The following is a 55,323-nucleotide window of genomic DNA, read 5'->3' on the forward strand; positions in this document are numbered from 1 at the left end:
TAGGTAAAGGATCATTTGGCCGGAGGCGTCAGCCTTGCCGGTTCGGTTCTTCACTACGGAAACCCCCATCTGCCTGGTGCCGTCCTCGCCTATTCGGTGAAGGGTGAGGATCATTTCCGGCACGCGGCCTATCTGGCCCTTGATCTGAGAGAGGGGTACCGGGGTGTTTCCGTCGTTGCTGTCGCCCTTGACGTGGTGCAGCGCGACCACGCAAGCCCCGGTCGTGCGGGCGAGTTCGTGGAGGTACTCGCAGACCTTTTCCAGGGCGACGTAGGAGGATCCGTCGCTATCGGAGTCCGGGACGACGTTGCTCAGGTTGTCAACGACGATCAGTTCGGGCCACATGCCGTAGGTGACCGCGAAAGCCTTCAACTCGGCTTCGAGGTCGTCAATCGTGAGCGATGCGGCGAAGTCCCATCGGAGATGATCGAAGCCGTCCAACTGGGCTTCTACGGCGGCGGTCTTACCGTGTTCGAGGGCGTTCTCAATGTCGCGCGTAGACCAGCCGGAGACGTTAGCGGCGCATCGCACAAACATCGTTTGCGGGTCGGTGTCCGCCGAGAAGTAGAAGGCCGGCACGCGCGCGTGGAGCGCCAAAGCCATGGAGAGGGCCGACTTGCCGACGCCGGGTGCGGCCGAGATGACGACTAGCTGACCTCGGCGGAAGTGCACGGTGGATCCGGCAAAGGTCCGGAAGAGGGTCGGGAGGGGTTCGCCGGTTTTTCCCGCGTCTCCCTTGGCTCGGACGATCGTGTACAAGGGAGAGCCTTTCCTAGGGGGTTACGCGGCCGTCCAGAGCGGCAGGGGGGCACAGTTGCGGTAGCGGCTGGCCCGGTATTCGCCGGTCGTCCGGATGAGTCCGCGCTTCGCGGCTCGGCGCATCACGGGGCCGAGGGCTCGGGGCTCACGGGGCTTGATCAGCCCCGCGTCCCAAAGGTCGTCCGTGGTGAACTCCGGCATTCGGCCGGAGAGTTCGGCGACGAACCCGAGCGCGTAGCGCTTCCAACCGTCATCGGCGTTGGCGTCGACCTGGGCGATAGCGGCGTCACGTCGTGTACGCGCGTCGAGGGTGCTGGACATGAAGGGGCCTCCGCGGGTTCGTGTAAACGGGTTGGGGTGCGCGTTGTGCAGTCGCGCCCCTGCGCACCAAATATGAGCTTCGGGCCTACTTGATGAACTCCAGGCCGCACGCGTCCGGGGTGCCCTGCGGGGCGGGGCAACCCCACGCCTTCCACATGCCCGGCTTGTTCCTGTAGGGCTTCTCGATGAAGCGCTTCGTGCCGTGCGGGCAGGTGGGCGCGTTGCCGTACGGGGTCGCCGGGGCGGCCTGGGCCGGGGGCTGGCCGGCGGGGGCCTGGTGCCCTCGGTCGTACTGTCCCGGATGCTCCACCGGGCGGGCCCCGAGCTGAGCCCCAAGGATCTCTTCGGCCCGGAGGGCGGTCACGGCTTCGCCAACCAGGGCGGAGATCCCGGATCGGGTGTAGCCGTCGAGAAGTTCGGTGAACTCCCCGAGGGTTTCGGCCTTGATGACAACCCAAGTGGCGTCGTGCCCGCCGTGGGCCTTGATGCTGGTGCTGATCTCAGGCATTCGCACTCTCTTCGTAGGGGTACTGTCGCGCGTCGATTCCGTTGAAGTCGCAGAATCGGCGCACGGTGCAAGTCCGGCATGCGTCGCCGGGATTGGGGAGGAACAGGCCGAGGCGTACGGCCTTGTCCATGTTGCGGAACCAGCGGGTGACCTTCTCTAGCGAGTAGTCCTGGAGGTTCCACGGGTCGGTGGGGGCGTTGTTCTTCGCCATGAAGTAGTCGCCGAAGCCGGGCTTCTCGCCGAACATGGCGTTGACGGCATGGTCGTAGATGGCGAGCTGAAAGGCGGTGTCGGGAAGCTTGGTTCCGGTCTTCAGGTCACGGACTCGAAGGTGGCCGTCCGGGTACTCGACTACCTGATCGATGAAGCCCTTCACCTCGATGCCGTCGAGGTCGAGCGAGAAGGAAAGTTCGATGGCCGGCTGACCCTCGATCGGCTCCCAGATTCGTTCGGGAGCCTCGATCGCGTACTCGAAGTACGCTTCGACCTGATCGCGCCCGCGCTCACGGCGCCGCTTGAGATCGGTCTCCGGCTTGGTCATTCCGCCGGTTAGCCATCGGGAGATATCCGGCTCGATGGCTACGGCTTTCGCGTACTCGCGCTCCCAGGCTTCTTCGAACCAGTCGGCCATGACCTCGGGCCCGTAGGCCCGGTAGCTCTTCTCCCAGCGCTCGACGGCTTCGTGGTAGGCCGTGCCCTGAATGAACCAACCAGCCTGGTTCTGTGGGGCCTTAGCGATCTTCTCTAGGCGGTACGCCTCGCCGCATCGGACGAAGCCCTGATACTGCGAGACTGAACGGTGAGCGGGTGCGATGCGGTTCCCTCATTCCAAATCTGAGCTTCAGGGCAAACAGAAGGGGCACCCTCGGGGGGTGCCCCATAAAGGTTTTTAAGTTGTATCGGTCTAGTGGAAGATCCAGGCCACGGAGGTGTATTCGTCTCCGTGGCCGCATCCGAGAGTGTCGCTCTCGTACCCCCTAAGAGGGATTGCGCCGACGGGCCAAAGGCTCCGGGTGACGTCATAGTCTTCTTCGTCCGCGTTCGTGTTGCAGAAGGTGTATTCCATGCGCGTGCCGTTGGCGTACCGCAGGCGCGCGACCGTTATGACCTGAGGCACGTCCCACAGGATGTCTACGCCCTGGAGGTCGTCCCCAGCGTTGTTGAGGTCAACCCCTATAGAGCTATCTACCAACATGGGCACTTTCCCCAAGCTCGATCCGCCGCACAAGAACCAACCTTGAGGTCGGTTCCCTCACTCTATCCGGAATCGTTCACTCCACAACCACGGATGTGGAGATTCCTGGTTTGCCGTTGCCTTTTCGTTACCCGAAGTGGGGAACGTTCACCCGGCTCAGGGTTGCCTTACTAGGCGGCGAGATTCAGAAGCCGCTTCAGGCGGTCCGCCAAAGTCTTGCGGGGAAGCCCGAGTTGGCGGCTCATCTCCGATATCGAGAGCCCCTGACCATGCATGCGCCGGATCCGGGCGTTGGTCAGCTCTTCGAGGAGGACCACGCGAAATCTGGCCGCCGCGCGCAGCTCGGCAGGCGTGAGGCCACCCCAGATGCCGAATTCCTCATTCCGGCCCATTTCGGCGCACTCCTCGCGAACCGGGCAGAAACTGCACGCATCCTTGGCCGCCTGGACGTCCTCGGCCTTCATGGAAAACCATACTTCAGGGTCGGTTTCACAGGGGTGCAATTTGCCTCACTCGGTCAAAGGGTGCAATTCAACTTCGCCGGAACAGGCGCATCCCAGATGCCGACCGTTCCGCGTCAGGGAGGACTCAGGCGCCCGACTCCCGTCGGTCTTTCTCTCGCCTGCCTCGCTGGCTTGTATATCTTCACTCGGCACGCATGGCGGAGTCAAATAGTAGTTTCAGGGCATGAAAAAGCCGCCCGGAGCGCGGGCGGCTGTCGAGGGGCGTTTAAACTTCGGTCGCAGACGGAGACGAAGGGCTTTCGGTCCTCGGGGCTATCTCGGGCTCCACATCGGCCTCAAAGCGAATGAGGCTCGTCCCGTCCGAGGGGCGCCGCTTCGAGTAGTACCACCCGCCAGTCGCGGAGGCAGGATTCGGGACTTGGTCGCGGTTGTAGCACACGACCACGTTGGCTTCCTTGATCTCCGCAAGCCACTTGTCGAGCATCCGTTCCTTGACGGGGGGAATCTCGTCTCCCTGTTCACGGCGGGAGTAGTAGCGAAGCATCGTCGCCGGGCGGGCCTGCGAGTGCTCAGTCCTCACTACCCAGGGAATGAACCTCTTGTGATCCGGGCGCTTGCTGGTCTGCTTGGAGTCCCGCAGCTGGAGGTAAACGGCCCCCTTGGTCACTCCGTAGAGTTCCGCGATTTCGTCGTACGTCAGACCTTTTGCCCGATGGGAGCGGAGGATGTCTGAGGAAGGGAGGCGTCTGGGGGCCGGCATGTGCGGTGCCCTCTCAAGGTCGGTCGGCGAATCAGTTGATCAAGGTAGGCGGGTCTCACAAACCTGTCAACGAAGCTACCCGCCGGGCGGTACGTCGTAGAGCTTCAATTGCGAGTATAGGCGCGTAGAGCTTCGATGGTTGTACTGACGAGTCAAGAACTTACTTTGACCTCGATCTCTATTCGGATTCATGTTCGAATGAGGGGTTCGAGCGCCCCTTGACCGCCCCCCTGTGCGGGCCCTACGTTGGGCACGTAAGAGCCGCGTTTCCGCAGGTCAGAGCGCTGATTCTGGTTGAACTCGAACATGATCCGGGTGGCGTTGGCGTAGTACGTGAAGGCCACGATGATCGCCTCCACGCCCCTCTCCCCCGCACCGAGCGTCAGGGCGAGCACCAGGCCGAGCACGTTGGTGAGGACGGAGAGCGGGGCGACGAGGGTGTCGATCCGCAGGTTGCCGTAGTCCCAGGAGCGCAGGGTGATCCGGCGCGACTCGGCGACGCGGGTCCGGTGCTCGGCGGCCTCCCGCTCCTCGGCGGCGAAGGAGCGGACGCTGTCCATGTTGGTGAGCACGTCGGCGACGTGCCCCGACACGCGGGCGATGGCCTGTTCGCGGTCGGCGACGATCCGCTGACGGCGCCGGACGAGCGGGAACACGCACACGGCGGTGAACGCGATCATCACGAGGAGGCCGACGACCAGCAGCGGGTCGTACTGCCAGAGGACCACGGAGGCGAACAGCAGCGGCACGAGGCTGCCCATGACCTGGAAGGTCAGGGTGTCGACGAAGTCCTCGAAGCGGGAGGCGAAGCTGATGGCCCGTTTGGTGAGCGAGCCGGCGAAGTTGTCGTGGAAGAACGCCGCGTCCTTGGCGAGGAGTTCGTCCATGCCGACGACGTAGAGGTGCTCGATGCCGCGGGCGTCGAGCCGGTTGAGGCAGTGGAAGCCGACCCGCCACAGCGCCTCGCCGAGGAGCAGGACGCCGGCGAAGGCGAGGGCGTAGGGCAGGACCGAGTCGAGGGTGGCGGAGCCGCCGTCGGCGACCCTGCCGACGAGTTTGGCGACCACGAGCGGGGCGAGGTACTGGATGCCGATGTTGCCGAGCGCGGGCAGCAGCAGCGCGGGCACGGCCACCCGCCTGAACCGCACCAGCGTTCCTCCGTAATGACGGAGCGCGAGGCGGACGGAGCCTTTGCCCGGTCCGCCGTCGCGTTGTTCTGACGTTCCCATCACGACCTTCCGTCGTCGTTCCGACACGTACGGCGACGGAGTGTGGCGGAGGGTGGTGGGGGCGGTCCACGGGTTTTCCGGCCGGTCACGGGGCGGCTCCGTACGGATCAGGCACGCAGCCCCGCGGAGAAGGCGACGATCTCGCGCACGACCCGGTCGGGGTCCTCCCAGTACACGACGTGGCCGGCGCCCTCGTGGACGAGGAGGCGGGAGTCGGGGATCGCGTCGAGGAGCAGCTGCTGGTCCGAACGGGTGAGGAGCGGGTCCCGGTCGCCCCAGACGACGAGGGTGGGCACGAGGATCCCGGTGAGGGTGGCCGCGAGGTCGGTCTCCAGGAGCCCGTGCAGGACCGCGCGCCAGACGCGCGCCGGGACCTTCAGGTTCTCGTCGACGAGGGTCTCCAGGAACCCGGGCGCGACCCGTCCCGCGGCGAACCCGCGGGTGAAGTCGGCGGCGAACGCCCGGTCCACCGGGTCCTCCAGGGCGTCGACGGCCTCCCGGAGCGAGGTGGCCCCGGGCTTGTCGGCGAGCAGGGCGGGGACGCCGAGCAGGACGAGGCCGGCGACCCGGTCGGGGCGCCGGCCGGCGACGATCCGGGCCTGGACCCCACCGCTCGACCCGCCGACGAGGACGGCCCGCTCGATGCCGAGGTGGTCGAGGAAGGCGACGAGGTCGTCGGCGAAGTCCTCGGGGAGGTATCCGTCCCCGGGCTTGTCGGCGTCGCCGTGGCCGCGCTGGGTCGGCGCGTAGGCGTGCAGCGCGGACGGCAGGGCGCGCAGCATCGGCTCGAAGGTCCACCAGGAGTCGGCGTAGCCGTGGACGAGGACGAGGGGCGGCCCGCTCCCGGGCCGTCCGGCCTCCGCGTACGGGAGCGTCGGGCGCCCGCCGCCGAGGACGGCGCGGTGCACGGCGACGACGGCCATCGGCGTCCTCCTCGTCGCTCCCATTTCCCGGACCGCGGACTTCTCCAGCGTAGGGAGGGCGTTGCGGAGCCTCAACCGGGAGTGCGGCGGAAAGGCGTCCGGCGCGGTCGGCGGCCGTTCCGGTGAATTCCACGCGGCCCGGTCCTGCGTGTTCACCTGGCTGCGGGGACCCCGGTGCGCGACCATACGGACGCGCCGTCGTGTGCCTACCGGCCGGCGGCGGGAAATGGCGAGAGCACACAGGAAGAAGGCCGTACGTGACCGGCAGCGAGAGCGAGAACCCGGCAATTCCGTCCCCCAGCCCCGAGGTGACCAGGCCCCGGACCAATCAGGACTGGTGGCCGGACCAGCTGGACCTCTCCGTACTCCATCGGAACGATCCCCAGGCCGACCCCCTCGACCAGGACTTCGACTACGCGAAGGAGTTCGCGGGCCTCGACGTCGAGGAGCTGAAGCGGGACGTCATCGCCCTGATGACGGATTCCCAGGAATGGTGGCCGGCGGACTACGGTCATTACGGTCCGCTTTTCATCCGAATGAGCTGGCACGCGGCCGGCACCTATCGCATCGCCGACGGCCGGGGTGGCGGCGGAAGCGGCGCCCAGCGTTTCGCACCGCTGAACAGCTGGCCGGACAATGCGAGCCTGGACAAGGCCCGCCGGCTTCTCTGGCCGGTGAAGCAGAAGTACGGTCAGGCGATCTCCTGGGCCGATCTCCTGGTTTTCGCGGGTAACTGCGCGATGGAATCGATGGGTTTCAAGACCTTCGGATTCGGATTCGGCCGCGAGGACATCTGGGAGCCCGAGGAGATCTTCTGGGGTTCGGAGGACACCTGGCTCGGCGACGAGCGCTACAGCGGGGACCGGGAGCTCAAGGGGCCGCTGGGCGCGGTCCAGATGGGCCTGATCTACGTCAACCCGGAGGGGCCGAACGGGAACCCGGACCCGCTGGCCGCCGCCCGCGACATCCGCGAGACCTTCGGGCGGATGGCGATGAACGACGAGGAGACGGTCGCGCTCATCGTCGGCGGCCACACCTTCGGCAAGTGCCACGGGGCCGTGAACCCCGAGTACGTCGGCCCGGAGCCGGAGGCCGCGCCGATCGAGCAGCAGGGCCTCGGCTGGAAGAACGCGTACGGCACCGGCGCCGGCGGCGACTCCCTGACCAGCGGTCTGGAGGGAGCCTGGACCAACTCCCCGACCACCTGGGACAACGGCTTCCTCGACAACCTCTTCCGGTACGAGTGGGAGCTGACGACCAGCCCCGCCGGCGCCCAGCAGTGGACGCCGGTCGACCCGGCCGCCCAGGGCACCGTCCCGGACGCGCACGACCCCTCGAAGCGGCACGCGCCGATCATGCTGACGACCGACCTGTCGCTGCGCACGGACCCGGTCTACGCCCCGATCGCCCGCCGCTTCCACGAGAACCCGGAGCTGCTCGCGGACGCGTACGCCAGGGCCTGGTACAAGCTGCTGCACCGTGACATGGGCCCTCTGTCGCGCTACCTCGGCCCGTGGATCCCGGAGCCGCAGCTGTGGCAGGACCCGGTGCCGCCGGTCGAGCACGACCTGGTCGGGGACGAGGACATCGCCGCCCTGAAGGAGCGGATCCTCTCGTCCGGGCTGACCGTGCCCCAGCTGGTCACCACGGCCTGGGCGTCGGCCGCGAGCTTCCGCGGCACCGACAAGCGCGGCGGAGCCAACGGGGCGCGGCTCCGGCTCGCGCCCCAGAAGGACTGGGCCGTCAACGACCTGCCCGAGGTGACCGAGGCGATCGGCGCCCTGGAGGCCATCCGGGAGGAGTTCGCCGCCGGACGGTCCGACGGTACGCGGATCTCGCTGGCCGACCTGATCGTGCTGGGCGGCTGCGCTGCGGTCGAGCGGGCCGCGAAGGACGCGGGCCACGAGGTGACCGTGCCGTTCGCCCCCGGGCGGACGGACGCCGCGCAGGAGGACACGGACGTGGAGTCGTTCGCGGTGCTCGAACCGCGCGCCGACGGCTTCCGCAACTACCTGCGGCCGGGCGAGAAGCTGTCGCCGGAGACGCTGCTGCTCGACCGGGCCAGCATGCTCACGCTGACCGCGCCGGAGATGACGGCGCTGATCGGCGGCATGCGGGCGCTCGACACCGGCCACGGCGGGGTCCGCCACGGCGTGTTCACCGACCGTCCGGGCAGCCTGACCACCGACTTCTTCGTCAACCTGCTCGACATGGGGACGGAGTGGAAGGTCTCCGCGTCGGACGAGAACGTCTACGAGGGCCGGGACCGGGCCACCGGCGGTCTGAAGTGGACGGGCACCGCCGTGGACCTCGTCTTCGGCTCCCACGCCCAGCTGCGGGCCCTGGCGGAGGTGTACGCGGCGAAGGACGCGGGCGCGAAGTTCGTGCGCGACTTCGTCTCCGCGTGGTCGAAGGTGATGAAGCTGGACCGCTTCGACCTGCGCTGAACAGGCCGGCGCTGAACAGGCCGGCGCCGAGCGGGCCTTCGGCGGCCCGGACGGGTCCGGACGCGGGCCGGCGCCCGGACGGTCGTGCTGCGGCCGTCCGGGCGCCGGGGTCGTGCGGGCGTCAGGTGGAGATCTCGGGGAGCAGTCCGGTGACCGGCGCCGCCTGGTCGGTGAGCTGGTGGAGCTGGTGGAGTTCGTTGATCCGGCTCAGTCCGCCGAGCTGCTCGCCGACGCCGGGGTAGCCGGCGCGGGCCTCCTCCGGCATGCCGGTGGTGGCGAGGGCGTCGAGTTCGGCGATCGGGCTGATCGGCGGTCCGAGCGGCCCCGAGGGGGCGGCGACGGCCTGCGTGGCGGCGCCGCCGAGGCAGGAGAACGCGGCGGCGACCGCGAGGACCGAGGAGATGCGTCGAGGTGAGGTCACACCCTCACAACGGAACGTTCCGCCGGGGGACACGCGAGGCGCCCCGGCGTCCTCCGAACGGGCCACCGGGCCCCGCCTGCCGTCCCCCTCCTGGGGCGGGGGACCCCGCTGTAGGGTGGGCGTGCGAACCGAGGCCGACCCGCGTGCGGAGGGCAGTTGACCGAGCTCGTCCGCGGCACCCCCGGACTCGTGCGGGCGGTCAACGACCGTGCCGCCGTCCATCTGCTGCTCCGTCAGGGTCCGCTCACCCGGCCCGAGATCAGCCGGCTGACCGGCCTCTCCAAACCCACCGCCTCCCAGGTGCTCGCGCGGCTCCTGGACGCGGGTCTCGTGGTCGGCAACGGGCTGCGCACCGGCCTGCCGGGCCGGGTCCCGGAGACGTACCGGGTCAATCCGGCGGCGGCCTACGTGACGGCCGTGGACGTGACGCCGGAGTGGATCGCGGTGCGGGCCGCCGACATCACCGGCGCGGTGCTCGGCGAGACCGAGGCGCCCGCGCCCGCCGGGGCCGGGCGGGCGGAGCTGATGGCGGCGCTGCGCTCGGCCCTCGGCCGGGTCCCGACGCCGGAGCCGCCGAAGCGGGTGGTGGTCGGCGTGCAGGGCGCGGTGGACCCGACGAGCGGCCGGCTCGGCTACGCCAGCGCGGAGGACATGGCGGCCTGGCTCGTCCCCGACGTGGAGCGGACGCTCGGCGAGGCCCTCGGGCTCCCCGTCAGGATCGAGAACGACGTCAACCTCGCGGCGGTCGCCGAGCGGGCCCACGCGGCCGCCGACTGCCCCGACTTCGTGCTCCTCTGGGCGGACGAGGGGCTGGGCGCCGCGCTCGTCCTCGACGGGCGCCTGCACCGGGGGCACTTCGGCGGCGCGGGCGAGGTCGGCTACCTCCCCCTGCCCGGCGCGGCCACCGCCCGGGAGGCCGGCGACCACTACGGACATCACGGCTACCAGCAGCTGGCGGGCGGCGACGCGGTGCGCGACCTGCTGCACGCCCACGGCGTCCCGGGCGCGGACTTCAGCGAGACGGTGGCGGAGGCGGTGCGCCGGGCGGGGTACGGCGTGCGGGGCGCGCTCCCGACGGACGAGGCGGCCGAGGCGGCGCGGGCGGGGCTCGGGCGGGTGGCGGCCCGGCTGGCCGCCGGGCTCGCGTCGATCGTCACCGTCGTGGACCCGGGGCTCGTCGTCCTCGCCGGGCGGCTCTGCGCGGCGGGCGGCGAGCCGCTGCGCGCGCTGGTCGAGCGGGAGCTGCGGGTCCTGTCCCACTCGCGGGCCGGGATCCGGCTGTCGGCGGTGACCGGGAACCCGGTGCTCGCCGGGGCGCTCGACCTCGCGCTGACGGCGGCCCGCGAAGAGGTCTTCGGCGGGCCGCCGCCGCTCGGCCGGAGCTTCTGAGCCGAGGCCGGGGCGTACCGCTCAGCGGCCCCGGGAGAACCAGCCCTTGCGGTCCCGCGGCTCCGGTGTCTGCCACGGGTTCGCGGGGGTCCCTTCGGCGAAGAGCGGGCCGGTGCGCGGCGAGACGTGCTTGAGCCGGGCGCGCCACGGGCCGTCCGCCATCTCGAACTGGACGATGAGCGGCCCCTCGGTGAGCGGGACGGTCTCCCGCCGCTTGCCGATCTCGTTGACGACGTTGTCGTCGTCGGGGAGCGTCGAGTGGTCGTCGTGGCCGGCCAGTTCGAAGACGTTGACGATGAGGTTGTCGTCGCCCCGGTAGTGGATCGCGAGATCGGCGACGCCGCCGGTGTGGAGCAGCACGTCCGGGCCGCGGAACTCCGCCTCCTGTTCGGTCAGCCGCCGGGCCGACGCGAGCGGCGACACCTCCACGCGCCACGGGCCCTCGGCCTCCAGACGGAAGCGCAGGACGCCGCGGTCGGGGACGATGGCGAGGACCCGGCCGAAGTAGTGGTCCTCGGTGCTGTTGACGAGGTTGTCGCCCTCCTTGTTGCGCCGGTCGAGGATCGTCAGTCCCGTGTACCCGGCGTCCGGGACCTCCAGCTGGACGACGACGGGGCCGGGCGGCAGCCCTTCCACGGTGATCACGTCGTTGTCGCGGCCCGTCTCGGTGTACGGGGCGAACACCGGCCCGTACGCCCACGCGTCGTCCTGACCGGGCGTCACGTGCCCGGCGGGTCCGGCCGGGACGGGCTGAGCGGCCTGGCCGGGGACGGGGACGCCGTACCCGGCCGGCGCCGGCGCGGTCGGGTACTGCGGGGGTCCGGACGCGGGTGCCGGTGCGGGAGCCGGTACGGGGGTGGCTCCCGGCGGCGCGAAGCCGACGGACGGCGGCGCGAACCCCGGGGCCGGAGCGGGCGGCGGCGTGGAGGCGGGCGCCGGAGCGGGCGCGGGCGCGGGGGCCGGGGCGGGTGCAGGGGCCGCGAAGGCCGGTGGCGGGGCCTGCTGCGCGGAGGCAGGCGCGGGCGCGGCGACCGCCGACGGCTCCGCTCCGGCGACGTGCACGCCGTGGTCGGTGGCCAGCCCCTCGAGACCGCTGGTCCAGCCCTGCCCGACGGCCCGGAACTTCCAGCCGCCGGCCCGGCGGTAGAGCTCGGCGAGGACCATCGCGGTCTCCCCCGCCGCGTCGGCCACGTCGTAGCGGGCGACCGGCGTGCCGTCGGGGGCGAACGCCTCCACGGCGAGCCCGGGCACGTCCCGGAGGGCGCCGCGGTCGGTGGAGCCGACGACGAGGACGCGGGCGACGTCCGGCTCGACGGCGGGCAGCGCGACCTCCAGCCAGTCGCCGCCGTCCTCGGCGCGGGTGAGCCGCACGGCACCGGCCGGGTGCGCGGGCTGGCCGTGGAAGACCACGTCGGCGTCACCCCGGACGAGCCCCCGCTCGGTGAGCAGGAGCGCCATCGCGTCCGTGCCCCGGCCGCGCACGGCGATCCGCAACGGCACCGTCGGCACGAAGCCGTTGTCCCCCTTGGTCAGCATCGTCATCGCTCGGACCCTTCCCCTCGTATCCCCACCCGGTCGAACAAGGAAGATCCTCCGCGACGCGCGGCCCCGGGACAAGGGCCGCAGGTCGTACGCGCGCGCGTGCGTCGCCCGGCACGGGGCACGCGCGGATGTGACACTGGTTCCGTCCGGCCAGGAGGTGAGTACGGTGGTCCACGACACGATCCGGGTCGACGCGCCGTTGCGGCGGGTGTACGACCAGTGGACGCAGTTCGAGGAGTTCCCGCGCTTCATGCACGGTGTGATCGCCGTGGAGCAGACCGACGACCGGCATCTGCGCTGGCGTACGGGGATCGCCGGGGTCCGGCGGGAGTTCGACGCCGAGATCGTCGACCAGCTGCCGGACGAGCGGATCGCCTGGCGGACGGTGGGCGGCGAGGTGCGCCAGCGCGGCGTCGTCACCTTCGAGCCGATCGACGCCACGCACACGCGCGTGCGGCTGGTGCTGGAGATGGAGCCCGCGGGTCCGGCGGAGCGGGCCGCCGCGGCGCTGGGCGTGGTGTCCAGCCGGATCTCCGGAGACCTCCGGCGGTTCAAGGACTTCGTCGAGGACCGGCACGCGGCGACCGGCGCCTGGCGCGGCCGGCTCCGGCCCGCCGGAGCGCGGCGCTCTCCGGGGAGCGGGCCCGGTCCCGTACCGCCTCCTCCGGACGCTCCGCCCCCGCCCGCCGGCCCCTCCGACACCCCCATTTAGTTTGCTTTTCAACTACCAGTGGGGGGATGATGTCCGCACGCCCCGCGGCACGCGCGGAGCGACGCTGAAGGAGCGGACAGTGAGCGACGCCGTGGTGGCTACGGCCGGGCAGCGGATCTTCCTCGACAAGCAGACCCCCGACGCCTTCAAGGCATACGTCCGGACCGCGCAGACCGTCCGCGCCGCCGCCGACGACGCCGGTCTCGACCGGATCCTCGTCGAGCTGGTGAACCTGCGCGTCTCCCAGCTCAACGGCTGCGCCTCCTGCCTCGACGCGCACACCCGCGCGGCCCTCGCCGCCGGTGAGACCCCCCGCCGCCTCGGTGTGCTCGCCGCCTGGCGGGACACCGAGCTCTTCACCCCCCGGGAGCGGGCCGCCCTCGCGCTCGCCGAGGCCACCACCCACCCCGCCGAGGCCGGCGCCCAGGAGCGGGCCTACGCCGAGGCCCGCTCGGTCCTGGACGACGACGCGCTCTCCGCCGTGATCTGGGTGGCCATCACCATCAACGCCTTCAACCGGGTGTCGATCCTCAGCAAGCACCCCGTACGACAGGCCTGACGGCGGACCCGGTGCCCGTGCGGGCCGCTCCGCACCGGCGGCCCGGTAGAACAGGTGGCCGACTCCGGGCGCGGCGCGGGCGGGTAAAGTCGGTGGGTCGCCCGAGCCGCCGAGCCGTCGCCCGGGGCTCGCCCTCCCTCGTACGACAGGTCCCGCCTTGCCTTCCCCCGCCGCCACCGTCACCGTCACCGCCCCGGCTCCGCTCCGTTCCCGCCTCCGCCCACCGGGGCCTGACTGGGTGCGCGATCCGCGGGTGTGGCGGACGGAGGTGCTCGCGGGGCTCGTCGTCGCCCTCGCGCTGATCCCGGAGGCCATCGCCTTCTCGGTGATCGCCGGGGTCGATCCGGCGCTCGGGCTCTTCGCCTCCTTCACCATGGCCGTCACGACGGCGATCGTCGGCGGACGTCGGGCGATGATCTCGGCCGCCACCGGGGCCGTGGCGCTCGTCATCGCGCCGGTCAACCGGGAGCACGGCGTCCAGTTCCTGATCGCCACGGTCATCCTCGCCGGCCTCTTCCAGATCGTGCTGGGGATCATCGGGGTGGCGAAGCTGATGCGGTTCGTCCCGCGGCCGGTGCTGGTCGGCTCGGTGAACTCGCTGGCCGCCCTGGTCTTCCTCGCCCAGCTCCCCGAGACGCGGAACGTGCCGATGGCGGTGTACGTGCTGATCGCGGCCGGGATCGTCCTGCTGGTGCTCTTCCCCAAGGTGACGACGCTCGTGCCGGCCCCGCTCGTCACCATCGCCGTCCTCACCCTCGTGACGGTGGCCGCCGGCATCGCCGTGCCCACCGTCGGCGACCGCGGCGCGCTGCCGTCGGCGCTCCCCGTCCCCGGCCTGCCCGACGTGCCGCTCACGCTCTCCACACTGGCGACGATCGCTCCGTACGCCTTCGCCGTCGCGCTCGTCGGGCTGGTGGAGTCGCTGCTCACGGCGAAGCTCGTCGACGACCTCACGGACACGCCGTCGAACAAGACCCGGGAGTCGATCGGCCAGGGCGTCGCGAACGTCGTCACCGGTCTGTTCGGCGGGATGGGCGGCTGCGCCGTCATCGGCCAGACGATGATGAACGTCAAGGTCGCGGGAGCCCGGACCAGGGTCTCCACCTTCCTCGCCGGCACGTTCCTGATGGTGCTGTGCGTGATCCTCGGGCCGGTCGTCTCCCGGATCCCGATGGCCGCGCTGGTGGCGGTCATGGTGATCGTGTCGGTCGCCGCCTTCGACTGGGAGTCCGTCGCCCCGCGCACCCTGCGCAAGGCCCCCGTCGGGGAGACCGTCGTCATGCTGGTCACCCTCGGCTGCGTCCTGGTCTCCCACAACCTCGCCCTCGGCGTCGTGATCGGCTCGGTCACCGCCACCCTCGTGTTCGCCCGGCGGGTGGCCCGGCGCACCACCGTCACCTCGGTCACCGACCCGGACGGGACGACCGTCGTCCACCGGGTCTCGGGCGAGCTCTTCTTCGCCTCCGCCGAGGCGTTCGCCGACCGCTTCGACCACGCCGGGGACCCGGACCGCGTGGTGATCGACCTTTCCGCCGCGCGGATCTCGGACGGATCCGCCGTCGCCGCCCTGGACGCCGTCGAGGCGGCGTACGCCCGGCGCGGGAAGACCGTCGAGATCACCGGTCTCGACGCCACGAGCACGGCCCTCCGGGACCGCCTCGGCGCGTCCTAGGGCGCCTCTTCCGCATCCCCCTGGGCGGCAGGGGTGCGGGCGCGTGTCGTGGTGGCCGTCGTCCTGGAGGGCGGCGGCCACCGGCTCACCGGTCCGAGCCGTCTCCGCGACCGCCCGGATCGTCGCAGGCGCCGCCGCCCCGACCGTCCCGCTCGTCCCGGGCACCGGCCGACGGGCCGGGGAGCGCACGGCTGGCCACCCGCCGCAGGTGGGCGGCGAAGACCTCGGACGCGTCCGGGGTCAGGGTCCGCAGGGCGACCATGGCGGTGATGGCGACGTCGCAGAGCTCCGCCTCGACGTCGGCCCAGCTGTGGCTCGTGCCCTTGCGCGGGTTCTGCCCGGTGGCGCCGATCACCGCCTGCGCCGCCTCCCCGACCTCCTCCGAGAGCTTCAGGACGCGGAGCAGGATCTCCTGGCCCGGCGGGAGGTCCTGATGGGCCGTGAGCCAGTCGTGGAGGCGGGTGACGGTGGTCCAGGTGTCGTCGGTCATGGGGGCAGCCTGCCAGCCCGGGACCGGGCCCCTGGACCGTGGGCGCTACGCCTCCTCGTCCTGCGGGTACCAGCGGAGTTCGACCGTGTTGCCGTCCGGGTCCCGTACGTAGACGGACTGGGCCGAGCCGCGGGCGCCCCAGCGCGGGACCGGGCCCTCCAGGACGTCGAAGGCGCCGGAGTCGACGACCTCCCGCCAGTCGAGCGGATCGACGACGAGGCAGATGTGGTCGACGTTGGACTCGCCGCGCGGCCGGGAGAAGAGGTCGATGACGGTGCCCTCGTCTATCCGGACCGACGGGAACGGCACCTTGCCGGCCCGCCACTCCTCGACCCGCTCCGGCGCGAGGCCCAGCGGGCCGGTGTAGAAGGCGAGGGCCCGTTCGACGTCGGTGACGTTGAGGACGAGGTGGTCGAAGGCTTTCACGCGCATGCGGTGTCTCCCGTGGTTCCGTTCGGTGGTGCCGGTACGACGGGGGCGACCACGGTCACCGGGCCCGGCCACGCCGCACCCGGCCCCGGACGCTCCGCGACCGGTCCGCACCTCCCCCGTGCAGGTAGTCCCTATCACGGCGGGCCGTCACCGCCCCACCCGAATTCGACCGGCCGTCAGCTTCCCTCGACGGCCCGCGGATGACGGCGCGGACATCCCGGACGCGCCGCGGTGCCCAATACCACTCGCGCGGCCGGCATGGCGGCGCCCCGCGCCGGCGCCCACCGGACGCTGGGCGCGGCGACGAGGCTCGGAGGACGGCGCCGGGCCCCGGTGCGCCGGGCACGGGTGAGGCGCCGGGCCGGAGCACGCGCCCGTACGCGGCCCCGCGGCCCGCCCGCCCACGGCGCCCACGCCGCCCGTGCCTCCGCGAGCCCGCCGCCGCGCCCACGCCGCGACTCTCCCGCCGCGACGCCCCCACCGGATCGTCCCGGGCATGCCGGGGCGTACCGGGGCGGGTGGGTCCGGGTCGGCGGCCGGATTCGTGCGCGTCGTGTCCGAAGTCTTGTCAGGTACTCGCCGCCGCGCCTATCGTCACGCGCCGAAAGCGCTTTCTAGAGAGCGCTTTCCATGTTGCGTTTCTCCAGGGACGGGGCTGACGACGACATACACGTCCGCGACCGCGCGGGCGTCTACGAAAGGGCAGGCGAGCATGGGACGACGATCCCCCTCCACGCGACTCAGGGCGGCTCTGGCCGCCATGGCGGTCGCGGCCGCCACGGGTGCGGTCCTGACCATCCCGGAAGCCTCGGCCGCGGTGGCCGCCGGCGCCACCGGCTACGCGAGCCAGAACGGCGGGACCACCGGCGGCGCGGGCGGGCAGACCGTCCGGGCCACCACCGGAACCGAGATCCACGCGGCCCTCTGCGGGCGCGCCTCCAGCAGCACCCCGATCACCATCCAGGTCGAGGGGACGATCAACCACGCCAACACCGCCAAGGTGTCCGGCGCGAGCTGCAACACCGCCGCCGGGGTCATCGAGCTCAAGCAGATCAGCAACGTCACGATCGTCGGCGTCGGCTCGGGCGCCGTCTTCGACCAGCTCGGCATCCACATCCGCGAGTCGAGCAACATCATCATCCAGAACGTCACCGTCAGGAACGTGAAGAAGTCCGGCTCCCCCACCTCCAACGGCGGCGACGCCATCGGCATGGAGAGCGACGTCCGCAACATCTGGGTGGACCACGTCACCCTGGAGGCGTCCGGCGGCGAGTCCGAGGGCTTCGACGGGCTGTTCGACATGAAGGACAACACGCAGTACGTGACGCTCTCCTACAGCGTGCTGCGCAACTCCGGCCGCGGCGGTCTGGTCGGCTCCAGCGAGACGGAGCTCAGCAACGGCTTCATCACCTACCACCACAACCTCTACGAGAACATCGACTCCCGCGCCCCGCTGCTGCGCGGCGGCGTCGCCCACATGTACAGCAACCACTACAAGCAGCTGAACGAGTCGGGCATCAACTCCCGCGCCGGCGCCCGCGCCAAGGTGGAGAACAACTACTTCGAGGACTCCAAGGACGTCCTCGGCACCTTCTACACGGACGCGGCCGGCTACTGGCAGGTCGCCGGGAACGTCTTCGACAACGTGACCTGGTCCCCCGCCGGAACCGACTACCGTCCGGCCGGCCCGAACCCGGTCTCCAACACGACCGTGTCCGTCCCGTACGGCTACGCCGCCGACAGCGCCTCCTGCGTCCCGGACGTCGTGGCGCGCACGGCCGGCGCGGGCAAGGGCCTGCTCGTCTCCGACGGATCCTGCACCCCGCAGACGCCGAGCCCGACACCCACCCCGACCGCCACCGCCACCCCGACGCCCACCCCCACGCCGACCCCGACGGCGACCGCCACCACCGCCCCGCCGTCCGGCACCAACCTGAGCATCGGCGCCGGCGCGGACGGCTCCAGCAAGGCCGACGGCACGAGCTACGGCAACGTCCGGGACGGCAGCCCGAGCACCTACTGGTCGCCCGCCGGCACCACCGGCTCCGTCTCCGTCAAGTGGGGCTCCCCGACGACGATCTCGTCGGTCCGCGTCCGCGAGGCGTCCGGAGCCGGCACGGTCACCGGCTGGCGGCTCCTGAACGCCGACACCGGGGCGGTCCTCGCCACCGGCGGCGCGGCCGGCACCGCCACCTTCCCGGCGACCTCGCTGAGCAAGGTCACCTTCGAGATCACCGGGGCCACCGGCACCCCGCGCGTCGCCGAGTTCGAGACGTACGCGTAGCGGTCCCGGCGTCAGAAGTCGACCGGGTCGCGGACGAGGGGGCAGGTCATGCAGTGGCCGCCGCCCCGTCCGCGGCCCAGCTCCGCGCCGACGATGGTGATCACCTCGATCCCCGCCTTCCGGAGAAGTGTGTTGGTCTGGGTGTTGCGGTCGTACGTGAAGACCACACCGGGCTCCAGGGCGACGGCGTTGTTGCCGCTGTCCCACTGCTGGCGCTCCGAGGCGTAGACGTCGCCGCCGGTCTCGATGACCCGGAGGCCCGGCAGCCCGAGCGCCTTCGCCACGACGTCCGTGAACGGGGTGTCGCCCTCGTCGGTGATCTCCACCCCGGGGGCCCGGTCGGAGGGGCGCAGCGAGAAGCTGTGCACGGCGTCCATGATCCTCGGGTAGAGGGTGACGACGTCCCGGTCGGCGAAGGTGAAGACGGTGTCGAGGTGCATGGCCGAGCGGAGCTTGGGCATGCCGGCGACGACGACCTGGCGGGCGGCGCCGTTCTCGAAGAGGCTGCGGGCCACCTGGGTGATGGCCTGCCGTGAGGTGCGCTCGCTCATGCCCATGAGGACGACGCCGTTGCCGACCGGCATGATGTCGCCGCCCTCGAAGGTGGCCTGGCCCCAGTCCCGCTCGGGGTCGCCCCACCAGACGGTGGCGTCCTTGAAGTCGGGGTGGTGGGTGTAGACGGCCTTCATGAGCAGGGTCTCGCCGTGCCGGGCGGGCCAGTAGAGCGGGTTGAGGGTGACGCCGCCGTAGAGCCAGCAGGTGGTGTCCCGGGTGTAGAGGGTGTTGGGCAGCGGTGGCATCAGGTACTCGCGGGCGCCGACGCCCTCGCGGGCCAGGGCGGCGTAGCCGGAGCGGATGTCCTGGGGGAGGTCGGCGGTGGACAGGCCGCCGATCAGGTAGTCGGTGAGTTCGCGCGGGGCGAGGGAGTCGAGGAAGGCGCGGGTGTCCTCGATGAGCCCGAGGCCGACCTCGTTGGCGATGATCTTGCGGTCGAGGAGCCACGCCTTCGCCTCGGGGAGGGCCATGGTCTCGGTGAGCAGGTTGTGCAGTTCGACGACCTCGACGCCGCGCTGGACCAGTTTGTTGACGAAGTCGGCGTGGTCGCGCTGGGCGTTCTCCACCCACATGACGTCGTCGAAGAGGAGGTCGTCCGAGTTGGTCGGGGTCAGCCGGCGGTGGGCGAGGCCCGGCGAGCAGACGAGGACCTTGTGGAGCCGGCCGACCTCGGAGTGGACGCCGAGGGGGCGGGAGTGCGCGGGGGTCGCGGGGGCTTCGGGGGTCGCGGGGGTCATCGCCGGCCTTTCCTGGCGTTCCTGGGGGACGGGTGCGCGGGGGTGTTCAGAGTTCGATCCAGCCGACGGCGAGGGCGATGACGCCGACGACGGCACCGGCCACGGAGACGGCGCAGATGACCGCCTCCCGGGGGGAGAAGAGGCGCCGGCCCTGCTCCCGGCGGGCCTTGACGAAGAGCAGGGTGGCGGGGGCGTACAGGATCAGGGAGACCAGGACGAACTTGAGCCCGGCCGCGTACAGCAGGAAGGCGGTGTAGAGGGTGGCGACGCAGGCGATGACGAGCTCGCGCCGGGTGCTGTCGCCGGCCACCCGGTTCTCCCGGGGCCGCAGGGCGATCTTGAGGGCGAAGGCGGCGGCGAGGAGGAAGGGGATGAGGCTGAGGGCGCTGGTGAGGTCGAGGGCGAAGTTGAAGGCGTCGTCGGAGAAGGCGGTGACGACGAGCACGACCTGACTCAGCGCCGTCGTCATGAGCAGGGCGGAGGCCGGGACGTCGTTCTCGGTCACGCGGCCGAGGAAGCGGGGCATGTCGTCGTCCTGGGCGGCGACGTAGAGCACCTCGGCGGCCATCAGGGTCCAGGCGAGGTAGGCGCCGAGGACGGAGACGATCAGGCCGACGCTGACGAAGACCTTGCCCCAGGTGCCGACGGCCGCCTCCAGCACTCCCGCCATGGAGGGCTGGCGCAGCTCGGCGATCTCGCTCATGGGCAGGATGCCGTACGAGACGATGGTGACGGAGGCGAAGACGGCGAAGACGCTGAGGAAGCCGAGGATCGTGGCGCGGCCGACGTCCTCGCGCCGCTTGGCGTGCCGGGAGTAGACGCTGGCGCCCTCGACCCCGAGGAAGACGAAGACGGTGGCGAGCATGGTGCCGCGGACCTGGTCGAAGAGGGAGCCCGCGTAGTCGGCGCCGCCGAAGTTCTCGGCGAAGACGGACGGCTCGAAGCAGAACAGCGCCAGGAGGACGAAGACCAGGATGGGCACGATCTTGGCGACCGTGACGATCCGGTTGATGGCCGCCGCCTCCTTCACCCCGCGCCGGATCAGCAGGAAGAAGCTCCAGAGGCCGACCGAGGAGAGGACGATCGCGAGGGCGGTGTCGCCGTCGCCGAGGGAGGGCGCGACGGCGCCGACCGTCGACATGATGAGGACCCAGTAGGTGACGTTGCCGACGCAGGCGCTGGCCCAGTAGCCGAAGGCGGAGAAGAAGCCCAGGTACTCGCCGAAGCCCGCCTTGGCGTACGCGTAGACGCCGGCGTCGAGGTCGGGGCGGCGCACGGCGAGCGTCTGGAAGACGAACGCGAGCATGAGCATGCCGGTGCCGGCGACGGCCCAGGCGATGAGCGCGCCCGCGACGCCGGTCTCCTGGGCGAAGCGGCGGGGCAGCGAGAAGACTCCGGCGCCGACCATGGAGCCGACGACCATCGCGGTCAGCGTGAGGAGGCTGAGCTTGACCGCCGGCGGAGCGCCGCCGGAAACGGTCTCGGCGCCGGGTTCCGCTGAGGGCATGGGCCTACCTCGCCGGTGCGCGTGCGCCGCGGGCGGCGCGGGGATAAGTACCTCGGGCCGCTCAGACTCTAGTGGCCTTCAACCACTTATGCCCGTTTTGCTCGATCATGCGGCCCGTGTTTTCGCCCCGACCCCTCCGCCCTCGTCGGTACGCATGCGGAGCTCCGGACGGGGCAGCCGCCGCGTGTACGCGTCTTCCTCGGTGCCCCGACGGCACGAACAGCGGCAGGGGGTCGCCATGTCCACGGCACGCGACATCATGACCCCGGACGTGACCTGCGTCCGGAGCGACGAGAGCGTGGCCGACGCCGCGCGGAAGATGGCCGGGCGCGGCGTCGGCGCGCTGCCGGTCCGCGGGCCCGGGGAACGCCTGATGGGCATGCTCACCGATCGCGACATCGTGGTCCGGGTGATCGCCGAGGGGCGGGACCCGGCCACGTGCACCGCCGGTGAGCTGGTCCGGGGCGAGCTGGTGACGGTCGGCTCCGGCGACTCGCTGCAACGGGTCCTGGAGCTGATGGCCGACCGCAGGATCCGCCGGGTGCCGGTGGTCGACGGACGCGTCCTGGTCGGCATCATCGCCCAGGCGGACGTGGCCCGCCGGCTCCCGGACAGCACGGTCGGCGATCTGGTCACGTACGTCTCACGACCGGCCGCCTGACCGCCGTCCCCGTCTCGCCGGCCACCGCAACGCCTCCGGCCCCGGCGCCGGAGGCACGCGCCCCGCTTCCCGCCGCAGGGCCGGGCACCGCAGCGGAGGTCAGAGGCGGCGCAGGGCGCCCTCCGCGCGGAGGTCGGCTACGGCCGGATAGCCGTCGACGGCCATGATCAGGTCCGCCTCAGCGAGGAGGGAGCGCAGGACGTGCACGACACCGTCCTCGCCGCCGGCCGCCAGGCCGTACGCGTACGGGCGGCCGATGCCGACGGCCGTGGCGCCGAGGGCGAGCGCCTTGATCGCGTCCGCGCCGGTGCGGACGCCCGAGTCGAAGAGGACCGGAAGTCCGTCCGCGGCCTCCACGACGCCGGGGAGGGCGTCGAGCGCGGGCAGCCCCCCGTTGGCCTGCCGGCCGCCGTGGTTGGAGCAGTACACGGCGTCCACCCCGCCGTCGCGGGCGCGGCGCACGTCCTCCGGATGGCACAGGCCCTTGAGGATGAGCGGCAAGTCGGTGAGGGAGCGCAGCCACGGCAGGTCGGCCCAGGTGAGGGGGTTGCCGAAGACACCGACCCATTCGAGGATCGCGGCCCCGGGGTCCTCCTCCGGCGCCTTGGCGAGGCGGGCGCGGAAGACCGGGTCGGAGGTGTAGTTGGCGAGGCAGTGCCCGCGCAGCTGCGGGAAGTTGCTCGCGGCGAGGTCCCGGGGGCGCCAGCCGGTGACCCAGGTGTCGAGGGTGACGACGATCCCCTTGAACCCGGCGGCCTCGGCGCGCCGCACCAGGCTCTCCGCGAGGTCCCGGTCGGTGGGCGTGTAGAGCTGGAAGAAGCCTGGGGTGTCGCCGAACTCGGCGGCGACGTCCTCCATCGGGTCCACGCTCAGGGTGGAGGCGACCATGGGGACGCCGGTGCGGCGGGCCGCACGCGCGGTGGCGAGGTCTCCGTGGCCGTCCTGCGCGCAGAGCCCGACGACGCCGACCGGCGCCATGAAGAGCGGGGTCGGGAGGCGGAGGCCGAACAGGTCGACGCCGAGGTCGCGTTCGACCGCCCCGACCATCATCCGGGGCACCAGGCCCCACCGTTCGAAGGCCGTGACGTTGGCCCGCTGGGTGAACTCGTCGCCGGCCCCGCCCGCCACGTACGACAGCACCGACGGCGGCAGCGCCGCGCTCGCGCGGGCCTCCAGTTCGGCGTGGGTCATGGGCAGGGCGGGGAGCACCCCGCCGAGTCCGGCGAGGTAGATCTCGTTCTGGTAGTCGCCGTACCGCCCGCCGAACGCGCCGCCCATCGTGGCCCCGCCCTTCCTCGCCGCCCCGGCCGGGCCCGCCCCGGCCGCCGGTGGCGCCCACGGTGCCAGTCCGGGGGCCGCAGGTCCATGGTCCGGCGTCAGGCTCCGCCGGCCTGCGGAAGGGAGAGGCTCGCCTCTCCCGGTCCGTGTCCGGCGAGGTGGAGGCACATGCGGAGTTCGTCCTCGGCGCCGGCCGTGACCGGTTGTCCCCCGTGCTCGGTGTGGCGGCGGGTCACGTCGTGGAGGCGCCGGCGGTCCTCGGGTGTGTGGGCGGGGAAGCCCGCCCGGCCGCGGGCGGAGCTCGCTCCACGGGGTCAAGGCGCACGTCGTTGCTTCCGCTGCGGGGGCGATCCCGCGGCCCTGGGCCGTCGCTTCGCCAACGGGAGAGCGGCCCTTGCCGCCCGCCTCGCGCCCGGAGCGATCCGGCGCATATTCCCGTGCGCCGGGCAGCGGCCCGGTGGTGGAATCTCCCGATGCGCACGAGCGGCGAACGGACGACGGTGGTGGACCGGGGCAGGTTCCCCGACGCGGCGACCCCCTGGGACGACGCGCGGTGGCGGCGGGAAGTGCTCGGCTGGGCCGGGGAAGTCCTGGCCCGGCACGGACTGGAGGAGTCCGGGGCGCGCGAGGTCCGGGTACGGCCCTGGTCGGTCCTCGTCCGGTTCCGCACCGGCGCGGGCGAGCGGGACGCCGTGTGGCTGAAGGCGGGTGCCCCCTCGAACGCCTTCGAGGCCGGGCTCTCCGGGGCGCTCGCGGGGTGGGCGCCGGAGCATGTGATGACCCCGCTGGCGGTGGACGCCGGGCGCGGCTGGTCGCTGCTGCCCGACGGCGGACCGCTCCTCCGCGGCGTCCTCGACGCGGGTGCGGCCGGGCCCGGGGCGTGGGCGACGGCGCTGGGCCGGTACGGCGAGATGCAGCGGCGGCTCGTCCCGTACGCGGACCGGCTGACGGGCCTCGGCGTTCCCGGGGCGCGGGCCCGCGAACTGCCAGAGATCTTCGACGCGCTCGTGGCCCGCAATCCGCTCTTCGACGCCGCCGAGCGGGCGGCGCTGCTGCTGCGGCGGCCCCGGCTCGTCGAGCTGTGCGCCGAACTCGACGCGTACGGGCTGCCCGACTCGCTCGACCACTGCGACCTGCACGACGGGCAGATCCTCGCCCCGGCCCCCGGCCGCTTCACCTTCTTCGACTGGGGCGACGCCTGCGTGGCGCACCCCTTCGGCAGCCTCCTCGTCCCGGTCCGGGAGGTCCGGGAGCGGTACGGTCCCGAGCACGTGGCGCCGATGGTGGACGCGTATCTGGAGCACTGGACCGGTCTCGGCCCGTCAGCGGCGGAGCTGCGCCGCGCGGCGGCCCTCGCGGTGCGCCTCGCGGCGCTGGGCCGCGCGGGCTCGTGGTTCCGGCTCTTCCCCGGCACGCCGACCGGCGACAGCGAGGAGGCGAGCGCCTACTGGGTCCGCGAGCTCTTCGCCGCCGCCGACGCGTGGTGATCCTTCCCGGTGTTCTCGGGGGGCGGTCCGGTGTCTACAGGCCGATGTCCCGGGCGCGCAGGTCCTCCAGGGTCTCGCGCCGCACCAGCAGCCGGGCGGCGCCGTCGCGGACGGCGACGACCGGAGGCCGCCTGACGAGGTTGTACGAGGAGGCCATCGACAGGTGGTAGGCGCCGGCCACCGGCACCGCGAGCAGGTCGCCCGGCCGGAGGTCGGCGGGCAGACCGACGTCCTCGGCGAGGACGTCGCCCGCCTCGCAGTGGCGCCCGGCGACGGTGGTCGGGACGGCCGGGGCGGTGGAGTGACGCCCGATCAGGCGGGGCGCGTAGCGGACCCCGTACAGGGCGGGGCGCGGGTTGTCGCTCATGCCGCCGTCGACGGCGGCGAAGGTCCGGCCGCCGGTCGTCTTGACGGCGAGGACCCGGTAGAGGGCGACGCCCGCGGGTCCGACGACGGCCCGCCCCGGTTCGACGAGGAGCCGGGGCACGGGCAGTCCGGCGGCGTCGCAGCTCTCGGCGAGGGCGGTGCGGAGCCGGCGGGCGAGGGCGGTGGGGTCGAGGACCGGGTCGCCCGGGCGGTAGGCGATGCCGTGACCGCCGCCGAGGTCGAGCTCCGGCAGGACGACGCCGTGGACGTCCCGGATCCGGGCCATGAGTCCGACGAGCCGGCGCAGAGCGGTGAGGTAGGGCTTGACCTCGGTGATCTGGGAGCCGAGGTGGCAGTGGAGGCCGGTGAGTTCGAGCTGCGGCCGGCGGAGTACGCGGGCGACGGCGTGCTGGGCGTGTCCGTCGCGCAGCGAGAGGCCGAACTTCTGGTCGTCCGTCCCGGTGCGGATCTTGGTGTGGCCGCCGGCGCCGACCCCGGGGGTCACCCGGAGCATGACCTTCTGGTGTCCGCGCGGGCCGACGGCGGCGGCGAGCCGGGCGATCTCGGTCGGGCTGTCGATGACGATCCGGCCGACGCCGAGGCGCAGTGCGGTGTCGAGGTCGGCCGGGGACTTGGCGTTGCCGTGCAGAAGGATCCGTTCCGGCGGGAAGCCCGCGGTGACGGCGAGTTCGAGTTCGCCGGCGGAGCAGACGTCGAGGCCGAGCCCCTCCTCCTCGACCAGGCGGACGAGGCCTCGGCAGAGGAACGCCTTGGCCGCGTAGTGGACGTCGGCGCCGGCGAAGGCGGCGCGGTAGGTGCGGCAGCGGTCGCGGATCTCGGCCTCGTCGAGGACGTAGACGGGAGTGCCGTGGGCCTCCGCGATGTCGGCGAGCGGCACGCCGGCCAGGAGGACCCGGCCGCCGCCCTCCTCGGTGGCGGTGGCGGGCCAGACGGAGAACGCCTGGAGGCTGTCGGTGGATCCGGTCGCGTCGCCGAGCAGGTCGGTGAGGGTCATGCGCCGGCCCCCCTCGCGGTGACGTCGAAGCGGCGGGCGCACGGTGTCCCGGAGCGCGTGGCCGGGGGGACGGCGGCGGGGTCCTGAGCTGGGTCCTGAGCCGGCGGCGCGGAGTCCGGGACGGCGTCCGGGGCGGGGCCCGGTGTGAAGGGGGCGGTGAGGACGGGGTCGACGGTCAGGGCGTGGACGCCGAGAGGGCGGGCGAGGGCGCGCAGCGCGGGTTCGGAGAGCGGGATCCAGGACTGGTCGGCGCCGAGCGTGGCGCGGAGCCGTTCCGGGGTGGTGAAGGCGACGGCCGTGCGGGCGCCGACGGGCGTGCGGAAGAGACGGGCCACGGCGCCGTGGGCACCCGGACGGACGGGCACGCACAGCCGTCCGGCCGGGGCCGGTTCCGCGGGTTCGGGATCGGCGGGTTCGGGATCGGCGGGTTCGGAGTCGCCGGTCCCCTGGGCGGCGGCGCCGCGAGCGGCGGGGCCTCGGTCGTCGGCACACGCGAACGGGGTGCGGGCCATGGGTTCCTCCCGGGCGGTCGGCCCCGGCGGCGGTCCGCCGGGGCGCGTTCCCCGCAGCCTTGCCCGGCGGGAGGCCGTCCGTCCCCGTCCCTGACGCGGCCCTGACGCCGGACCCGCCGACTCTTGACGCGTTGGTCACGCCGGCGGCGTCCGTACCGGCCCGCCCGGTCCACCGGGCATTGTTTCTAATCCTCTAAGGCGCTTAGTATTCACCAGCTCGCGCGCTCGGGCGACCGGCCGCACCGGCCCGCCGCCCGGGCAACCACCCGATGAAGAGGGAGTTCCGCCGTGCCGTCGCACCGCCGCCCGAGGCAGCCGCACCCCCGCTACGCCGGTGTCGTGACCGCCACGGCGGCCGCCGCCGTGGCCCTCTCCACCCAGCAGGCCACGGCCGATCCGCTCCCCGATCCCACCAAGAAGGGCGTCCAGGCGCAGGTGGACCGCCTGTACGAGGAGGCGACCCAGGCGACGGAGAAGTACAACGGCGCCAAGGAGCGCGCCGACGCGCTCCGCCGGGAGGTCGGCATCCTCCAGGACGGCGTGGCACGCAAGCAGGCCGGGCTGAACGAACTCCGCGACCGCATCGGCCTGCTGGCGGCCGGTCAGTACCGCGCCGGCGGGATCGATCCGGCGCTCCGCCTCTTCCTCTCCGCGGACCCCGACGCGTACCTCGACCGCGCCGCGGCGCTCGACCGGGCCGGCGAACGGCAGACGGCGACGCTCCGCCGCTTCCTCGACGAACAGCGTGTCCTGCGGCAGCAGCGCGGCGAGGCCCAGGACCGGCTGGGCGACCTCGGCGCCGTCCAGCGCGAACTGGGCGACCGGAAGGGCGAGATCCAGGGGAAGCTGCGCGAGGCGCGGCGGCTGCTGAACACCCTGTCGGAGAAGGAGCGGGCACGGATCGCCGAGGCGGAGCAGCGCGCGAACCGGGCGAGCGCGCGGGTGGAGCTGGGCGACCGGCCGGCGGCCTCGGGGCGGGCGGCGGACGCGTTCGCCGCGGCGAAGAGCCGGGTCGGGCTGCCCTACGTGTGGGGTGCGAGCGGCCCGTCGTCCTTCGACTGCTCGGGGCTCACCTCGTGGGCGTTCCGCCAGGCGAACGTCTCGATCCCGCGCACCTCGCAGGCGCAGGCCGCCGCCGGGACCCGTGTCGACCGGCTCGCGGACCTGCGCCCCGGGGACCTCGTCGTGATGCGCACGGACCTCAGCCACATCGGCTTCTACGCCGGCAACGGCCAGATCCTCCACTCCCCGAAGCCCGGCGCCCAGGTCCGCTACGAGTCGATCGCCCGCAGCGGCATGCCCTTCATGTGGGGCGTGCGCATCGGCTGACGGCACCCGGACCCGTCGTGCACGACGGCAGGTCAGCGGCCCGGGCCCTCCTGACACTTCGTGTCTCCGTTCGCCCCCGGGCTCCGACTCTCCACGCCCCACTTCTATACCACCAGGGGGTATGTGATCCCTTGGCCGGTCGGGGTCTGCGCCACCCTTCACGGCCGGAAGGCGTCCATGGCACCGCGTGCCTGGTGGGAGGCGACCGGGACGTCGGCTGGACGGAGGGCCCGGGGAGCTGAAAACCTCGGCGTTCGAGGACCCGATCACCGGTCCCGTACGTGCGCCGCCGCGAGGGGAGCGTGGCGCGGGCCCGTGATCGTCGCGTCCTCGATGGCGCGTCCGCCGCACCCGAACGCGCCGGCAACGCGAGGAGGAGGACCACCGATGACCGCCGCCCGGGAAGAACGGCTCCCGCTCGACGCCGCGAGCGTCGACAACGCGAGGACGACGCTGCTCCAGCTCCTCGCACGGGCGGGGGTGTACTCCGGTGACGCGGAGGAGCTGATCGGCCTGGTCGAGGCGGGCGCGCTCGCCGGCGCGCACGAGGCGCTGGCCGGCGCCGGACGGCAGGCCCCGCCCGGCAGCGGCGAGCCGTACGCCGCGGGCTGGCGCGACGGTTCACGGGCCGTCACCGAGGGGCTCGCGGGCCTCGCCGACCGGGCGCTCGGCGCCGCCGTCGACGCGGACTCCGCCGAGGACCCGGAGGACCGGCCGCGGGTCGGCCGGATGGAGGTCGAGCGGGCCAAGGTCGCGGTCGTCCCCCTGTACCTCTCCTTCACCGAGGAGTCGGACCTCGACCCCGAGGTCACCGAGCAGGTCCTCGCGGCGGTGCTCCGGACGATGGGGGTACGGCGGCGGGCCTCCTATCCGGGCCGGCTGACGGCCTTCGCGGCGGAGCACCGCGCCCACCTGGAACGTTTGTACGCCACGTACGGGCCGGGCAGCGCCATCGCCATCCACGGCCGCTACACCCTGGTCCACTCCCCCACGAGCCTCGCCGTCCTGGAGCGGCTCGCCGGCCGCCCCGCCGAGCTGCGCGACGAGTGGGACGCCGCCGAACTGCCGCCGGCCTGGCTGGACGGGCTCACGCGCGCGTGGGACGCGACGGCCTGACCCGCCGCCCCCGCTCACGGCCCCGGTGCGGCGTTCGGCCCACATCGTGATACCGCCCGGGTGCGATCCGTCACAACGGGGCCCGGGGAGGGGTGATCCTGTAGCACCGGAGGCGGGGGGCCCGCATAGGGTGTCGGCATGCCCAGAACTTCTCCGGCCCTTGCCCTCGACGCCCTCCTCGACGGCAACCGTCGCTTCGTCTCGGGCACGCCCGAGCACCCCAACCAGGACGCCGCCCGCCGCACCGAGCTGGCGCCCGGCCAGGACCCGTTCGCCGTGGTCCTCGGCTGCTCCGACTCCCGCCTCGCGGCCGAGATCATCTTCGACCGGGGCCTCGGCGACCTGTTCGTCGTCCGCACGGCGGGCCACGTCGTCGGCCCCGAGGTCCTCGGCAGCGTGGAGTACGGGACGAGCGTCCTCGGCGCCCGGCTGGTCGTCGTCCTCGGCCACGACTCCTGCGGCGCGGTCGCCGCGGCCCGCGCGGCCGTCGAGGAGGGCTTCGCCGCCACCGGCTTCGTGCGCGACGTGGTGGAGCGGGTGACCCCGAGCATCCTGGCCGCGAAGACCGCCGGCCTGACCGCGGACAGCGACATCATCGACGAGCACATCCGGCACACCGTGGACCTGCTGCTCGAACGCTCCCGCGTGCTCTCCGACCAGGTCGCGGCGGGCGAGACCGCCGTCATCGGCGTCGGCTACGAACTGGCCGGGGGCACCGCCCGCCTGGTCACCACCCGTGGCGCCGTCGTGGAGGAGGGCACTCCGGCGTGACCTCCCGCTTCGACTGCTCCGACCCCGACGCCCGCGCGGCGGGCCTCACCGAGGCCACCGCCGCGGTGCGCCGCGGCGAGCTGGTGGTCCTGCCGACGGACACCGTGTACGGCGTCGGGGCGGACGCCTTCGACCCGAAAGCGGTCGCCTCGCTGCTCGCCGCGAAGGGCCGCGGGCGCCACAAGCCCTCCCCCGTCCTGGTGGACTCGGCCGCCGCGCTCGGTGAGCTCACGGACGAACTCCCGGAAGCGGCAAGGGTGTTGATCGACGCCTTCTGGCCGGGTGGACTGACCCTGGTGGTCCGCCACCGTGCGTCCCTGGACTGGGACCTCGGCGAGAGCGGCGGCACGGTGGCCGTCCGGATGCCGGACCACCCGCTGACCCTGGAACTCCTCGCGGCGACGGGCCCGCTCGCGGTGTCCAGCGCCAACCTGACGGACCAGCCGTCTCCCCAGGACTGCGACGCCGCGCAGGGCATGCTCGGCGACTCCGTGGCGGTGTACCTCGACGGCGGCCGCACGGCGGGGGCCGTCTCGTCCTCCATCGTGGACCTCAGCGGCGACACCCCGGCGCTCGTCCGCGACGGCGTCCTGCCGCTCGCCGAACTCCGCGCCCTCGTACCGGACCTGATCGTCCGCTGACCCGCGGGACCGCGCCCCGGCGCCCCGGCACCCCGCGAGGGTGCCGGGGCGCGGTCTTTCCGAGCCGGAGGGACGCGTGGCGGGCGCGGAGCCGGGGACTACGGGCTCCGGGGTGCGCGGTACGGGCCGGGGGCTCCGGCGTGCGCGGGCCGCGCGGTGCGGGCCGGGGGCCGGGCGTCACCGCTCCGCGCGCCTCCGTCATGATCGGTCCATGCGAAGCGAGACCGCGCCGGACGGCGGCACCCCCGGCCTGACCCCGTACCAGGAGGGGCTGCGCCGACGGCTCCTGACCGCTCCGGTCGTCCCGGCGCCCGCGCCGTGGCGGAGCGTGTTCGACGGCAGCGCCGCCGTCGGCGGGCTCACCGGCATCGGCTTCGGCGTGGACCCCGCCACCGGCCACGACCTGGTGATGGTCGTGTCCTCCCAGGGGTACGGCGTCTTCGACGCGGTGACGGGCGAGCGGATCGCGCGGGACCGGGACCCGGAGGACGACGGGCCCGACGGCACGTCCGACCTGTCGTGCCCCTGGATCGGCCCGCTCGCCGGGCGACGGGTACGTGTCGCCGGGCTGTACGGCGGCGGGTTGCACAGCTCCGGCGGCGGCTGGTGCGTGGACGTCGAGGCGCCCGACTGGCCGCACCACCGGATCCTGCTGTCCTCCAACGGCGGCGACTGGCACCGGCCGCCGCACACCGAGGGCTGGTGGCACGTCCTGCACTCCACCTGGTCGACGCTGCGCGCCGCCGGCTTCTCCCCGACGGGGCGGACGCTCGCCGTCGCCACGTCCAGCGATCTGACCCTGTGGACGCGCGAACCCGCGTGAGGACCCGTCAGGCGTCGAGGACGGCGGCGACGGCCTCGATCTCGACGAGTTGCTCGTCGTACCCGAGCACGGTGACGCCCATCAGGGTGCTGGGCACGTCGTGCGCGCCGAAGGCGTCCCGCACCACCTCCCACGCGGTCACGAGATCGCTCCGGCGGGTCGACGCGACCAGCACCCGGGTGCTGATGACGTCCTCGACGCGGGCCCCGGCGTCCTTCAGCGCCGTGCGCAGGTTCTCGACACAGGCGGCCGCCTGGCCCGGGTAGTCCCCGACGGCGACGGTCGCGCCCTCGGCGTCGAGGGGGCAGGCGCCCGCCAGGAAGATCAGCCGGGCCCCGGCCGGTGCGGTCGCCGCGTACGCGTACTCGGCGACGCCGGACAGGGTGGCGGAACGGATGAGACGGACGGCACCGGACACGGGGATCCTCTCGACTGCGACGGCCCGGGGCCGCACCGGCCCCGGCCACGGGACCACATCACCCTCTCAGGCCTCCTCCGCCACCTCGACCGGATTTTCCCGTCCGCGTCCGGCCCGCGCGGTGCCACCGGCACCGGTCCTCGGCTCAGGTCGTGGGGTTCGGCCAGTGAGGGTGGAGGCGATCGATGCGGTAGGGGTGGGTGTGGCGGTGGTCCGGGTCCGTGGCGGCGGCCATGTGGGGGTGACCCGGCGGGAGTTCGGGGTGGGCGTGCTCCCACTCGTCCGGGTCGGCGCGCGGCCAGAGGCGGGCGGCGGTCAGGGTCGCGGACAGGGCGACGGCGGTGAGGGCGGCGGCGGAGGCGGCGGGGCCCGCACCGGCGGTGAGCCAGCCGGCGAGCGGGTAGGTGAGCAGCCAGCAGGCGTGGGAGAGGGAGAAGCGGGCGGCGAAGACGGCGGGCAGGTCGGGGTCGGCGGCGGACCGGCGCAGCAGTCTCCCGCCGGGGGTGAGGACCGCCGAGCCGGCCGCGCCGAGGCAGCACCAGAGGGCGAGCAGCGCGGGCCAGGCGGCCGTCGAGTGCGCTCCGGGACGGCCGGAGACGAGTCCGGCGGTGAGCACGGCGAGCGCGGTGGCGAGGACGCCGGCGGCGGGGAGCATGACGGCGCGGTCACCCGTACGGCCCAACAGGCGCGGGAGGAGCAGGGCCGCGCCCATGGAGCCCGCACCGTACGCGGCGAGGGCGAGGGAGACGTCGCGCGGCGGGCGTGCCAGGCCGTCCTGGACGAGGACGACCGTCCCGACGAGGACCAGGGCACCGGCGGCGGCGACGGCCAGGTCGAGGGCGAGCAGGGCGCGCAGCCGGGGCGTGGCGAGCAGGAGCCGGACGCCGGGGATCCGTGCCCCCGGAGGGCCGGCCGGGTCCTCCGGCGGGAGGCGCAGGGGCAGGACGAGGAGCGCCGAGACGAGGAACCCGGCCGCGGTGCCGGTGAACAGCCGGTCGTACGGGACGAAGGCCAGGAGTGCGGCGGCGAGGACCGGGCTGGCGAGGCTCTCCAGGTCGTGAGCGAGCCGGGAGAGGGCGAGGGCCCGGGTGTAGTCGCGCTCCTCGGGCAGGACGCGCGGGATCGTCGCCTGGAAGACGGGGGTGAAGACGGCCGAGGCCGCCTGGAGCAGCAGCACGAGCGCGTACACCTGCCAGACCCGGTCCACGAAGGGCAGGGCCAGGGCGGTGACGAGGCGTACGAGGTCGGCCCCGACGAGCAGGGCCCGGCGCGGCACCCGGCGGGCCAGCAGCCCGGCGAGCGGGGCCAGGCCGACGTACGCCGCCATCTTGAGCGCGAGCGCGGTGCCGAGCACGGCGGACGCGTGGGCGCCGGCGAGGTCGTACGCGAGGAGGGCGAGGGCGACGGTCGCGAGGCCCGTGCCGGTGAGGGCGACGGCCTGGGCGAGGAAGAGGTGCCGGTAGGTGCGGTCGCGCAGGACGGACAGCATGGGGACGCCCTCGGTCGGCGGTCGGGTGCGGCCCCCTCACGGTAACCGACATGTGCACGCGTGCGCACATGTCGACGGGTGGAAGTGTGGGCCTTCCGGCTCCTCAGTCGTGCCAGGGCTCGCCCGTCACCACGTGGTCCGCCCTGTTCAGGGCCTCGACGACGAGCCGCTTGAGATGTCCGTCCGGCAGCGCGTACACCATCCGCCGCCCGTCCTTGCGCGCCTGGACCAGCCCGCCGAGCCGCAGCTTGGCCAGGTGCTGGCTGACCGCCGGCCGCGCGGCCCCGCACGCCTCCGTCAGCGCGCCGACGTCGGCGTCGCCGCGCGTGAGCACCCACAGCAGCTGGAGCCGGGTGGGGTCGCTGAGCAGCCCGAACACCTCGGCCGCCGCCGCGAGCTCCGGCGCCCCGGGCGTCCGGGGATGGACGGGGGACACGGCCTGTTCGCGTACGGGATCCGCCATGCCCCCATCGTAGGGAGGCGGGGCGGGGCCGGGCCCGGGAGGGAGGGGCCGGGTGTCCGCGGATCGGGACGGGTGACCGATCCGTGGACCGCCGTGCACGAGCACAGGCTCTCGGGTGAGGATGCTGCCGAAGGCCGGTCCATGGCCGGGAGCGAGGAGAGACGACGATGACCATCGAGTGGCGCTACACCATCCACCCCGGGCTCGGCGTGCTCTCCCTGGCCGGCTTCCTCGGCCAGGAGGCCGTGGGGCGGTTCCAGGGAGCCGTCGGCTGGGCCGTCGCGCGCGGCACCGGGCCCGTGGTGCTGGATCTGACCGGGCTGCGCGGGTGGTCCGACGGCGGCCGCCTCGCCGTGTCCGAGGCCGCGTCGCGGCTCGCCGCCGAGGGGCGCGGGCTGGAACTCGCCGCCGTGCCCGAGGGCGGGGCGGACGGCGGCTTCGAGGACGGCCCGGCCGTCATCACGGTCCACGGCGACCTCGCCGCCGCGCTCGCCGCCCACCGGGACCGGGGCATCGAGGAACGCGAATGGCGCAGTGACGCCTGGCCCGGGAGCGCCTGAGCGGCCCGAACGGACCCGAGGGACCCGAGCGGACCCGGCCCTCGGTCCGGTCCGGTCGGATCCGACCCACCCCGCCCCTCCCTGACTGAGGCGGCCCGCGCCCGACCCGACGCGAACCACCCCCTTCGGCGCCCCCGCGCGGTCGCTCAGAACCAGTGCAGGCAGTGCGGCGGGCGGTCCGTGCGGAAGAGGGCGTCGGCCCGTGCGGCCGCGTCCGGGTGGTGGGCGCGCACGTGTCCGGCGCGTACGAGGGTGCTGGGCGCCGTGCCGCCGAGGTAGACCGAGCCGAGGTCGCTCACGTCCAGGGACAGGTCGGGGTCGCGGTCCGTGGGGACGCAGTCGGCCTTGCCGTCCCGGACCGTCAGCAGGTGCCGGCCGCGTTCGCCCAGGAACTCGTCCTCGACGTCGAGGACCAGTTCGCCGTCCGTGAGCCAGCCGCCGCGCGCGGTGAGCGCGCGCGGGACGTCGAGCAGGCGGACCCAGAGCCAGTCGGTGTCGTGGCTCGCCTCGGCGGCGCGGTAGTCCGCGAACCGGTGGCGCAGCGGATGGTCCGCCGGGACGTGCTTGAGGACCACCTCGGTGACGAGGTCGTGGGCGAGGGCGAAGGCGGCCAGTGCCGCGAAGACCTCGTCGTCGCCGGTGACGATCTCGTCGACCGTCAGGGTGCCGGAGTCCAGGGAGTAGGAGGCGTACCCGTCCGGGCTCCCCTCGGCGTCCCGGTGGACGGCGACGTAGCGCGGCGGGGAGCCGACCGGGGGCTGCCCCGCGCCCAGGGCCCACCAGTGGTGCGGTCGGGAGAGCGCGCCGGGCCGGGAGCGGCGGTAGCGGTCGTAGACCTCTTCGAGGAGCGGGCCGCAGTCGGCCCGCCGGAGCAGTTCGACCGATCCCGCGTCGCGCGTCGCCGCCCCGCTGTCCGCGCCGCCCGCGCGGGGGCGCGCGAAGGCTCCGCGGTGGCGGGGGACGGTCAGCCGCCCGGTGGAGGTCGCGGGGCCGTAGCCGAACCGGCGGTAGATGACGGCCTCGGAGGCCAGCAGCACGGAGAGGACTTCGCCCCGGGCCCGCAGTTCGGCGAGCTGATGCCGCATCAGTGCGCTGAGCACGCCCTGGCGTCGGTGCGTGGGCACGACCCCCACGGCGGTCACGCCGGAGACCGGGACCACGGTCTCGCCGGGCAGGGTGAGCTCGAAGGTGTACGCGCCGGCGGTGCCGACGGGGCGCCCGTCCGGGGCGACGGCCATCAGGTTCCGGTCCATTTCGAGGGCCGACCACCAGGCCCCGCCGCCGTTCGCGCGCGGGTGCTCCGCGAAGAGGCCGAAGGCGGAGAGCATGGTGTCGACGAAGACGGCACGGTCCTCTTCGGTGGTGGGACGGATCTCCATCGTCGGCGCTGCCTCCTCGGGTCGGCGCCACCGCTCCGTGGCGCCCGGCCCCCCAGTGCAGCGGGAGCGCCGAGGCCCGGTCAAACGAATTACGGGAGGCTCGGCACGCCCACGGCCGGCGGGCCGAACACCCCTCCGGGCGCGGTCAGTCGAGGCAGAACTCGTTGCCCTCGATGTCCCGCATCGCGATGCAGGACTCGTTCTCGCCGTCGGCGTACAGCGTGTAGTCGTGCACGGCGCCGAGCGCGACCAGGCGCGCGCATTCCGCCTCCAGGACGGCCAGCCGCTCCGCTCCGACGAGTCCGGTGCCGGCCCTCACGTCGAGGTGGACCCGGTTCTTGGCGACCTTGCCCTCGGGGACGCGCTGGAAGAAGAGTCTCGGCGCACCGTCCACCGGGTCGATCCAGGCCCACTCAGCGCCCCGCCGTCCGGGCTCCGTGCGGTCGAACTCCTCCCAGGAGGCGAACCCCTCCGGCGGTGGGGCCGATTCGTACCCCAGCACCGAGCGCCAGAAGCGGGCGACCCGCTCGGGTTCCGCACAGTCGAAGGTGATCTGGACCTGCTTGATCGACAACATCGCGCCATCATAGGGCGGGGGTTCCGGCGCCCCCAGGCATTTTCGCGCGGCCCGGGATGCCCCTGTGAAGCCGATCACGGTGAGGGGGCGGCGCCGCGTCCGTACGGAACGATGAGCGGATGGACGCTCGCTTCCTCGGCATCTCCGCACTCGGCGAAGGCCCTTCCGGGGCCACGCCCGCGACCTCCTCCGCGGCCACCGCCCCGACCCCGCCCGCGGCCTCGCTCGCAGTCCCGTCCGCAGCCCCGTCCGCGGCCTCGCTCGCAGTCCCGTCCGCAGCCCCGTCCGCGGCCCCGCTCGCAGTCCCGTCCGCAGCCCCGCCCGCAGTCCCTTCCGTGGCGGTCGTCGTGGACGTGATGCGCGCCTACACCGTGGCGGCCTGGGCCTTCGCACGGGGCGCGGAGAAGATCGTCCTCGCCGCGTCACTGGACGACGCGCTCGCCCTCCGGTCGCGCCACCCGGAGTGGGTGGCGCTCAAGGACGGGCCGCCCGCGCCCGGCTTCGGCCTCGTCAACTCGCCGGGTCTGCTCCGCTCCGCCGACCTCACCGGGCGGACGGTCGTGCAGAAGACCACGGCGGGGACGGTCGGCGCCCTCGCGGTGAAGGACGCGGACCTCGTGCTGTGCGCGGGGTTCGTGGTGGCGGAGGCGACCGCCCGGGTGCTGCGCGAGCGCGGGTCCGGATCGGTGACGTTCGTGGTCACGGGCGAGGACGGCCGGGCGGACGAGGATCTGGCCTGCGCCGAGTACATCGCCGGCCGGACCGTCGAACCCGGCACGGACGCCGCCCCGTTCCTCCACCGCGCCGCCGCGTCGCGCGCCGCCGTCGAGCTGGCGACGGGGGTGCGCGAGGGCGCCCACCCCGACGACGTGACCCTCTGCCTGGAGCTCGACCGGTTCCCGTTCGCCATGGTGGCGGCCCTGGAGGACTCCCTCATGGTCCTGCGCCCGCACCCCGCGCCCTCCGTGGCCGGCGGCGCCCCGGAGTGAGCGAGGCGCGCCCGGTCGCAGCGTCCCAGCCACCTCTCCGGCGTTCAGATCTGCGAACAGCAATCACATACCCGCATATTGACGCGTCTTCGGCACGCGCCCTAGCGTCGGCGCGAGCACACCGAGAAAGCGCTTTCCCCACTGTGTCCGAGCCGCCTCCCCCACCAGGAGACACCGATGCGCACCCCTTCCCTCGCCGTGAGCGTGGGCCTCGTCGCCGGCACCCTCGTCGCGCTGTCCGCCGCCGGCGGAGCACAGGCCGCGACGGCCCGGTACGAGGCCGAGTCCTCGCCCGCCGTCTGCACCGGCACGATCGACTCCGACTGGACCGGTTTCTCCGGCAGCGGCTTCTGCAACGGCACTAACGCCGTCGGCGCGGCCGCCCAGTTCACCGTGGCGGCGTCCGCCGCAGGGTCCGCGACGCTCACCGTGCGGTTCGCCAACGGCGCGACCACCGCCCGTCCCGCCGACGTCGTCGTCAACGGCACGACCGTGGCGGCCGGGGCGTCCTTCGAGTCCACCGGCGCCTGGACCGGGTGGACGTCGAAGACCTTCACGGTGCCGGTCGCGGCCGGGAACAACACCGTCCGGCTGAGCCCGACGACCGCCGCCGGGCTGCCCAACGTCGACCACGTCGAGCTCACCACCGCGGACACCCCGCCCCCCTCCGGCACCGCGCTCCACGTCTCGCCGACCGGCACCGCGGGCGCCTCCGGCACCCTGGCCGATCCGACGACGCGGGCCTCCGCGATCACCCGGGTCGGCGCGGGCGGCACGATCTACCTGCGCGGCGGCACGTACGCGCACGCGCAGACGGTGACCGTCGCCCCCGGCAACAACGGCACCTCGGCCGCCCGCAAGACCATCGCCGCCTACCCCGGCGAGACGCCGGTCCTCGACTTCTCCGCGATGGCCGAGTCCTCGTCCAACCGGGGACTCGCCCTGAACGGCGACTTCTGGCACGTGAAGGGCCTGATCGTCCAGCGCGCCGGGGACAACGGCATCTACGTCGGCGGCAGCGACAACGTGATCGAGCGCACGGTCACCCGCTTCAACCGGGACACCGGCCTCCAGCTGGGGCGGATCGCCTCCTCGACTCCGCGCGACCGGTGGCCGGCCCGCAACCTCATGGTGAGCGTCGAGTCGCACGACAACGCCGACACGGCGGGCGAGAACGCCGACGGCTTCGCCGCCAAGCTGACCACCGGGCCGGGGAACGTGTTCCGGTACGCGGTCGCCCACCACAACATCGACGACGGCTGGGACCTCTACACCAAGCCGGACACCGGCCCGATCGACCCGGTGACGGTCGAGTACTCGCTGGCGTACACCAACGGCACCCTCTCCGACGGCACCGTGAACGCCAACGGCGACCGCAACGGCTACAAGCTCGGCGGGGAGTCCATCGCCGTCGACCACGTGGTGCGGCGCAGCATCGCGTACCGCAACGGCAAGCACGGCTTCACCTACAACAGCAACCCGGGCTCGCTGAAGGTCTCCGAGAACGTCTCGGTCGACAACGCGCAGCGCAACTACACCTTCGAGGCCGGCACCTCCGTCTTCCGCGGCAACACCTCCTGCCGGAGCACGAGCGGCGGCACCAACGACAAGCTGGTGGGTGACGCGGACGCCACCAACCAGTTCTGGACCGGCGCGAACGGCTCGCGCTGCGCGAACTACGGCGGCGCGCTCGGCTGGTCCTTCGCCTCGAACGGCTCGCTCGCCGTCACCTTCGGGGGCAGGCCCGTCACCTGGTGACCGCGAACCGCGCGTCCGTGCCCGGCCGTTCAGGCGCGGGCGCGCAGTTCCCTGCCCAGGGCGTACGCGGCCCCCAGGTCGTCCCCGTCGTAGGCGGCGCGGGCGAGGGCGCGCAGCCCGGGGCTCGCGTTGACGGCGACGGTGTGCCGGAGGGCGGAGAAGAGCGGCACGTCGGAGCCGGAGTCGCCGTAGGCCACGCAGGAGTCCCGGTCGAGGCCGGCGGCGGTACGGAACCGGTCGACGGCGGTCACCTTGTCCTCGGGGACGAGGATCCCGGCCGGGTCGGGCGCGGTCCGGAAGGGCGGCGGCGGGAAGCCCGAGGCGACCACGTCGTCGACGCCGAGGCCGCGGAGCCGGCCGGCGAAGAAGTCCGGCGACAGGGTGACGACAAGGGCCAGGTCGCCCCGGCTCCGGATGTCCGCCAGGACCTCGGCGAGCCCGCCGATCCACGGCGCTCCGTCGAACGCCTCGGTGACGAGCTCCGGGGTCAGCTCGCCCCACAGTCCGTACAGCGCGGCGGCGAAGCCACGGGTGTCGATGACGCCGGCGGCGAACTCGGCCTCCAGGAGGCGGAGTTCGTCCAGGCAGCCGAGCCGGGCCGCGATCTCCAGACCGGCCGAGCTGTCCCGCAGCAGCGTGCCGTCCATGTCGAAGACGTGCAGCAGCCGTCCGTCCATCACCGTCTCCTCCGGGGTCCGGGAGCCAGCGTACGCGGTGGGGTGGCCGGCTGCCGAGGCGCGATGGCGAGGCAAGACCGCCGGGACCGGTCCTGACCTGCACGTACGCCGTTCGGCCCCGCGGGTCCCGGAGGTCGGGGCCGGACCGTGCGACCCGCACCGCCGGGACCCGTGCGGCCCGGACCGCCGGGACCCGTGCGGCCCGCACCGCCGGACCCGTGCGGCCCGGACCGTCCCCCCTTCCCCGCCTGATCCCCGGGCGCCCGGTACCGTTCTCCCGGCTCGGAGGAGGAGGGGGACATGGCTGCGGCGAAGCCCGACGAGGTGGTCGGCCCGCTCGACCGGGGGCTCGCCGTGCTGCGGTCCGTGGCCGCCGGTCCCGACGGGCGCCGGGGGCTCGGGGAGATCGCCCGGGAGACCGGGCTCGCCCGGTCCACGGTCGACCGGATCGCCACCACGCTCAGTGTCCTCGGCGTGCTGCGCGCCGAGGGACGCGACCTGCTGCTCGCCCCCGGCGCCGCCGTGATCGGCAACGCCTATCTCGACCACTGCGGGCTGCCCGAGCTGCTCGGCCCGCACGCCGCCGCGCTCGCCGACCTCCTCGACGCGCCGGTGTCGCTCGCCGTCCCCGACGGCGACGGCGTCCGCTTCCTCACCCAGGCGGCCCGGCGCCGCGCCATGGCGATCTCCTTCCGCCCCGGTGACCTGCTGCCGGCCGAACGCTGCGCGCCCGGCGCCCTGTTCGCCGCCGAGTGGGACGCGGAGCGCTTCGCCGCGTGGCGGGAGCGGGGCACGGGGACGCGTCCGGACGACTTCGGCTTCGCGGACCGGGTGCGGCGGGCCCGCGAGCGCGGGGTGGCCGTCGACGACCAGCTGATCGAGCCGGGCCTGGTCTCGGTCGCCCGGCCGGTACGGGACCCGGGGGGCGCGGTGGTCTGCGCGGTCGGCGTCGCCGGCCACACCAGCCGGCACGACGCCGCGGCCCTGGAGGCACTGGCCCTGCCGGCGCTGACCCGGACCGCCGCCGCGATGGAGGAGGCGCTCGCCTCCGCCACCGGACGCCCGGCCCCCGCCGGTCCCCTCACCGGCGTCGACGGCCCCGCCCTCAAGGCGGAGCTGGGCTCCGGCTTCCTCCAGTCGCTCGCCCGGGGCCTCGACGTGCTGCGCGCCTTCGGAGCCGTACGCGGCCCGGCCCGGCTCACCGAGCTGGCCCGGCTCTCCGGGCTGCCCAGGGCGACCGCCCGCCGCTCCCTGCTCACCCTGCGCCACCTGGGACACGTGCGCGAGGAGCCCGCGGGTTTCGTCCTCCTCCCCCGCGTCCTCGAACTCGGCCACGCCCGGCTCTCCGCCCTCACGCTCCCCGAGATCGCCACCCCGCACCTGGTCCGGCTCGTCAGGACCGTCCGGGAGTCGGCGTCGGTGGCGGTGCTCGACGGCGACGACATCCGGTACGTGGCGCGGGTCGCGGGCAGCCGGCTCCTGCACATCGACATCGTGGTGGGCACCCGCCTGCCCGCCTACGCCACCTCCATGGGCCGGGTGCTGCTGGGGGCGCTGCCGGAGGCCGAGCGGGACGCCCGGCTCGGGAGGATCGTCCCGGAGGCCCTGACGCCCCGGACCCTGACCGGGGTCGCGGAGCTGCGCGAGGTGGTCGCGACGACCGCCGGGCGGGGTTTCGGGTGGGTGGAGGAGGAGCTGGAGGAGGGCCTGCGGTCGATCGCGGTGCCGGTCCGCGACGGCGCCGGCCGGGTGGTCGCGGCGCTCAACGTGGCGCTCGCCGCGGGCCGTTCGTCCCCGGAGGAGAGCCTGGCGACGCTCCTGCCGCAGCTGCGGGACACGGCGGGCCGGATCTCGGCCGATCTGGCGTCGGTGGGACGCCACGCTCCGGTGGCCACCGGCTGACATACCGTCAAAGACGCTTCTCCCGCCCTCGTTCCGCGGAGGCCGCGGCGTCCGGGTGGAGCGTCTCCAGCGCCGTCAGCAGGAGTTCCAGGGCGAAGGGGTAGCCGCTCCGGGTCATGTCGGCGGCGAGGAGGGGGTACGTCGCCGCGATGTGCGGGTGCGTCTCGGGCGTGAGCCGGCCGTAGACCTCGCTCCAGACCTCGGTGTCCGCCGCGCCCGCGGCCTCCGGCAGCGCGGCGGCCGCCGCGTCCTGGGCGGCGAAGGCCAGGGCCTGGTCGACGAAGGCGTGGTAGGCGCGGACCGCCAGGGCGTCCGGGAAGCCGCCGTCGCGCAGGATGCCGAGGATCTTCTCGACCGCGCGCGTCTCGTTCGGCCCGCCCGTCGTCCGGTGCGCCGCCAGCAGCGCGGCCTGGGGCTGGGCGACGTAGCAGCCGTGGATCCGCCGCCCCATCGCACGCAGATCGGTCCGCCAGTCGCCGCTCGCCTCCCAGCCCTCCTGCGCCCGGCCGATGACCTCGTCGGCGATCGCGATGAGCAGGGCGTCGGTGTTGCGGAAGTAGCGGTAGAGGGCGCTGGGGTCGGCGCCGAGGGCGGCGCCCAGCCTGCGGACGGAGAGGGCTTCGGCGCCGTGCCGGGCCACCAGGCGCAACGCGGTGTCGATGATGAGCCGTTCGGAGAGGACGGCGCCCTGCTTGGTGGGCCGGCGGCGCTGCCGGCTTCCTTCGGGTACGACGCGAGCGGACATGGCCGGCACCTTACGACAACACCATTGACGTGTAAACGGCCGACGGGCTTCCATGACGCCCGTCACCGGTACGGCGACGCCCCGCGAGAGCCGGACGCGCCACGGCCGGTACGAGCTCGTGCGTCCGCACGACCCTGTACGACCCGTACGACCCCGTGCGCCCGTCCGAGACCGGACGGGACCGTCCGACCCCGTACGACGCCCGCCGCACGGCGCTCCCCGCGCCCCCGGTCGGCCGCCGTCCACCCCGCGCCCGTCACGGCGCGGCCGCACGCAAGGGAGCTGGTATGCCCCAGGCCGATCTGGTCTTCACCGGAGGCCCCGTCCTCACCCTGGATCCGGCGCGGAGCCGGGCCACCTCGCTCGCCGTGACCGGCGAGCGGATCACGGCCGTGGGCCACGACGAGGTGCGCGAGCTGATCGGGCCCGGCACCGAGGTGGTCGACCTGGCCGGCAAGCTGCTGCTGCCCGGCTTCCAGGACTCCCACATCCACGCGGTGGGCGGCGGCTGCGAGCTCGCCGAGTGCGACCTCACCGAGAGCGTCGACGTGGCCGAGTACCTCGCGCGGATCCACGCGTACGCGAAGGCGCACCCGGAGCGGGAGTGGATCACCGGCGGCGGCTGGTCGATGGAGAGCTTCGAGGGCGGCCTGCCGACCCGGCAGCTCCTCGACTCGGTCGTCCCGGACCGCCCCGTGCTGCTGTCGAACCGCGACCACCACGGCGCCTGGGCCAACACCCGGGCCCTGGAGCTGGCCGGAATCACCGCCGGCACCCCCGATCCGGCCGACGGCCGGATCGAGCGGGAGGCCGACGGCACCCCGAGCGGCATGCTCCAGGAGGGCGCGACCGGTCTGGTCTCCCGGCTCGTGCCGCCGAGCACCGCGGAGGACCGGCTCGCCGGACTGCTGCGGGCGCAGCGGCTGCTGCACTCGCTGGGCGTCACCGGCTGGCAGGACGCGCTGCTCGGCGCGTTCAACGGCATGGCCGACCCGTCGGACGCGTATCGGACGGCGGCCGGGGACGGTTCGCTCACCGCCCGGGTGACCGGCGCGCTGTGGTGGGACCGCGAGCGGGGAGCCGAGCAGATCCCCGAACTGGTGGAGCGCCGGAAGCGGCTGACCTCGGGCCGGTTCAGGGCGACCTCGGTCAAGATCATGCAGGACGGCATCGCGGAGAACTTCACGGCCGCGATGACCTCTCCCTACCTCGACGGCTGCGGCTGCGCGACGGGCAACACCGGGCTCAGCTTCGTCGACCCGGAGGCTCTGCGCGGTCACGTGACCGAGCTGGACGCCCTCGACTTCCAGGTGCACTTCCACGCCCTCGGCGACCGGGCGGTCCGGGAGGCACTGGACGCGGTCGAGGCGTCGGTCGCGGCCAACGGCCGCCGCGGCAACCGTCACCACCTCGCCCACCTCCAGGTCGTGCACCCCGCCGACCTGCCCCGGTTCGCGGCGCTCGGCGCGATCGCCAACATCCAGCCGCTGTGGGCCGCGCACGAACCGCAGATGGACGAGCTCACGATCCCCTTCCTCGGCGAGGAGCGGGCGGCCTGGCAGTACCCCTTCGGCTCGCTGCTGCGTGCGGGGGCGACCCTGGCGGCGGGCAGCGACTGGCCGGTCTCCAGCCCGAACCCGCTGGAGGGCATCCACGTCGCCGTGAACCGGCGCGGGCCGGAGTCCCCCGACGGGAAGGTCTTCTACCCGGAGGAGCGGATCGACCTGATCTCCGCGCTCACCGCGTACACCGCCGGCACGGCGCACGTGAACGGGCACGACGACGCGGGCAGCCTGGCCGCCGGCCACCTGGCCGACCTGGTCGTCCTCGACCGGGACGTCCTGGCCGCTCCGGCCGACGAGATCGCCGGGGCCCGGGTGGAGCGCACGTACGTCGGCGGCAGGCCGGTGTACGAGGCCTGACCGGCCGTACGTACGGCTCCGGCGGCAGACCGGCCGACCGGTCCGCTCCCTTCCTCCGCCCCCGGGCGCCCTCGCGTACGGCCGCCGTCACGGCCCCGCGGCGGACGCCCGGACGTCCGGCCCGACCGGGACGAGCGCCGACTCGCTCCCGCCCCACCACTCGCACCATCCCCAGCGCCCGTCACGACACCCGTAAAGGGGTGGGTCCGCATGCGCACGCCCAGACTCCTCGCCTTCGCCTGTACCGCCGCCCTCGCGGCCTCCCTCACCGCCTGCTCCGGCGCCACCCGGCCGCCGCAGGGCGCCGCCGGCGGAGCCGACTTCCAGGTCTCCCCGACCTCGCCGGCCGCCAAGGGCCCGCTCGACTCCTTCACCTGGTCGCTCTACGCGGAGCCGTACACCCTCGACTACGCCCTCGCCTACGACTACCCGCCGAACACCGTCCTCGCGAACGTCTGCGAGCAGTTGCTGCGGGTCACCCCGGACCTACGGATCGAGCCGGGTCTCGCGGTGCGGTGGGAGCGGCCCGACCCCCGGACCCTCGTCTACACCCTCCGGCCCGGCGTGAAGTTCCACGACGGCACGGTGATGACCGCCGACGACGTCGTCGCGTCGCTGAAGCGGCACATGGACCCGGCCACCGGCTCTCCGTGGGGCTCCGCCTTCAGGACCGTCGAGTCGATCGAGAAGAGCGGTCCGCTGGAGGTGACCATCAGGCTCGGCAGGGCCGACGCCCTCTTCCACGAACTGCTCGCCGCCTCCCCCGGCACCGTCGTCGGCGCCGCCTCGCTCGCCGAGGAGGGCAAGGACTACGGCACTCCCGCGGGCAAGCTGAACTGCACCGGCCCCTACGCCCTGGACAAGTGGGTCCAGGGCGACAGCATCACCCTGAAGAAGCACCCCGACCACTGGGACGAGAAGCTCACGCCGAAGTCCGAGGCCGTGCGGTTCACCTTCGTCGAGGACGCCGCCGCCCGCGCCAACGCCCTCCTCTCCGGCACCGCCGACGGCGGCTACATGGTGCCCTCCTCCTCCTTCGCCCAGCTGCGCTCCAGCGGCAGGGGCGGGCTCTACTTCGGCCCCAACACCGGCGCGTACAACCTCGCCGTCACGGACTTCAAGGGCACCCTCCGCGACCTCCGGGTGCGCAGGGCCCTGTCGATGGCGCTCGACCGGAAGAACATCGTGAAGGCCGCCGCGGGCGGTGTCGGCGTCCCGGCCAAGGCCCCCGCCGCCCGCGGCGCCTGGTCCCTCGTCCCGGAGCGGACCGCCGCGCTCTTCGACACGCTGCCCGAGCCCGTCCACGACGTGGCCGGCGCGAAGAAGCTGGTCGAGGAGGCCGGCGCCACCGGCCGGAAGGTCACCCTCGCGACCAGCACCCTGGCCCCGGAGATCAGCGTGGTCGCCAACGCCGTGCAGGCGGCCGGCCGTCAGATCGGCCTGGACGTCAAGCTCCGACCGGTGTCCCCGGACGCGTACGGCAACCTCTTCGTCGACCCGGCCGCCCGCGACGGCATCGACCTCGTCATCACCAGCGGCTACGACAACACGCCGGACCCGCTGGAGTTCTACCAGTACCTGCGCACCGGGGACTTCGGCAACTACGGCAACTGGTCCGACGCCGAGTTCGACCTCGCCTTCGACCGCGCCAACACCGAGTACGACCCCGGCAGACGCACCGAACTCACGGCGAAGGTCCAGGAGATCGCCCTCGCCCAGCTGCCGGTCATCCCGGTCTACGAGGCCCCCACTCGGTCTTCCTCGGCAGGCGGATCACCGGAGCGCCGACCGGAATCGCCCAGCTGTACTACCCGTGGGCCGCGATGATCGGGGCCGCGCAGTCATGACCCGCCTCCTCACCGGCCGCCTCCTCGGCCTTGTGGCGGTGCTCTTCGTGACCTCGGTCGTCGTCTTCGGCACCGTCCACCTCGCCCCCGGCGACCCGGTCACCTTCCTGCTGCACGGCCGCCCCGCGACCCCCGAGGCCGTGGCGGCGCTGCGGGCCGAGCACCACCTGGACGACCCGCTCGTGGTGCAGTACGGGCGGTGGCTCGGGGACGTCCTCGGCGGCGACCTCGGGCGTTCCGCCCAGTACCACCAGGACGTCACCGCGCTCCTCGGCTCCCGGCTCCCCGGCACCGCGCTGCTCGTCGGCTACGCGGCCGTGCTGGTCGCCGCCCTCGGCGTGGGCGCCGGCGTCCTCGCCGCGCTCCGCCCCGGCCTCCTCGACAAGACCGTGCTCATCGGCACCGGCGTGGCCACCGCCACCCCGTCCTTCGTCACCGCGATCGCGCTCGTCTCGGTCTTCTCCGTGCGGCTCGGCTGGTTCCCGGGACCCGGCGGCGGCGCCGCCGAGGGCCTCGGCCCCCGGCTCCACCAGCTGACCCTGCCGGCCCTCGCGCTCGCCCTCACCTTCGCGGGCCTGCTGGCCCGGGTCACCCGCTCCGCGATGCTCGACGAGCTCGGCCGCGAGCACGTCGAGGTGGCGCGCGCCCGGGGCGTCGCCGGCCGGACCGTGATCCGTCGGCACGTGCTGCGGAACGCCCTGGGCCCGGTCGTCACCGTCGGCGGCACCATGCTCGCGGGCCTGCTCATCAGCACCGCCATCGTGGAGACCGCCTTCGACGTGCCCGGGCTCGGCTCGCTGCTCGTGCAGTCGGTCACCTCCCAGGACTTCGCGGTCGTCCAGGCGGTGACCCTGCTCAGCGTGGCGGCGTTCGTCCTCGTCAACCTCGCGGTCGACCTCCTGGCCCCGCTCATCGACCCCCGTCTCTCCCCCGGGGAAGGCTCCTCATGACCACCACCCTCACCACGGTGCCGTACCGCAGGCCCGGCCTGCGCGGGCTGCGCCTCCTCGGGCAGGGTCCGCTCTTCACGGCCTCGGTCGCGGTCCTCGCCGTGCTCGTCCTCGTCGCCGTGTCCGCCCCGCTGCTCGCCCCGTACGACCCCGAGGCGCTCGACCTGGGCGCGAGCCTGGTCGGCACCACCGGAGACCACCTCCTCGGCACCGACCAGTCCGGCCGCGACATCCTGTCCCGGCTGCTGCACGGCGCCCGCACCGGCCTCCTCGGCCCGCTCCTGGTCGTCGGCGTCTCCACCCTGCTCGGCACCCTGCTGGGCGTGGTGGCGGCCTGGCGCGGCGGCTGGGCCGACACGCTCCTCTCCCGCGCGATGGACCTGGTCCTCTCCGTCCCGGGCCTGATGCTGGCGATCCTCCTGGTCGCCGTCACCGGCCCGGGCATGACGGCCCCGGTGATCGCGATGTCCGTCGCGTACACCCCGTACGTGGGACGGCTGGTGCGCGGCATCGCCCGGCAGGAGAAGGCACGGCCGTACATCGAGGCGTACGTGGTGCAGGGCTGGTCCGGCTGGACGGTCTGCGTCCGGCACCTGCTGCCCAACATCGCGCCGACGGTCCTCGCGCAGTCCGCGATGAACTTCGGCTACGCCCTGATGGACCTGGCGGCGCTCTCCTTCCTCGGCTTCGGCGTCCAGCCGCCGACCGCCGACTGGGGCGCCATGATCAACGAGGGTCAGGGCGCGGTCCTCCAGGGCGCGATGCTGCCGGCCCTCGCGCCGTCCGTGTGCGTCGTGCTCGCGGTGGTGGCCTTCGGCATCGTCGGCGAGGGCCTCGCCGACCGCATCGCGCGACGGGAGAAGTGACCCCATGGACCGCTCGACATCTCGTCCCGTCCTGGAGATCGACGACCTGGAGCTACGGCTCCCCGAGGGGCGGGCCGCCCGGCCGATCCTGGACGGCGTCAGCCTGACCGTACGGCCCGGGGAGACCGTCGGCCTGGTCGGCGAGTCCGGCTCCGGCAAGTCCGTCGCCTGCCGCAGCGTCCTCGGCCTGCTCCCCCGGGGCGCCCGCACCACCGGCCGAGTGCGGGTGAACGGCGCGGACGTCCTCACCATGGACCGGGCGCGGCTCGCCGCGCTGCGGGCCCGCGAGGTCGCCATGGTCTTCCAGGACCCGCGCGCCTCGGTCAACCCCCTGCGCCGCGTCGGCGACTTCCTCACCGAGGGACTGCGGGCGGCCGGCACCCCCGCCGCCGAGGCCGCGGCCCGCGCCGAAGAGCTCCTCGACGCGGTCGGCATCCGCGACCCCCGCGGGGCGCTGCGCCGCCACCCGCACCAGTTCTCCGGCGGCATGCTCCAGCGGGTCGTCATCGCCGCCGCGCTCGCCGCCGAACCGGCGCTGCTGGTCGCCGACGAACCGACCACCGCCCTCGACGTCACCACCCAGGCCGAGGTCCTCTCGATCCTGGCCCGGCTGCGGGCCGAGCGCGGCACCGGCATGCTCTTCGTGACCCACGACCTGGAGCTGGCCGCCGCGATCTGCGACCGGGTCTACGTGATGTACGCCGGCCGGATCGTGGAGACCCGGTCCACCGGCGAACTGTTCGACCGCCCCCGGCACCCGTACACCGCGGGGCTGCTCGCCTGCACCCCGCGCATCGAGGCCGGTGCGCCCGCACCCCGCCCGATCCCGGGCCGCCCGGTGTCCCTCGCCGAGGCACCCGCCGGCTGCGCCTTCGCCGCCCGCTGCGCGCACGCGGTGGCCCGGTGCTCGGCGGAGAAACCCGAACTGGCACGGCACGGCGAGGGCTTCGCCGCGTGCCTCCGCGCCGAGGAAGGGATCGCGCTGTGACGACCGTCGTGGAGAAGGGCCTCGTGGTGGAGGGGCTGCGGAAGCGGTACGGCGACCGTCCGGCGGTCGACGGGGTGTCGTTCACCCTGCCGGCGGGCGGTTCGCTGGCGATCGTCGGGGAGTCTGGCAGCGGCAAGACGACCACGGTCCGGATGCTGGTGGGCCTGGAGCACGCGGACGGCGGTACGGTCCGGCTCGACGGCCGGGACCGCTCGGCCCGTCCCCGGGGCCGCGCGGAACGGCTCGCGCGGGCACGCGAGATGCAGATGGTCTTCCAGGACCCCTATCTGTCGCTCGACCCGCGGATCCCGGTGCGCGGCTGCCTGGACGAGGTGCTGCGCCTGCACACCGCGCTGGACCCGGCCGCCCGTGCCGCCCGGGTGGCGCAGCTCCTCGACCGCGTCGGGCTCGGCGCCCGCGAGGCGGCGGCGCTGCCGCGCGGGCTCTCCGGCGGTCAGCGCCAGCGCGTCGCGATCGCCCGCGCGCTGGCGGTCGAGCCCCGGGTGCTGGTCCTCGACGAGGCGGTGGCCGCGCTGGACGTGTCGATCCAGGCGCAGATCCTGGAGCTGCTCCGGGAGATCCGCCGCGAGGCCGGCGTCGGCTACCTCTTCGTCACCCACGACCTGGCGGTGGTGCGGCACGTCGCCGACGCCGTCCTCGTCCTCAAGTCGGGCCGGGTCGTGGAGTCCGGCCCGGTGGACCGCGTCCTCGGCTCCCCCGAGCACCCGTACACCCGGCTGCTGCTGGACTCGGTGCCCCGCCGGGGCTGGGACCCCATGGGGACAAGGCGCGGGACCTGAGGCGGGCGGAGCCGGGGGCGGTGGCGGCGCCGGGTCACCCGCGCGTCACCTCATCGCCCTTCGCCGCCCACCCGGTGCAGAACGGCCCGCACCGCACGGACGACGGCCTCGCGGGAGGCGTCCGTGCGGTCCAGCGTCTCGAAGCCGTGCCGCCCGTCCGGCACGTCGACGATCTCGACGTCCGCCCCGTGTTTCCCCGCGGCGGCGAGGAAGTCCTCCACCGTCGCCGCGAACGCCGGATGCTCACGGCCCGCCCGGACGAGGACCACCGGCAGCGCTCCGGCGCCCGCGACCGCCTCCGCCGGCCGGTAGCGCCTCCCGACGGTCTCCCAGCCGGGCGGCGTACCGAGGACGGGGTACGAGAGGGCCAGGCAGCGCAGCCACGGCGGGGGCGCCGCCAGCCAGTCGGCGGCCAGGAGGCCGCCGCCGGAGAAGATCCAGAGCGCGATCCGGTCCGGGTCGACCCGGGGGTGGGCGCGGAGCGCCTCCAGCGCCTGGGCGACGTCACCGGCGGCGCGGGCGTAGTCGGTCAGGGCGTACAGCCGGTGGTCGACGGTGGCGCCGACGGCGCCGAGACCGGCCAGGTAGCGGGCGTAGCCCCGGTAGAAGGGGGTGTCGCGCGGGGTCGGGGCGCGATCGGCGTCGACGGGCCCGCCGTGGACGAGGAGGACGGCGGGGCGGCGCCCCTCGCCGTCCGGCGGGTACACGTCGAGACGGCCGTCGCGTTCGTACGGGTACGCGGTCGTCTCCAGCAGGAACTCCCGCTCATCGTAGGAGGGTCGCTCCTCCCCGAGGGTGATCCGCCGCCCCTTCCCGGCCGCCGCACGCAGGAGAGTGTCGGCGAGTTCGGCCGGGTGGGAGAGCATCGGCCAGTGTCCGGCGGGGAGTTCGAGGAAGGAGTAACCGGGTCCGGCCAGTTTCCGGAAGCGCGGAGGGCCCGTGCGGACCAGCATCTCGACGACGTCGATGCCCGGTCCGTCCGCCGTGCACATCACGGCGCTCGACGGGACCCGGTCCGGGTCGTCGCCGAGCCGCAGCGGTTCGGTGAGGGTGCGCGCGGGCTGCGGTACGGCCAGCCGGTCCAGCCGGGCGAGGTCGTCCGCGGAGAGGCCGTCGAGGCTGCCCCACTTCGCCCATTCCCCGCCCCGAGGCGGCGGGAGGGGTGTGCTGTCGCGGCCGAGCCGTTCCCGGACGGTCTCGTCGCGGACGAGCAGCAGGGCCGGGTCGCCGTCGGAGGGGAGCCCGGCGGCGACGTGGACGACCCGAGCCACCCGCTCGGGGCGCCGGCCGGCGGCGGCGAGCACCGGGTGGATGCCGTAACCGTGCCCGACGAGGACGGTCTCCGTGCCGTCGATCCGGTCGAGGAGCGCGACCAACTCCTCGGCGTGCGTGCCGAGTCCGGCGCCAGGATCGCCGTCCGGTGTCACCGGGTACACCTGCGCGCCGGCCTTCCGCAGCCGCTCGGCGACCCCGTCCCACAGCCATCCTCCGGTGAACGCCTCTCCCACCAGAACGAACGCCGTCATCCCCGCCTCCTCGTGCTCGTGCCGCACTGTTCGCGCCGCTCCCACGGCGGCTGCCGGCAGGTTAGGAACTCCCCCCGGGGGAGATTCCACCCCCGGCCCCGGCGGTTAGGGTCGGCGCAGGGAGGTACGGGGTGACGGCGGCGGACGGCGGGACGTGGAGCATCGGCGAGCTGGCCGGGCGTGCCGGGGTGACGGTGAAGACCGTGCGGTACTACTCGGACCGGGGGCTGCTGCCCGAGGCCGGGCGCAGTGGCGGCGGGCACCGGCGGTACGGTCCCGGCGCGCTCGTCCGGCTGCGGGAGATCCGGTCGCTGCGGGCGCTGGGTCTCGGCGTGGCCGAGGCGGCCCGGGCGCTGGAGGACGACGGCCGGCTGGCGGAGGTGGTGGCCGGGGAGCTGCGGGGCGTGGCGCGGGAGCGGGCGGCGCTGGCGTGGCGGGAGGCGTCGCTGCGGCTGCTGGCGGAGTGCGACGGGGCGGAACGGGCCGAGCTGCTGCCTCTGCTGGGCGCGGCGGCGCTGCCGCCGGACATGGACGCGGTGGTCCGCTTCTGGCGCCGCTCGCTGCCGGTGCGGCTGCCGGCGCCCCTGGTGGCGCGGGTCCTGGACGAGGTGGTGCCGGTGCCCCCGGACGATCCGTCGCCGGGTCAGGTACGGGCCTTCGCCCGGCTGGGCGCCCTGGTGTCGGCTCCCGGCCCGGGGCGGGCGCCGGGCCCGCCGCTGCGGGGCGAGCGCTACCGGCCGGCGGTGCTGTACGAGGGGCTCGGCGAGGCGTACGACCTGGCGGGCGCGGAGGCGCTGGCCGGACGGCCGCCCGCCGGCCGGGGCGCCCTGGACTGCTTCGCCGACGCGTACGCCGTGGCGCTCGGCGAGCGGGACTCGCCCGCCTTCCGACGACGCCTGGTGACCCTCCTCGCCCGGGAGGAGACGGGGGTGATGGCACGGTACTGGAAGCTGGTCGTGCCGCTGCTCCCGGCGGACCGGCCGGCCCTCGGCCTGCTGCACCACCACCTGACGGAGGCCCTGGCCGGCTGACCGCCGCGGCCCGGCCGCCGGGCGTTCCAGAGCCGGCGAGGGGCGGCGCCGTACGTCGGCGGGCCCGGCCCAGGAGCGCCCGGCATAGGGCGGTACCGTCCCCGGCGAGCCCGGACGCGGCCGACTCCCAGGACCCGAAGCCGTCCGTCTTCGCCCCCCGCCGACCGACTCCCACGGCCCGAGGCCGTCCGTCTCCGGCCCCCCGCCGGCCGACTCCCACGACCCTGAACGGTCTGTCCTCAAGCCCTGGCCCGGTCGGCCGCCACAACCCGGAACGGCCCGTCCTCGGGCCCCCGCCCGGCCGACTCCCGGAACCCCGCAGGCCCCCGCCGCCGCGCCTCGGGCAGCCCGCCTCATCCTCCCGGTGTCCTCCGCCGCCGGTGTTCGGATGGTGGACGGGGGGCGTCCGCCTGGTGGGCGGGGTGGTGGCGGATCTCCGTGCCTCGCCGACATCCCCACAGGTCAGCGCCGTACGGCTCCGGTCTCCGGTGGCGCAATACTGCGGCAACACCACCGGGGCCGTACCCCGGTTACGTTCCCTGCCATGCCCGCCGAACGCACCCCCACCGCCCTCCCGGTCGCCGCCGCCCGCCGTCGCCGGCTGCGCGCGGACCGGGCGCGGCAGCTCGCCGACCTGCTGCGGCACCAGATCCTGACCGGCGCCTTCCCCCGGGGGGTGCTGCCGTTGGAGGACGTCCTCGCGGCCGACCACCACACCAGCCGGAACACCGTCCGGCAGGCCCTCGACCTGCTGCGCGGCGAGGGTCTGGTGGAGCGGCAGCCGGGGGTGGGGACGGTGGTCGTCGGCGAGAAGTACCCACACGGCCTGGACCGGCTCCAGGGGCTCGCCGAGACCCTGCACGAGCACGGCAGGGTCACCAACGAGGTGCGGAACCTCGGACCGGTGAGGGCGCCCGGACCGGTGGCGCACCGGCTCGGCCTGCCGGACGACGCGGACGTGCTCTGCGTCGAGCGGCTGCGCCGGCTGAACGGGCTGCCGCTCTCGCTCGACCTGTCGTACCTGCCGATGGACGTCGGCGGTGAACTCCTCGGCTGCGACCTGGAGAACACGGACGTGTTCCAGCTCCTGGAGCAGCTGACCGGCGGGCAGCTCGGCCACGCGGACATCACCCTGGAGGCGGTGAACGCCGACGCGCACGCGGCGGCGGTCCTCCAGGCCCCGCGCGGCGCCGCCCTGCTGATGCTGGAACGGCTCACCCATCTGCCCTCCGGACGGCCCGTGGACCTGGAGTTCATCCGCTTCCGCGGCGACCGGATCACCATGAGCGGCGTCCTGCGCCGCTCCCTCTGACAGCCCCCTCTCCCCCCCTTCCCTCCCGGAGAACGCCATGCCCCTCGTGCCCCAGCGCGCCGACGTGCCCGTGACGATCGACGAGTCCCGTTGCATCGACGGCTGCACCCTCTGCGTCGACATGTGTCCGCTGGACTCGCTCGCGATCCGCGAGGAGGACGGCAAGGCGTACATGCACGTGGACGAGTGCTGGTACTGCGGCCCGTGCGCCGCCCGCTGCCCCACCGGCGCGGTGACCGTCAACATGCCCTACCTGCTCCGGTGAAAGGCACCGAACTCCCATGAAGACGACAAGACTCGTACGCCCGCTGCTGCCGCTGGCGCTGCTCCTCCCGCTCGCCACCGCCTGCGGCGGTCCGGCGGGCGCGGACGGGGGGCCGGGCGGGACGGTCACGGTGACGGTCGGCTACCAGTCGAAGACCATCAACACGGTGACGGCCGGCACGCTGCTGCGCTCGCTCGGCTACTTCGAGGAGGAGCTGGCGGCGCAGGGCCGCAAGGACGGCGTCCGCTACCGGGTCCAGTGGCAGGACTACGCGACGGGGGCGCCGATCACCGCGCAGATGACCGCGGGGAAGATCGACATCGGGTCGATGGGCGACTTCCCGCTGCTGCTCAACGCGGCCCGGGGCCGGCAGCTGAAGGAGCCCACCCGGCTCGTCTCGGTGACCGGGTACAACCTGCGCGGCGGTCTGAACACCGTGGTGACGGCGCCGGGTTCGGGGCTGCGGTCGCTCACGGACCTGAAGGGAAAGCGGGTGTCGACGAGCGTCGGCTCCGCCGCCGACGGCACCCTCGTACGGGCACTGCGCCGGGCCGGTCTCGACCCGGCGAAGGACATCTCCAAGCTCAACCAGCAGCCCAGCGTGGGAGCTTCGGCACTCACGGGCGGCAGCGTGGACGCCCTGTCGCAGTTCGTCGCCTGGCCCGGCCTGCTCGCCTTCCAGGGCAAGGCGCAGGCCTTGTACGACGGGGCGGAGCTGGACCTGCCGACCTTCCACGGGGTCACCGTGCGCGAGGAGTTCGCGCGCGAGCGGGCCGGGGCCCTCGACGCGTTCCTGCGGGCGCAGCGGCGGGCCACGGACCGGCTGCGGTCGGCCCCGGTGGCGTCCGCCGAGTCCGTGGCGAAGGAGACGGGGCTGCCGGCCGAGGTGGTGTACCTCTACAACGGCGCCCAGGGTATCGCGACCTTCGACCCGGAGCTGCGGCCGGAGCTGCTGGCCGCGCTGCGGGAGGACGTGCCGGTGCTGCGGGAGGCCGGTCTGGTGAAGGACGTCGACGTGGACGCCTTCGTCGACCCGGCGCCCCTGAAGCGGGCGGTCACCGCCGCCGGCTATCCGAGGGCGGGCGCGGCGAAGGCGGAGCTGTGGCTGCGCGGGCAGTCCTCGACCCGCGCGTTCGGTTCGGCCGGGGAGCTGCTGAAGGCGGTCGCGGCGGCCGGGTCGGGGACGGTCCGGGCGGCCTACGTGCCGGACGCCGTGACCGGGACCCCGTGGTTCGCGGACCGGGCGGTGTGGGTCGAGGGCGGCGGTGCGTGGCGGGCGTTCGTGACCCGGGTGGCGGCCGAACGGTGGGTGGCCGCCCACGCAGGCTCGCGGGTCGTGGCGTACGCGGACGCGGTCCGGGCGGCGGGCTCGTGAGCGCGGCGACGGCGGCGGGGCGCCGCCTGGTCCGGGCGGGGTCGCTGGTCGCCGCGCTGGGCGTGTGGCAGCTGCTCACCGCGTACGACGTGAACCTGTGGCTGCGGTTCGAGCAGTTCCCGACGGTCGGCGAGGTCGCCTCGGCGCTGGCCGACCGGGTGGGCACGGCGGCCTACTGGCAGGACCTCGGGCACAGTCTGCGCCGGATCGTGACGGGCTTCCTGCTGGCGGCGGTCCTCGGGGTGGCCGCCGGCACGGCGATCGCCCGCTCGCGGTGGGCGGCCGACCTGCTGGGCCCGCTGGTGGAGGTGGTGCGCCCGATCCCGGCGATCGCCCTGGTGCCGGTGGCGATCCTGCTGCTGCCGACGAACGAGCAGGGGATCGTCTTCATCACCTGCGCGGCCGCGTTCTTCCCGGTGCTGGTCTCGACCCGGCACGCGGTGCGGGCGCTGAGCCCGGTGTGGGAGGAGGCAGTGCAGACGATGGGCGGCGGCCGGGCCCGGGTGCTGTGGTCGGTGGTGCTGCCGGGCGCCCTGCCCGGGGTGTTCGGCGGGCTCTCCGTCGGCATCGGTGTGGCGT

At 73.9% G+C, this 55,323-nt stretch carries 53 protein-coding genes and 1 pseudogene (2 of these 54 running past the window's edge); 28 read left to right on the top strand and 26 right to left on the bottom strand.

The genetic code is table 11. From position 1 onward, the window contains the following. The 9 genes and pseudogenes from ACFYT9_RS07440 to ACFYT9_RS07480 form a co-directional block, all read right to left on the bottom strand. Nucleotides 1-759: the 5' portion of a DnaB-like helicase C-terminal domain-containing protein gene (locus ACFYT9_RS07440; RefSeq protein ID WP_389161547.1), read on the bottom strand. Its footprint begins 36 nt before the window's first position; the window shows 759 of its 795 coding nt (coding positions 1-759); it begins with the start codon at nucleotides 757-759; its stop codon lies off the left edge, out of view. Nucleotides 760-780: 21 nt separating this feature from the next. Continuing rightward, nucleotides 781-1,080: a hypothetical protein gene (locus ACFYT9_RS07445; RefSeq protein ID WP_389161548.1), complete on the bottom strand. Its 300-nt coding sequence runs from the start codon at nucleotides 1,078-1,080 to the stop codon at nucleotides 781-783. A gap of 85 nt (nucleotides 1,081-1,165) precedes the next feature. Continuing rightward, nucleotides 1,166-1,588: a hypothetical protein gene (locus ACFYT9_RS07450; RefSeq protein WP_389161549.1), complete on the bottom strand. Its 423-nt coding sequence runs from the start codon at nucleotides 1,586-1,588 to the stop codon at nucleotides 1,166-1,168. After that, entirely contained in the window at nucleotides 1,581-2,402 is an 822-nt protein-coding gene (locus ACFYT9_RS07455; RefSeq protein WP_389161676.1) for a RecB family exonuclease, read from the bottom strand. Before ACFYT9_RS07455 ends, ACFYT9_RS07450 begins: the two co-directional genes overlap by 8 nt. 90 nt (nucleotides 2,403-2,492) lie before the next feature. Next, nucleotides 2,493-2,783, bottom strand: a complete 291-nt coding sequence (locus ACFYT9_RS07460; protein WP_389161551.1) for a hypothetical protein — start codon at nucleotides 2,781-2,783, stop codon at nucleotides 2,493-2,495. A 170-nt stretch (nucleotides 2,784-2,953) separates the two neighbouring features. Continuing rightward, nucleotides 2,954-3,286, bottom strand: a complete 333-nt coding sequence (locus ACFYT9_RS07465) for a WhiB family transcriptional regulator (protein WP_389161553.1) — start codon at nucleotides 3,284-3,286, stop codon at nucleotides 2,954-2,956. Nucleotides 3,287-3,512: 226 nt separating this feature from the next. After that, on the bottom strand, nucleotides 3,513-4,007 hold the full coding sequence (locus ACFYT9_RS07470; RefSeq protein WP_389161554.1) for a hypothetical protein: 495 nt from the start codon (nucleotides 4,005-4,007) through the stop codon (nucleotides 3,513-3,515). 281 nt (nucleotides 4,008-4,288) lie between these two features. Then, a pseudogene (locus ACFYT9_RS07475) lies at nucleotides 4,289-5,236 on the bottom strand (ABC transporter transmembrane domain-containing protein); the annotation flags it as partial. A gap of 107 nt (nucleotides 5,237-5,343) precedes the next feature. Further along, nucleotides 5,344-6,159 carry an alpha/beta fold hydrolase gene (locus tag ACFYT9_RS07480; protein ID WP_389161556.1) on the bottom strand — a complete coding sequence of 272 codons (816 nt, stop codon included), beginning with the start codon at nucleotides 6,157-6,159 and terminating at the stop codon, nucleotides 5,344-5,346. Nucleotides 6,160-6,416: 257 nt separating this feature from the next. On the opposite strand from ACFYT9_RS07480, the gene katG reads away from it, so the two are divergent. Further along, nucleotides 6,417-8,606: a catalase/peroxidase HPI gene (gene katG, locus ACFYT9_RS07485; RefSeq protein ID WP_389161558.1), complete on the top strand. Its 2,190-nt coding sequence runs from the start codon at nucleotides 6,417-6,419 to the stop codon at nucleotides 8,604-8,606. A gap of 121 nt (nucleotides 8,607-8,727) precedes the next feature. Here the strand turns inward: katG and ACFYT9_RS07490 are convergent, their stop codons facing one another. Then, nucleotides 8,728-9,027 carry a hypothetical protein gene (locus ACFYT9_RS07490; RefSeq protein WP_376606092.1) on the bottom strand — a complete coding sequence of 100 codons (300 nt, stop codon included), beginning with the start codon at nucleotides 9,025-9,027 and terminating at the stop codon, nucleotides 8,728-8,730. Nucleotides 9,028-9,183: 156 nt separating this feature from the next. Between ACFYT9_RS07490 and ACFYT9_RS07495 the strand changes: the two genes are divergently transcribed. Beyond that, the gene (locus ACFYT9_RS07495; RefSeq protein WP_389161561.1) at nucleotides 9,184-10,416 is read left to right on the top strand and encodes an ROK family protein; all 1,233 of its coding nucleotides are present in this window, start codon (nucleotides 9,184-9,186) and stop codon (nucleotides 10,414-10,416) included. A 21-nt stretch (nucleotides 10,417-10,437) separates the two neighbouring features. Here ACFYT9_RS07495 and ACFYT9_RS07500 read toward each other — a convergent pair whose 3' ends face one another. After that, complete coding sequence (locus ACFYT9_RS07500; protein WP_389161562.1) at nucleotides 10,438-11,958, bottom strand: TerD family protein; 1,521 nt, start codon at nucleotides 11,956-11,958, stop codon at nucleotides 10,438-10,440. 166 nt (nucleotides 11,959-12,124) lie between these two features. Here ACFYT9_RS07500 and ACFYT9_RS07505 point away from each other — a divergent pair, with 166 nt between their 5' ends. The 3 genes from ACFYT9_RS07505 (at nucleotide 12,125) to ACFYT9_RS07515 (ending at nucleotide 14,901) form a co-directional block, all read left to right on the top strand. Further along, on the top strand, nucleotides 12,125-12,670 hold the full coding sequence (locus tag ACFYT9_RS07505; protein WP_389161564.1) for an SRPBCC family protein: 546 nt from the start codon (nucleotides 12,125-12,127) through the stop codon (nucleotides 12,668-12,670). Nucleotides 12,671-12,749: 79 nt separating this feature from the next. After that, complete coding sequence (locus tag ACFYT9_RS07510; RefSeq protein WP_389161565.1) at nucleotides 12,750-13,229, top strand: carboxymuconolactone decarboxylase family protein; 480 nt, start codon at nucleotides 12,750-12,752, stop codon at nucleotides 13,227-13,229. 157 nt (nucleotides 13,230-13,386) lie between these two features. Beyond that, nucleotides 13,387-14,901: a SulP family inorganic anion transporter gene (locus ACFYT9_RS07515; protein WP_389161567.1), complete on the top strand. Its 1,515-nt coding sequence runs from the start codon at nucleotides 13,387-13,389 to the stop codon at nucleotides 14,899-14,901. 85 nt (nucleotides 14,902-14,986) lie between these two features. Here the strand turns inward: ACFYT9_RS07515 and ACFYT9_RS07520 are convergent, their stop codons facing one another. Beyond that, nucleotides 14,987-15,391, bottom strand: a complete 405-nt coding sequence (locus ACFYT9_RS07520) for a MazG-like family protein (protein ID WP_389161569.1) — start codon at nucleotides 15,389-15,391, stop codon at nucleotides 14,987-14,989. 45 nt (nucleotides 15,392-15,436) lie between these two features. Continuing rightward, nucleotides 15,437-15,823, bottom strand: coding sequence for a VOC family protein (locus tag ACFYT9_RS07525; protein WP_389161571.1), 387 nt, complete (start codon nucleotides 15,821-15,823; stop codon nucleotides 15,437-15,439). A gap of 712 nt (nucleotides 15,824-16,535) precedes the next feature. On the opposite strand from ACFYT9_RS07525, the gene ACFYT9_RS07530 reads away from it, so the two are divergent. Further along, complete coding sequence (locus ACFYT9_RS07530) at nucleotides 16,536-18,107, top strand: polysaccharide lyase family 1 protein (RefSeq protein WP_389161573.1); 1,572 nt, start codon at nucleotides 16,536-16,538, stop codon at nucleotides 18,105-18,107. Nucleotides 18,108-18,118: 11 nt separating this feature from the next. Here ACFYT9_RS07530 and ACFYT9_RS07535 read toward each other — a convergent pair whose 3' ends face one another. Both ACFYT9_RS07535 and ACFYT9_RS07540 read right to left on the bottom strand, forming a co-directional pair. Continuing rightward, a complete protein-coding gene (locus ACFYT9_RS07535) occupies nucleotides 18,119-19,399 on the bottom strand; it encodes an arginine deiminase (protein ID WP_389161575.1) in 1,281 nt (426 codons plus the stop codon). Between the two features lie 46 nt (nucleotides 19,400-19,445). Then, nucleotides 19,446-20,906 carry a basic amino acid/polyamine antiporter gene (locus ACFYT9_RS07540; protein ID WP_389161577.1) on the bottom strand — a complete coding sequence of 487 codons (1,461 nt, stop codon included), beginning with the start codon at nucleotides 20,904-20,906 and terminating at the stop codon, nucleotides 19,446-19,448. Between the two features lie 238 nt (nucleotides 20,907-21,144). Between ACFYT9_RS07540 and ACFYT9_RS07545 the strand changes: the two genes are divergently transcribed. Continuing rightward, nucleotides 21,145-21,567 carry a CBS domain-containing protein gene (locus ACFYT9_RS07545; RefSeq protein WP_389161579.1) on the top strand — a complete coding sequence of 141 codons (423 nt, stop codon included), beginning with the start codon at nucleotides 21,145-21,147 and terminating at the stop codon, nucleotides 21,565-21,567. Between the two features lie 99 nt (nucleotides 21,568-21,666). Here the strand turns inward: ACFYT9_RS07545 and ACFYT9_RS07550 are convergent, their stop codons facing one another. Next, on the bottom strand, nucleotides 21,667-22,845 hold the full coding sequence (locus ACFYT9_RS07550) for a lactate 2-monooxygenase (protein ID WP_389161580.1): 1,179 nt from the start codon (nucleotides 22,843-22,845) through the stop codon (nucleotides 21,667-21,669). A gap of 473 nt (nucleotides 22,846-23,318) precedes the next feature. Here ACFYT9_RS07550 and ACFYT9_RS07555 point away from each other — a divergent pair, with 473 nt between their 5' ends. Continuing rightward, nucleotides 23,319-24,332 (top strand): aminoglycoside phosphotransferase family protein, encoded by a 1,014-nt coding sequence (locus ACFYT9_RS07555; protein WP_389161582.1) that lies wholly within the window; start codon nucleotides 23,319-23,321, stop codon nucleotides 24,330-24,332. A gap of 34 nt (nucleotides 24,333-24,366) precedes the next feature. On the opposite strand, the gene lysA is transcribed toward ACFYT9_RS07555, so the two are convergent. Together lysA and ACFYT9_RS07565 are read right to left on the bottom strand one after the other, a co-directional pair. After that, on the bottom strand, nucleotides 24,367-25,713 hold the full coding sequence (gene lysA, locus ACFYT9_RS07560) for a diaminopimelate decarboxylase (protein ID WP_389161584.1): 1,347 nt from the start codon (nucleotides 25,711-25,713) through the stop codon (nucleotides 24,367-24,369). Beyond that, a complete protein-coding gene (locus ACFYT9_RS07565) occupies nucleotides 25,710-26,225 on the bottom strand; it encodes an SAV_915 family protein (protein WP_389161586.1) in 516 nt (171 codons plus the stop codon). Before ACFYT9_RS07565 ends, lysA begins: the two co-directional genes overlap by 4 nt. A gap of 288 nt (nucleotides 26,226-26,513) precedes the next feature. Between ACFYT9_RS07565 and ACFYT9_RS07570 the strand changes: the two genes are divergently transcribed. The 5 genes from ACFYT9_RS07570 (at nucleotide 26,514) to ACFYT9_RS07590 (ending at nucleotide 30,905) form a co-directional block, all read left to right on the top strand. After that, nucleotides 26,514-27,554, top strand: a complete 1,041-nt coding sequence (locus tag ACFYT9_RS07570; protein ID WP_389161588.1) for an NlpC/P60 family protein — start codon at nucleotides 26,514-26,516, stop codon at nucleotides 27,552-27,554. A 387-nt stretch (nucleotides 27,555-27,941) separates the two neighbouring features. Continuing rightward, nucleotides 27,942-28,670 (top strand): hypothetical protein, encoded by a 729-nt coding sequence (locus ACFYT9_RS07575; RefSeq protein ID WP_376604719.1) that lies wholly within the window; start codon nucleotides 27,942-27,944, stop codon nucleotides 28,668-28,670. A 138-nt stretch (nucleotides 28,671-28,808) separates the two neighbouring features. Next, nucleotides 28,809-29,441, top strand: coding sequence for a carbonic anhydrase (locus ACFYT9_RS07580; RefSeq protein WP_376604718.1), 633 nt, complete (start codon nucleotides 28,809-28,811; stop codon nucleotides 29,439-29,441). Next, complete coding sequence (locus ACFYT9_RS07585) at nucleotides 29,438-30,082, top strand: L-threonylcarbamoyladenylate synthase (protein WP_389161589.1); 645 nt, start codon at nucleotides 29,438-29,440, stop codon at nucleotides 30,080-30,082. Before ACFYT9_RS07580 ends, ACFYT9_RS07585 begins: the two co-directional genes overlap by 4 nt. Before the next feature lie 211 nt (nucleotides 30,083-30,293). Then, on the top strand, nucleotides 30,294-30,905 hold the full coding sequence (locus ACFYT9_RS07590; protein WP_387271995.1) for a hypothetical protein: 612 nt from the start codon (nucleotides 30,294-30,296) through the stop codon (nucleotides 30,903-30,905). Between the two features lie 7 nt (nucleotides 30,906-30,912). On the opposite strand, the gene ACFYT9_RS07595 is transcribed toward ACFYT9_RS07590, so the two are convergent. From ACFYT9_RS07595 to ACFYT9_RS07605, 3 genes are all read right to left on the bottom strand, one after another. Further along, nucleotides 30,913-31,323, bottom strand: a complete 411-nt coding sequence (locus ACFYT9_RS07595) for a RidA family protein (protein ID WP_389161592.1) — start codon at nucleotides 31,321-31,323, stop codon at nucleotides 30,913-30,915. A 145-nt stretch (nucleotides 31,324-31,468) separates the two neighbouring features. Then, a complete protein-coding gene (locus ACFYT9_RS07600) occupies nucleotides 31,469-32,812 on the bottom strand; it encodes an MFS transporter (RefSeq protein ID WP_389161594.1) in 1,344 nt (447 codons plus the stop codon). A 103-nt stretch (nucleotides 32,813-32,915) separates the two neighbouring features. Continuing rightward, the gene (locus tag ACFYT9_RS07605) at nucleotides 32,916-33,275 is read right to left on the bottom strand and encodes an ArsR/SmtB family transcription factor (protein ID WP_376602495.1); all 360 of its coding nucleotides are present in this window, start codon (nucleotides 33,273-33,275) and stop codon (nucleotides 32,916-32,918) included. A gap of 167 nt (nucleotides 33,276-33,442) precedes the next feature. Between ACFYT9_RS07605 and ACFYT9_RS07610 the strand changes: the two genes are divergently transcribed. Further along, nucleotides 33,443-33,835 carry an anti-sigma factor antagonist gene (locus tag ACFYT9_RS07610; protein WP_387271987.1) on the top strand — a complete coding sequence of 131 codons (393 nt, stop codon included), beginning with the start codon at nucleotides 33,443-33,445 and terminating at the stop codon, nucleotides 33,833-33,835. A gap of 146 nt (nucleotides 33,836-33,981) precedes the next feature. On the opposite strand, the gene ACFYT9_RS07615 is transcribed toward ACFYT9_RS07610, so the two are convergent. Both ACFYT9_RS07615 and ACFYT9_RS07620 read right to left on the bottom strand, forming a co-directional pair. After that, complete coding sequence (locus tag ACFYT9_RS07615) at nucleotides 33,982-35,214, bottom strand: GNAT family N-acetyltransferase (protein ID WP_389161596.1); 1,233 nt, start codon at nucleotides 35,212-35,214, stop codon at nucleotides 33,982-33,984. Between the two features lie 145 nt (nucleotides 35,215-35,359). Further along, nucleotides 35,360-35,791: a VOC family protein gene (locus tag ACFYT9_RS07620; RefSeq protein ID WP_376602498.1), complete on the bottom strand. Its 432-nt coding sequence runs from the start codon at nucleotides 35,789-35,791 to the stop codon at nucleotides 35,360-35,362. 335 nt (nucleotides 35,792-36,126) lie between these two features. On the opposite strand from ACFYT9_RS07620, the gene ACFYT9_RS07625 reads away from it, so the two are divergent. Both ACFYT9_RS07625 and ACFYT9_RS07630 read left to right on the top strand, forming a co-directional pair. Next, nucleotides 36,127-36,780, top strand: coding sequence for a 2-phosphosulfolactate phosphatase (locus ACFYT9_RS07625; RefSeq protein ID WP_389161597.1), 654 nt, complete (start codon nucleotides 36,127-36,129; stop codon nucleotides 36,778-36,780). A 177-nt stretch (nucleotides 36,781-36,957) separates the two neighbouring features. Further along, a complete protein-coding gene (locus ACFYT9_RS07630; RefSeq protein ID WP_389161599.1) occupies nucleotides 36,958-38,538 on the top strand; it encodes a carbohydrate-binding protein in 1,581 nt (526 codons plus the stop codon). Between the two features lie 29 nt (nucleotides 38,539-38,567). Here the strand turns inward: ACFYT9_RS07630 and ACFYT9_RS07635 are convergent, their stop codons facing one another. Then, nucleotides 38,568-39,215: an HAD family hydrolase gene (locus ACFYT9_RS07635; protein WP_389161601.1), complete on the bottom strand. Its 648-nt coding sequence runs from the start codon at nucleotides 39,213-39,215 to the stop codon at nucleotides 38,568-38,570. 300 nt (nucleotides 39,216-39,515) lie between these two features. On the opposite strand from ACFYT9_RS07635, the gene ACFYT9_RS07640 reads away from it, so the two are divergent. Next, on the top strand, nucleotides 39,516-41,117 hold the full coding sequence (locus tag ACFYT9_RS07640) for an IclR family transcriptional regulator C-terminal domain-containing protein (protein WP_389161602.1): 1,602 nt from the start codon (nucleotides 39,516-39,518) through the stop codon (nucleotides 41,115-41,117). A gap of 7 nt (nucleotides 41,118-41,124) precedes the next feature. On the opposite strand, the gene ACFYT9_RS07645 is transcribed toward ACFYT9_RS07640, so the two are convergent. After that, on the bottom strand, nucleotides 41,125-41,862 hold the full coding sequence (locus ACFYT9_RS07645; protein ID WP_389161603.1) for a TetR/AcrR family transcriptional regulator: 738 nt from the start codon (nucleotides 41,860-41,862) through the stop codon (nucleotides 41,125-41,127). 287 nt (nucleotides 41,863-42,149) lie between these two features. Here ACFYT9_RS07645 and ACFYT9_RS07650 point away from each other — a divergent pair, with 287 nt between their 5' ends. From ACFYT9_RS07650 to ACFYT9_RS07675, 6 genes are all read left to right on the top strand, one after another. Then, the gene (locus ACFYT9_RS07650) at nucleotides 42,150-43,784 is read left to right on the top strand and encodes an amidohydrolase (RefSeq protein WP_376597821.1); all 1,635 of its coding nucleotides are present in this window, start codon (nucleotides 42,150-42,152) and stop codon (nucleotides 43,782-43,784) included. Nucleotides 43,785-43,994: 210 nt separating this feature from the next. Then, complete coding sequence (locus tag ACFYT9_RS07655; RefSeq protein WP_389161604.1) at nucleotides 43,995-45,611, top strand: ABC transporter substrate-binding protein; 1,617 nt, start codon at nucleotides 43,995-43,997, stop codon at nucleotides 45,609-45,611. A gap of 16 nt (nucleotides 45,612-45,627) precedes the next feature. Next, nucleotides 45,628-46,581, top strand: a complete 954-nt coding sequence (locus tag ACFYT9_RS07660) for an ABC transporter permease (protein WP_389161606.1) — start codon at nucleotides 45,628-45,630, stop codon at nucleotides 46,579-46,581. Beyond that, on the top strand, nucleotides 46,578-47,447 hold the full coding sequence (locus tag ACFYT9_RS07665) for an ABC transporter permease (protein WP_376597827.1): 870 nt from the start codon (nucleotides 46,578-46,580) through the stop codon (nucleotides 47,445-47,447). Before ACFYT9_RS07660 ends, ACFYT9_RS07665 begins: the two co-directional genes overlap by 4 nt. 4 nt (nucleotides 47,448-47,451) lie before the next feature. Then, nucleotides 47,452-48,435, top strand: a complete 984-nt coding sequence (locus ACFYT9_RS07670) for an ABC transporter ATP-binding protein (protein WP_389161608.1) — start codon at nucleotides 47,452-47,454, stop codon at nucleotides 48,433-48,435. Continuing rightward, nucleotides 48,432-49,235: an ABC transporter ATP-binding protein gene (locus ACFYT9_RS07675; RefSeq protein ID WP_389161610.1), complete on the top strand. Its 804-nt coding sequence runs from the start codon at nucleotides 48,432-48,434 to the stop codon at nucleotides 49,233-49,235. Before ACFYT9_RS07670 ends, ACFYT9_RS07675 begins: the two co-directional genes overlap by 4 nt. A gap of 50 nt (nucleotides 49,236-49,285) precedes the next feature. Here the strand turns inward: ACFYT9_RS07675 and ACFYT9_RS07680 are convergent, their stop codons facing one another. Next, nucleotides 49,286-50,761 (bottom strand): dienelactone hydrolase family protein, encoded by a 1,476-nt coding sequence (locus ACFYT9_RS07680; protein ID WP_389161612.1) that lies wholly within the window; start codon nucleotides 50,759-50,761, stop codon nucleotides 49,286-49,288. Nucleotides 50,762-50,892: 131 nt separating this feature from the next. Between ACFYT9_RS07680 and ACFYT9_RS07685 the strand changes: the two genes are divergently transcribed. From ACFYT9_RS07685 to ACFYT9_RS07705, 5 genes are all read left to right on the top strand, one after another. Continuing rightward, the gene (locus ACFYT9_RS07685; RefSeq protein WP_389161613.1) at nucleotides 50,893-51,792 is read left to right on the top strand and encodes a MerR family transcriptional regulator; all 900 of its coding nucleotides are present in this window, start codon (nucleotides 50,893-50,895) and stop codon (nucleotides 51,790-51,792) included. A gap of 544 nt (nucleotides 51,793-52,336) precedes the next feature. Beyond that, a complete protein-coding gene (locus tag ACFYT9_RS07690) occupies nucleotides 52,337-53,104 on the top strand; it encodes a GntR family transcriptional regulator (protein WP_389161615.1) in 768 nt (255 codons plus the stop codon). 37 nt (nucleotides 53,105-53,141) lie between these two features. After that, complete coding sequence (locus ACFYT9_RS07695; protein WP_030497738.1) at nucleotides 53,142-53,369, top strand: ferredoxin family protein; 228 nt, start codon at nucleotides 53,142-53,144, stop codon at nucleotides 53,367-53,369. A 16-nt stretch (nucleotides 53,370-53,385) separates the two neighbouring features. Beyond that, nucleotides 53,386-54,744: an ABC transporter substrate-binding protein gene (locus ACFYT9_RS07700; protein WP_389161617.1), complete on the top strand. Its 1,359-nt coding sequence runs from the start codon at nucleotides 53,386-53,388 to the stop codon at nucleotides 54,742-54,744. Beyond that, on the top strand, nucleotides 54,741-55,323 hold the 5' portion of the coding sequence (locus ACFYT9_RS07705) for an ABC transporter permease (protein ID WP_389161619.1). The gene runs 344 nt beyond the window's last position; the window shows 583 of its 927 coding nt (coding positions 1-583); the start codon lies at nucleotides 54,741-54,743; the stop codon falls past the right edge of the window. The genes ACFYT9_RS07700 and ACFYT9_RS07705 overlap by 4 nt, the downstream gene beginning before the upstream one ends.

Origin of the sequence: Streptomyces sp. NPDC004435, from assembly GCF_042873895.1 — a bacterium.
GTDB lineage: Bacteria > Actinomycetota > Actinomycetes > Streptomycetales > Streptomycetaceae > Streptomyces.

Coding starts and splice junctions, on each gene's coding strand:
- ACFYT9_RS07605 (WP_376602495.1), bottom strand. CDS start 33,275: ATGGCGGATCCCGTACGCGAACAGGCCGTGTCCCCCGTCCATCCCCGG.
- ACFYT9_RS07525 (WP_389161571.1), bottom strand. CDS start 15,823: ATGCGCGTGAAAGCCTTCGACCACCTCGTCCTCAACGTCACCGACGTC.
- ACFYT9_RS07580 (WP_376604718.1), top strand. CDS start 28,809: ATGCCCAGAACTTCTCCGGCCCTTGCCCTCGACGCCCTCCTCGACGGC.
- ACFYT9_RS07665 (WP_376597827.1), top strand. CDS start 46,578: ATGACCACCACCCTCACCACGGTGCCGTACCGCAGGCCCGGCCTGCGC.
- ACFYT9_RS07680 (WP_389161612.1), bottom strand. CDS start 50,761: ATGACGGCGTTCGTTCTGGTGGGAGAGGCGTTCACCGGAGGATGGCTG.
- ACFYT9_RS07535 (WP_389161575.1), bottom strand. CDS start 19,399: ATGACCCCCGCGACCCCCGAAGCCCCCGCGACCCCCGCGCACTCCCGC.
- ACFYT9_RS07530 (WP_389161573.1), top strand. CDS start 16,536: ATGGGACGACGATCCCCCTCCACGCGACTCAGGGCGGCTCTGGCCGCC.
- ACFYT9_RS07690 (WP_389161615.1), top strand. CDS start 52,337: ATGCCCGCCGAACGCACCCCCACCGCCCTCCCGGTCGCCGCCGCCCGC.
- ACFYT9_RS07620 (WP_376602498.1), bottom strand. CDS start 35,791: ATGTTGTCGATCAAGCAGGTCCAGATCACCTTCGACTGTGCGGAACCC.
- ACFYT9_RS07575 (WP_376604719.1), top strand. CDS start 27,942: ATGACCGCCGCCCGGGAAGAACGGCTCCCGCTCGACGCCGCGAGCGTC.
- ACFYT9_RS07520 (WP_389161569.1), bottom strand. CDS start 15,391: ATGACCGACGACACCTGGACCACCGTCACCCGCCTCCACGACTGGCTC.
- ACFYT9_RS07470 (WP_389161554.1), bottom strand. CDS start 4,007: ATGCCGGCCCCCAGACGCCTCCCTTCCTCAGACATCCTCCGCTCCCAT.
- ACFYT9_RS07540 (WP_389161577.1), bottom strand. CDS start 20,906: ATGCCCTCAGCGGAACCCGGCGCCGAGACCGTTTCCGGCGGCGCTCCG.
- ACFYT9_RS07500 (WP_389161562.1), bottom strand. CDS start 11,958: ATGACGATGCTGACCAAGGGGGACAACGGCTTCGTGCCGACGGTGCCG.
- ACFYT9_RS07610 (WP_387271987.1), top strand. CDS start 33,443: ATGACCATCGAGTGGCGCTACACCATCCACCCCGGGCTCGGCGTGCTC.
- ACFYT9_RS07650 (WP_376597821.1), top strand. CDS start 42,150: ATGCCCCAGGCCGATCTGGTCTTCACCGGAGGCCCCGTCCTCACCCTG.
- ACFYT9_RS07565 (WP_389161586.1), bottom strand. CDS start 26,225: ATGGCCCGCACCCCGTTCGCGTGTGCCGACGACCGAGGCCCCGCCGCT.
- ACFYT9_RS07590 (WP_387271995.1), top strand. CDS start 30,294: ATGCGAAGCGAGACCGCGCCGGACGGCGGCACCCCCGGCCTGACCCCG.
- ACFYT9_RS07450 (WP_389161549.1), bottom strand. CDS start 1,588: ATGCCTGAGATCAGCACCAGCATCAAGGCCCACGGCGGGCACGACGCC.
- ACFYT9_RS07615 (WP_389161596.1), bottom strand. CDS start 35,214: ATGGAGATCCGTCCCACCACCGAAGAGGACCGTGCCGTCTTCGTCGAC.
- ACFYT9_RS07445 (WP_389161548.1), bottom strand. CDS start 1,080: ATGTCCAGCACCCTCGACGCGCGTACACGACGTGACGCCGCTATCGCC.
- ACFYT9_RS07645 (WP_389161603.1), bottom strand. CDS start 41,862: ATGTCCGCTCGCGTCGTACCCGAAGGAAGCCGGCAGCGCCGCCGGCCC.
- ACFYT9_RS07550 (WP_389161580.1), bottom strand. CDS start 22,845: ATGGGCGGCGCGTTCGGCGGGCGGTACGGCGACTACCAGAACGAGATC.
- ACFYT9_RS07545 (WP_389161579.1), top strand. CDS start 21,145: ATGTCCACGGCACGCGACATCATGACCCCGGACGTGACCTGCGTCCGG.
- ACFYT9_RS07670 (WP_389161608.1), top strand. CDS start 47,452: ATGGACCGCTCGACATCTCGTCCCGTCCTGGAGATCGACGACCTGGAG.
- ACFYT9_RS07635 (WP_389161601.1), bottom strand. CDS start 39,215: ATGGACGGACGGCTGCTGCACGTCTTCGACATGGACGGCACGCTGCTG.
- lysA (WP_389161584.1), bottom strand. CDS start 25,713: ATGACCCTCACCGACCTGCTCGGCGACGCGACCGGATCCACCGACAGC.
- ACFYT9_RS07640 (WP_389161602.1), top strand. CDS start 39,516: ATGGCTGCGGCGAAGCCCGACGAGGTGGTCGGCCCGCTCGACCGGGGG.
- ACFYT9_RS07600 (WP_389161594.1), bottom strand. CDS start 32,812: ATGCTGTCCGTCCTGCGCGACCGCACCTACCGGCACCTCTTCCTCGCC.
- ACFYT9_RS07660 (WP_389161606.1), top strand. CDS start 45,628: ATGACCCGCCTCCTCACCGGCCGCCTCCTCGGCCTTGTGGCGGTGCTC.
- ACFYT9_RS07630 (WP_389161599.1), top strand. CDS start 36,958: ATGCGCACCCCTTCCCTCGCCGTGAGCGTGGGCCTCGTCGCCGGCACC.
- ACFYT9_RS07655 (WP_389161604.1), top strand. CDS start 43,995: ATGCGCACGCCCAGACTCCTCGCCTTCGCCTGTACCGCCGCCCTCGCG.
- ACFYT9_RS07700 (WP_389161617.1), top strand. CDS start 53,386: ATGAAGACGACAAGACTCGTACGCCCGCTGCTGCCGCTGGCGCTGCTC.
- ACFYT9_RS07555 (WP_389161582.1), top strand. CDS start 23,319: ATGCGCACGAGCGGCGAACGGACGACGGTGGTGGACCGGGGCAGGTTC.
- ACFYT9_RS07695 (WP_030497738.1), top strand. CDS start 53,142: ATGCCCCTCGTGCCCCAGCGCGCCGACGTGCCCGTGACGATCGACGAG.
- ACFYT9_RS07480 (WP_389161556.1), bottom strand. CDS start 6,159: ATGGCCGTCGTCGCCGTGCACCGCGCCGTCCTCGGCGGCGGGCGCCCG.
- ACFYT9_RS07460 (WP_389161551.1), bottom strand. CDS start 2,783: ATGTTGGTAGATAGCTCTATAGGGGTTGACCTCAACAACGCTGGGGAC.